Below are 42,061 nucleotides of genomic sequence, written 5' to 3'. Positions count from 1 at the left end.
AGGCTCTTTTGCAAGGGTTTATTTTCTTGTGCCTATTTTTATTGATAGGGTTTTGATTTCTAGTATTTGAGAGCTTATACTGTGAAGAACTATTTATACCTATTGATAGGGAATAGATTTTTCTAGTGAAATCTTCAAGGCGTAAACATCGTGTCTTAGAGATTTTTATAGGTAAAACATCTCTTAAAATGAATTAAAAGCCTTTTTCCAATAAAACAGTGTAAATATATTTTCAAATTCTAATAGTGACATTTTCATTGAATAAAACTTTATACTTTTACATGACATTTTCACTGACTATTGACATATATTTTATACTCTTCTTCCAGGGAGCAGCGCATCTACTATGCCTAAAACCAAGGCGCCTATAATTGCTCCCAGTATTGTGATATTGTAACCGTCGACAAAGTATCTGGTCAAGTATAAAACTAGAGCCGTCACAATAAAACCTATAGCCCCTGCTCCAAATGGAGAAGCGTTAACCCCTACTACCTTTACAGCTACCCAATTTAGCACTCCTATTACTATTGCCGCAAGAATCAAAGTCCCAATCCCAGATGTGCTAAAACCGGGTGTGAAAAATGCTGTTATCCCTAAAACAACAGCTGAAACTATTATCTTAACGATCAAATCTAAAATCCCTGAATTATTTTTTGAATCACTCATGATATCGCCTCCTATGTATATTATTCCCAAAAATTGATTTTTGAAACAATTACAATTTAAAAAAACACTAGCCAAAATTTAATTTATATGCTAGTATTATAGTATGAATTAAAGGGGGTTTTGAATATGGAAATTAAAAAAGATATGCTAATCGGCGAAGTTATCAGGAAAAAACCTGAAGCAATAGAAATACTTCTTAGACATGGAATGGGCTGTGTAGGATGCCCTTCAAGCCAAATGGAAAGCCTTGAAGAAGCAGCTATGGTTCATGGTCTTGATTTAAACAGCCTTATGAAAGATCTAAACGCATAAAAAATAGGGTAGATAATCTACCCTATTTTTTTATGCTCCCAAAAGAGCATCTATTTTGTCTTTGTCAAATCCAACTATTTCTTCGCCATCAATTAAAATGACTGGTACACCCATATGTCCCATTGCCATTAATTCTTTTCTTGCTTCATTGTCAGTTGAGACATTTTTTTCAACATAATCTACACCTTTTTCTTTTAGATGATTTTTTGCCATGGTGCAGTATGGGCAAGTGCTGCTTGTATATACTACGACATTTTTCATAGTTATCCCCTCCAATTATTTAATATATCTGTTACATTTATTATACCCCCATAGGGTATTGTTGTCAATACAGTCTTTTTTTACCCAATAATCCTACTTTTAAACTCATGTCCCATATTTTAGTTAAATTTATATATTCTTCTATCGTCAAATCCTCTGCTCTTCTATTTTCGTCTATGTCTGCTATATATAGAATTTCCTTGATGCTTTGTTTGTCCTTGTCAATACCCTCATAGCTCGATAGAGCGTTTATAATGGTCTTTCTCCTCTTTGAAAAAGCAGCTTTTACTATTCTAAAAAAAAGTTCTTTATCCACATCATATGATTTGTTCAACTCCATTTTTACAACAGCGCTGTCAACTTTGGGCTTGGGCATAAAAACTGTGTTTGGCACTTTAAATTCAATTTTCGGTTCAGAGTAAAATCTGACAAAGACAGACAACGAGCTGTAGTCTTTTGCCCCTGCTTGCGCAGTCATTCTCATTGCCACTTCCCTCTGTACCATCACTGTTATTGAATCGATTGGAAGATCATTTTCAAATAGCTTTTCCAATATGGGTGTGGTCACATAATATGGAAGATTTGCAACTACTGAAATTCGCTCACCGTTGAATTCTCTTTCAATAATCTCTTTTAAGTCGAGCTTTAAACAATCGCCATATATCACATTTACATTTTCAAAATCTCTTAGAGTTTCTTCAAGTATAGGCTTTAATCTCTCGTCCAATTCTATTGCAACTACCTTTTTGGCATTCATAGCTAATTCCTCAGTAAGCGTGCCTATTCCCGGGCCTATCTCAAGTACGTTTGTATTTTCATCCACTCCCGCTGCATCGCAAATTTTTCTTACTATATTCCCATCAATTAGAAAGTTTTGACCAAGCGCTTTGGAAAAATTAAACCCATGTTGTTCGAGAATATCTCTTATTTGATTTGGTGAATAAAGTCTTTTATCGTGCATTGTTATCTATCCTTTTTAAAGCGTCTATGAATTCTTCTTTAGTTACTCCAAAGGCGTTTAGTCTTTCAAGAAAAGTCTTTGAATTTGCATAGCCTATGCCTAATATGTTCCCCAACTGTTCTCTCCTATATTTTGCGCCATTTCCATTTGCGAGGTTATTTGCTATCATATCTTTCACTGTAAATATCTCTTCTTTTTCTATCATCGTAGGTCTTACTTTGCTTATAGCCTCTATGATATCTTCTTTATTCGCATTTTCTATTCCGATATCTCCATCTTTAAGAGCTTTCTCTTGAGATAAAAATGCATGTTTTGCATTTGGAAACAATTTCTTTAATTCCCGTCTTATTTTTTCTCCTTGGTAGTCGGGATCTGTAAAAATGATTATTCCTCTTTCTCTGTCGATCTTCTTTAATATGTTGATGAATTTCTTGCCGTATGCAAAGCCATTGGTAGCAATACATTCGCATTCAATTGCTGATTTAACTTTAGCTATGTCATCTTTTCCTTCTACGACGATGACTTCTTTAATCATTTGCATCACCAGTCGCTATGCCAAAGAGCTTCTTTGCATTTGCGCTCGTGCTGTATGCTATTTCTTCTAAATCGATCTCTTTAATTTTAGCAATTTCTTCTGCGGTGTATTTAATGTACTTCGGTTCATTCCTTTTGCCTCTAAAAGGTTCTGGCGCTAAATAGGGACAGTCTGTTTCAATCAGCAGATTTTCTAGTGGTATAAATTGGGCTACCTCTTTTGTGACTCTAGCATTTTTAAATGTGACAACTCCTCCGATTGCAATGTAAAAGCCAAGTTTTATATATTCTTTAGCAATTTCTACACTACTAGAAAAGCAGTGCATGACTCCTCTTAAATTTGAGCTTTTCTCTGATTTTATTATATCCAAGGTGTCCTTAACCGCTTCTCTAGAGTGAATGACTATTGGCAAATCAAGCTTTTTTGCCAATCTAATCTGCTCTATGAAATATTCTTTTTGTAGATTTTTAGGTGAGTTCTCATAGTAATAATCCAAGCCTATCTCACCAATGGCGACAGCTTTGTCTTGTCTGGCTAAATTCTCTATCTCGTCCAATCCAACTCCAACAAGTTCACTGACTGAATGAGGGTGAACTCCAACAGCGGCGTATATGTTTTCATGTGTTTTAGCGAGGTTCATAGTGCTTATGCTAGAAGCAATATCAGCCCCTATATTTACCACTAAATCAATTTCATTGGCTTTTAAGTTTTTTATGACTAAATCTCTATCGCTGTCAAATCTCTCATCATCTAAATGTGTGTGACTATCAATAAACATCTATTTCTTCTCCCTATTAAGATATGGTTGCACCATCTTCAATTTCATCTAATGTTGACAGCAAAGTTAAGTTTCCGTTTTCGTCTTCGGCAGCTAGTATCATGCCTCTTGATTCTATGCCTCTTAATTTAACTGGCTTTAAATTTGCTACTACTATGACTTTCTTTCCAATTAGATCCTCAGGTTTATAATATTCCTTTATACCTGATACGACAGTTCTTGTTTCATCCCCGATTTTCAAAGTAAGCACTAACAATTTGTCGGCCTTTGGGTGGTTTGTGCAATCTATTACTTTTGCTACCTTTAGTTTTACTTTTGCAAAATCGTCTATTGTAATAAGTTCTTCTTTCTCTTCTAATTCTTTGGTTTCTTTGACTTCTTTATTTTCTTCCAATTTCTTCTTCTCCTTTAATTCTCTTCTTTTTTCTATTAGATCAGAGTTGGCTTTTTCAAGCTTTACTAATTCTTTTTCAATATCCAATCTAGGGAACATGATATCTTTTTTGTTCACCCTTAGATTCGATTCCAGTTTTCCCCATTCTCCTGCATCTTCCCATGATAAGCTTTCGGTTACTCCAAGTTGATCCAACATGTTTTTTGATGTATTTGTCATAAATGGGTTCAAGAGTACTGCGACAATTCTTAAGCTTTCAGCTAAATTGTACAGCACAGTGTCTAGTCTGTCTTTTTTATTCTCCTTTGCCAATATCCAAGGCATTGTTTCATCTACATATTTATTTGTCCTTCTGATGAGCTTCCATATCTCTTCGAGAGCATATGAGAAATTAAATTCTTGCATGTACTCATCTACTTTTTTATGCGTTGCGCTCGCCATGTCCTTAAGTTCTTTGTCTATGCCCTCTTCAAGTACAGGCTTTGGTATTAGAGAATCATTGTATTTTTCAATCATCGTGATCGTTCTGCTGACTAGATTTCCCAAATCATTTGCAAGGTCTGAATTTAGTCTTTGCAGGAACTTTTCTCTTGAAAAAGATCCATCTTGTCCAAACGAAAATTCTCTTAGTAGGAAATATTTAAACGCATCTACTCCATAAAGTTCTATGATAGGCTCTGGGTAAATGACATTTCCTTTGGATTTTGACATCTTGTCGTCATCAAATAGTATCCAGCCATGCCCGAATACTTTTTTAGGAAGCGGCAAATCCAATGCCATGAGCAAAGCAGGCCAAATAATAGTATGGAATCTCACTATTTCTTTTCCGACTAAATGAACATCTGCAGGCCAGAATTTTTGAAAGTTCTCATCATCCTCTGTTTCGTATCCCAAAGCTGTGAGATAGCAAGATAATGCATCTATCCATACGTATATTACATGTTTTTCGTCAAAAGGTACTTTTATTCCCCAGTCAAATGTGCTTCTAGATACGCTTAAGTCTTCGAGTCCATCTTTGAGAAAATTATTTATCATTTCATTTTTCCTTGATTCAGGTTGAATGAAATCTGGGTTTTCCTCATAGAATTTTAAAAGTTTATCTCTGTATTTTGAGAGCCTGAAAAAGTAGGTTTCCTCTCTTTCTATGTGAGTTTCCCTCCCACAGTCAGGACATTTGTTGCCATCCACCAATTGGCTCTTTGACCAGAAAGACTCGCACGGAGTACAATAGTAGCCTTCGTAAAACGATTTGTATATTTCATCTTTTTCATACAGTTTTGTGAAGATTTTCTGTACAGTTTTTTCGTGGTCGGGATCAGTAGATCTCCTGAAAAAATCGTAGTCAATCTCAAGTGTCTCCCAGAGTTTCTTTATGTCTTCCACTATGCCATCTACATATTCTTTAGGTGTAACTCCATTTTCTTTAGCTTTTTCTTGGATTTTTTGACCATGTTCATCAGTGCCCGTAGTAAAAAACACATCAAATCCTTTTAATTTCTTGTATTTTTTTATAGTATCTGCAGCAATAGTAGTGTAAGTATGCCCTATGTGAAGATTGTCGCTCGGATAATAAATCGGTGTAGTGAGATAATATTTATTCATTTCCATCTTCCTTCCCTTAGCCTTAATAAAAAAACCTTCTCTCTCAATGGAGACGAAGGATTCGCCATCGTATTAATATCTATATTATAGCTAATCTATGAGCTTTGTCAAGATAATGAACAGTCGTATTTTTTAGAATATTACGTCTATTTACTCAAAAATTTGACAAGTTTTGAATAATCGTTTAGAATACTAAAATAGTCTAAAAAGTTACAAAAGGGTTACAAAGTTTAATCTTTTTGTAATAAAATTAAGGAGGAAAGTATGGACAGATTAAAAACTGATTCATTCAGTAAAATCACAGTCCTCGTACTCTTAGCTATAGCAATGTTGCTGTCTTTGGGAATGACATTTTTACAAAAAAGCGATGTCACTTTAAATGTAGATGGTGAAGTTAAAACTTTAACCACTTACTCACAGACGGTAAAAGAGTTAATTGATGAAGAGGGAATTGTTGTTGAAGAAGGTGCTTATGTAAGTCCTTCACTAGACACAGAGCTTGAAAACAACTTAGAGATTATCATAAAAAATCCAAAAGATTACACTATTAAAGTAGATGGTAAGAGCATAAAAATAACCACCATCGAAACAATTACTAAAGACATTTTAAGAGAAGCTGATATAAAATTAAATTCGCAGGATGAGACTGACCCTGCATTAAATGCTGCTGTAACTGACAATGGAGAGATTGAAGTTTACAGAGTAGAAGAAAAAATCATAACCACAGATACAAAATTACCTTTTGAAAAACAAGTTATTTCTAATTCTAAAATGGAGATAGGAACTCTAAAAACGCTTCAAAAGGGAAAAGAAGGTTTGAAGAGAACTCAAGTAAAGGAAAAATATGTAAATGGTATCCTCGTATCGAGCGTAGTCTTAAGTGATAAGATCATCGAAGAACCAGTGACTCAAGTCGTTGAAAAAGGAACGAAAAATGTCATTACTACATCACGTGGCAGCACAAGATTTAAAAAGTCAATTATCATGACTGCCACAGCATATGATAATTCATATGCAAGTACAGGAAAATATCCTGGTCAAGCCGGTTACGGTTTAACTGCTACAGGCACTTATGCTCGTCCTGGAACAGTTGCTGTAGATCCAAGAGTAATCCCTCTAGGCACAAGGCTCTACATAGAGTCACTCGATGGATCTAAAGATTATGGATTTGCTATAGCTGAAGATGTAGGAGGAGCCATTAAAGGCAACAAAATAGATTTATTCTTTAAAACATCTTGGGAAGTTAAAAATTTTGGCAGAAGACAAGTGAAAGTTTACATTCTAGAGTAAAAATTCGGGATCAGTCCCGAATTTTTTTTATCTAATTGTTTTTACTTTATATGCATATGTTGAAATTGCCTGTGTTTGTACTCCATTAGCGTGATTTAGATTTGTGTTGTTTCTTACAATTCCGTGTTCATCAAATATGAGATCAACAGTCATGTCTTTAAATTCGTCTTTGTATTTTTCAACGATGTGTTTTTTTAGGATTTGATAAGTGAGCAAACACGGAGTTGAATTTGCATTGTGAACAACTAGAATGTAATTCCCATTTTCTTTGATTGTGTAAGCTATTGTTGGACAATACTCGACATGGTCGAAAAACTTTAATCTATCCCTTATCTCTTCTCCATTGTCTAGTCTAAATGCTGAATGAGATTTTCTAAACTCAATCAAGTCCTTTATATAATTGAATACATCTATGTTCTTTTCTTTAAGCGACCAGTCTACCGCATTGATGCTCAAAGGAGCATTGTAAGTGTTGTGATGCCCATTCTTTGACCTTAGAAACTCGTTTCCCGAATGTATAAAAGGTATGCCTTGAGATAAAAACAATATCGAATGTATGAATTTATTATACTTTTTAATTTCCGCCTCAGTCTTTTGAGGAAAAACTTTCAATAATTTATCCTGTAAAATTAAATTGTCATGTGAATTTACGTAGTTAATGGTTTCACGAGCTTTTTGAGTAAAGCCAATTCTCGCTTCATCGTAAAAAATACTGCCCGCTATCCCAGTTTCCGCATTTCTTTTTTCATCTAGATTCCCTTGTGCAAATCCCAATGAATATCCGTCATTATCTCCTTTTATAGCATTTCTGAAGTTGTCATTGAACAAAGCAAAAGATGCCTTTGATTGAGTACCTTTAGATGTCGTCTTATTTGAAGGCAGTGGTGTTCTATCAGCCATCCAAGGTTCCCCGTATATCAGGATATCTGGTTTTAATTCTCTCAATTCTTTTACTGCCAACTCGATCGTGTCGATATCGATTAGTGCCATTAGATCGAATCTAAATCCATCCACTCTAAACTCATTTACCCAGTATTTTAGGCTGTCGATGATGAATTTTCTAGCCATAGGCTTTTGTGAATCAAATTCGTTTCCACAACCTGATCCATTTGAAAAACTTCCATCAGGCCATTGCCTAAAGTAATAGTTTGTAGCCAGCACATTAAAATTTGAGGTCTTTCCTCTAAAAGTATGGTTGTATACAACATCTAAAACAACTTTGATTCCTCTCTTGTGGAATGCCATGACGGCTTCTTTGAATTCATAAATCCTTTTTTTAGGTTCTTCTGGATAAAGTGTGAGACTTCCCTCAATTGTATTGTATAGCTCTGGATCATATCCCCAATTGTAGTTGTCATCGTCAAATGTAAACTCTCTGTCCTCTTTTACTGTGAGATAATCAAAGACCGGCATTAAATGAACATGGGTTATTCCAAGCTCAGATAGGTGATCTAGCCCTGTTTTATAGCCGTTGTAGCTTGTGTTGTTTTCTGTCATGCCTAATAAAGAAGCTTTGTTCTTTATGTTTGATGTTGAATGAGATGTAAAATCTTTAACATGAAGTTCATATATTATTGAGTCTGTGGGATTGATGATCGGAGGCTCTGGATGTTCTAAAAAGCCTTCTGGATTCGTCTTTGATAAATCTATCACACACGATCTATTTGAATTGATGCTTGAAGCTACCGAATAAGGGTCTGTCACTTCAAATTCATTTTCAACTATATAAGTGTAAAAGTATTCATCTAAATCACCCGAAACCTCTACTTCAAATACACCATCATTGTCCTTTCTCATGTTGTACTCTTTACTCTCTAAGCTAAGCGCATCTTTAAAAAGCCTCAGCTTAACATTGTTTTTATCGGGAGCAAAAGTCCTAAAAATAGTCCTTTCAGTGGTGTATATTGCTCCTAATTCTTTATTAGAAATCATTTCCAAACTATGTTACCCCTTCCGTTTTTTAAAATAAATAATCGAATTGGCTCTTTACCACTGAATCAGAAGAATATTCCTTGATCAAAGCTATGTTCGAAATGGCCCTTTTATGCCAAATATCTTTATTTAAGAAATCTTTATCTATATTTTCTCTCACTTTTTTATAATCTTCAAAGTCCTTTAAAACTAGATTTATATCATTAAATTTAATCAATAAATCAAATAACTCTTTAAATTCATCTGGCAAAAAAAGTCCATACGCTCCATTTAACGCGTCTATGCTCTTTCTTAAAGTGGCATTTTTATAGTACAATTCCTGTGAGTTGTAATTTTTATTTTCATATATCTCCTGTATTTCTTTTTCTTCAGATCCAAAAAGATATACGCCGTCTTTTGCATAACTTAAGAAATTTAAATTATATTTGTTTTTAGATCCCATTGCAAGGCTTCCATTTACCATGCTTATGAGTTTAAAAGCATTCACTTTTTCTTTAGTCGGTGTTGCAAGGGATTCTGCTAAATCGATTGCCGAATATATATTGCCTAAACGATCTAACGCGGCATCATCAAGGAAAAACAATCTCAGCTTATCTTTGATAGTCATGTCTTTGTTTATTTTTTGTGATAATTTGAATATCAGTTTAATAATGAGTTTCCCAATTTTATCGTTTGAATCAGCTTTCCCCGCAATAAAGAAAACCTTTGGCAGAATATCTATGTTAGGATTGTCAATTAGCCTTAAATACTCATATATGATGTATAAAGTCTCTAACAATTGCCTGTTTTTATCGTCTATTTGAATGATGTGGGCATCATATAGATGATAAGGATTTATCTTGACCCTATATTGATTGAATATTTCTTGCGCTAATCTAATTTTATGTCTTTGCTTTATTTTCTTAATTTCTTCAACAAAACTAACATCATTGACTAAATCTAAAATGCCGTCTATTTTTTTAATGTCTTTAGATAAATCCTCGGATGTTGCGGTTTTTAAAAAATCAAACAACTCAGGATTCCCATATTCTAAATACTTTCTATGTGATATCGCAATTAAAGGATTTATGGTGTCCACCTTGGTGTTTGTGGCTTTTGCCAAGTTGATAAGCCTTACCTCTCCGTCCCATAGAATTGATTCTTCTTTTATTTCCCCAGTTGGATTGTCGGCAGTGATTTTTTTAATATATCTATGATGGATCTCATCTAAAATCATCCAGACTCTAGGAAGGACTTTCATCAAGAGATTACCTTCCGTCTGTAAATAGTCTTCTTTCAATCTGATGTATGTGAAAGTATTTTGCGTTAGCTCCCACGCTTCATCCCACTCCAAATTGTATTCATCCAGCAATATTCTCATAAATTCTGGCAATGCTATCAACAAATTCGAATCTGCTAGCAAGATTCTAAAATATGATGAAAATTTTCTGATGTCCTCGTTTGTTTCCAAATATTCTCTGATTGCATCTTTCAAACTAGATGATACCAAAATATACCTTTGTACTAATTTTTTCTCTCTATCTGACTGGGTTGTTGATTTAGGCAATAGTCTATTTGTGTAATTCCCATCATCAAGGAGCCTTATCTTTAAGTAAAAGTCAGTACCTTTTGATATATATGGAAGATCATAGCATCTAATATTTAGTTTGCTAGTGTTTAGCTGATTAAACCTGTATTTTCCATCTCTATATTGAGTTTCAACTTCGCCATATGTGTCAATTGAGTATTTAAATTCTTTTTTATAGAGCCAATTTTTTCCCCTGCTCCACCAGTCATCTGGCAATTCATGCTGGCCTTCCTCATCTACAAGCTGCTTAAAATAGCCATCTCTATATAATAGTCCATAGCCTATGCAGTTTATCTTTAGATTAGAAAAACTGTCCATTAAAGAATCTGTATATATTCCCATGTAGCTTTTTCCGAGTTCTATGCTCTTGTCTTCTTCCAATAGAGATTTTAGATTTACAACCTCTTTAGATAATGCATTTTGAATGTCATTTGAAATTCCCATGTAATTAATGTGTTTAGCCAGTAAATCTCCAGGCAAGTATTCAAGCGACAAAAATACATTTATCTTGTCATCGGCCATTGATTTTTCTGTCTCATATAAGTTCTTCCCTATAGTCTGCCTCAAATAGTAGCAAGTCGCTCTGTATATTTCACCAATCGATGCCTCTTCCAGTACTGTTGCTTGATGTTGATAGAGAATGTCTTGTATGTCTTGTCGTATATAATTTAAATCTTTTTGCATCCATTCACCTTCTATTGTTTTAAAAGAAATTCGTATAATTTGATGTACTCTATTGACGAATTCTCCCAGTCGTGTTTTGCTTTCATCGCTTGTATGACTAAATTCTTCCATTTATCCTTGTCTTTATACAAGCTCAGCGCTTCTTTTATCGAAAATAGAAGCTCATGTGCATTGTAATTTGCAAAACTAAAGCCAGTGCCTTCTTGTGTGTATTTATTGTATGGAATGACGGTATCCTTAAGGCCGCCTGTTTCTCTTACTACTGGAATTGTTCCGTATCTCATGGCTATGAGCTGAGATATTCCACAAGGTTCAAACAGCGATGGCATGAGAAATATATCTGAACCTGCATACACTAAATGGGATTCCTTCTGGTTGAAATATATATGCGCACTCAGTTTAGCTTCATATTTCCACGCGTACATTTTAAACATTTCTTCATACTCTCTATCACCAGTCCCCAAGACCACAAACTGAATTTCTTCTTTCAATAACTCTTCCAATATATATCTTATAAGATCAAATCCCTTTGAGCTTACAAGTCTAGATACAACCGATATTAGCGGTATGTTTTCGTCTTGCGGCAAATTGTATAGCTTCTGCAATTCTAATTTGTTTTTCTTCTTGTTTTCCAGATTGTTTATAGAATAGTTGAAAGGTATGTTCTTATCTGTTTCAGGATTATAAATTTCATAATCTATTCCATTGACAATGCCAACTAGTTTATTTTCGTGTTTTCTAATGATGCCTTGGAGATTTTCTCCATAAAAATCATATCTTATCTCTTCTGCATAAGTCTTTGATACAGTAGTCAAAGCATCGCAATATACTATCCCAGCTTTTAAAAAATTGACTTTGTCGTAAAACTCCAACCCGTCCATGTTGAAATACTCAAAGCTTAAACCCGCTATTGAAAGCACTTCTTTGTCAAAGACGCCTTGGTATTTTAAATTGTGAATTGTAAAGACTGTCTTTATGTCCTTATAATATGGATCTCCCTTTGCAAAGTCCTTGATATAAAGCGGAAGTAATCCTGTATGCCAATCATTTGCGTGCACTATGTCCGGCTTTAAATTGAGCTCTTTTAACAGCTGGCAGACTGCTTTGTTAAAAAATGTAAATCTCTCGCCATCGTCAAAATGCCCATAAAGGCCTTCTCTTTTAAAGTAATATTCGTTGTCAATAAAATACACATCTAGTTCATCATCTTCGTATCTAAAGACACCTGCGTAAATATGTCTCCATTGTAAATCGACATAGAAGTGTTTTACTTTTACCATTTTTTCTCTGTATTTATCATCAATTTGAGAATACAAAGGAAGAACTAATGATATTTTTTGTCCTTTTTTTCTAATAGCTTTAGGTAATGATCCTGCAACATCAGCCAACCCACCAGTTTTAATAAATGGCGCTGCTTCAGAGGATACATATACTATATTCATACTGCTTCAATCCCTTCCGATTATCTGATTTTTTTCAACTACATAAGGTATAGATCTTGTGCCTGCTATCCTTACTCCTTCTGTTATGATGACTTGTTTATCTAAGATTGAGTTTACAACAGAAGCATTTTCTAATATCTCCGACTTTTGCATGATGATGGAATTCCTAACTATGGCATTTTTGCCTATTCTTACACCTCTGAATATGATTGAGTTCTCGACTTTTCCCTCAATTATACATCCATTTGCAATTAATGAATTCTGAACTTGTGCACTGTCTGTGTATATAGTTGAGGGTTCGTCTTTCGTCTTTGTCAGCACAACTCCATTTTCTTGAAAAACTGCATTTGATATATTTCTTTTCAATAAATTCATATTTGCATCATAATAAGTCTTTAGATTTCTGATGTTTTCAACATGCCCTTTGAACTCGTAGCTATTTATCTTGTATTTATGTCTGTTTTTTATGATTGCTTCTTGGATGTAATCTGCATCTCCTTTTTCAATCGACTCTTTTACAAGTTTTACAAACACTTCTTTTTTGATGTATCCCATTCTCAAATACATGTTAAAGTCAATTTCCGTTCCAAGATTTAAACCTATATTTATCATATCTCCATCTTCAGAAATACTTATCTTTTCACAATTTATATAGTTTCCTAATGGATCATGTATTCTCTTGTAGAACAATGTTATGTCTGCGTCGGTTTCAAGAAAATGCTCCATCGCATCGTCTAGATCCACCTTTGCAATTATATTGGGTTCATTTATTAAAATTACCTTCTCTTTTACTTGTTCAATAAACTCTAAAGTACTAAAAAACTGTGGAATATCTCCATATCTGCTTATGGTGTAATCCTGTGTTATCGGAGGTACAATGTAAAGCCCATTTATTCTCCTGTTTAAATCCCATGGTTTGCCATCTCCAAGGTGATCCATTGTAGACCTTATCTTCTCTCCTGTATATACTGCAACAGTCCTGATGCCATGGTTGACCATATTCGATAGGCTAAAGTCTATCAGCCTATACCTGCCGCCATAAGGCAGCATATAGACAGGTCTGTGTTTGCAGAGTACTCCAAAGTTGTTTTCTATATTTGCAGTGCTTATAATCCCAAGGCTTCTTAACATTTTTCTCCCTCCTTATTCTGCTACTACCTTGTCATTTGTTACCATGTAAATCTTAAAACCATCATCCAGCCCAATTTCTTTACCGCTTTCGACTGTAACATCCTCCATTACCACTGCATTGTAAACTTTTGCGTCTTTTTTTATCACCGAATTGGACAATATTACAGAATTTTTGACGACTGCTCCCTTTTCAACTATTACATCTCCGAAGAGCACACTCTTTTCAACCGTTCCTTCAATATAGCACCCTTCGTTTATCATAGAGTTTATTACTTTAGATGATTTGTGAATATATTGAGGAGGGAGATTTCTTGTCCTAGTGTATATTCTCCAATCTCTATCATAAAGGTTTAAAGTGTTGTCAGGATTTAATAAATCCATATTAGCTTCCCAATAGCTCTTTACTGTACCAACATCTTTCCAGTACCCTTTAAATTCCCAAGTGTACATTTTTTTATTTTCTCTGAGCATAAGTGGAAGTACATTTTTGCCGAAATCATTATCTGAAGTCTTGTCTTCATTGTCTTTAATTAAATATTCTCTAAGTATTGGCCAATTGAACATATATATTCCCATACTCGCTAAATTACTCTTGGCTTTTTTTGGTTTTTCCTCAAATTCAACTATCCTATTGTCATCATCTACATTGATTATTCCAAATCTATTTGTTTCTTCCCATGGCACAGTAAGCACAGCTATAGTTACATCGGCATTTTTTTGTTTATGCGCATCTAACAAATCGTTGTAATTCATTTTATAGATATGGTCGCCAGAAAGTACAAGCACATATTCTGGGTCTAATTCATCTATGAAATTCATATTTTCATAAATTGCATTTGCAGTCCCTCTGTACCATCTGCCGCCTTTTTCCGACATGAATGGTTGGAGTATTCTTAACCCCCCTACATTTCTGTCGTAATCCCAAGCTGTTCCTATTCCTATGTGAGAGTTTAATATAAATGGTTTGTACTGAGTCAATACCCCGATGTCTTCAATCCCAGAGTTTGCTGCATTGCTAAGCGCAAAGTCGATGATCCTGTACTTGCCTCCAAATGGAACCGCAGGTTTTGCTATGTTTTTAGTGAGCTCTTTTAATCTAGTTCCCTGTCCACCTGCTAAAAGCATGGCTACAATTTTGCCTTTTTTCATATTATCCCTCCTAGATTTTTGACTCTCTTTTCTTAAGATACATTCCTCCAAGAGGAGGTAAATCAACCCTTATGCTTTGATCTCTGCCATGAAAAGACTCATTTTTTGTCTTGTAGCTCTTAACTCTCTTAGTATTGCCTCCATATCTTTGGTGATCGCTTGTTAGCAATGTTTGATAAACTCCTTCTTCAAGCACTCCAATAGGGTAGTTTTCCCTTGGCACAGGAGTAAAATTAAATATCGCAATAAGTCTTTCCCCTTTTTTATTTATTCTCTCAAATGAGATTATGCTTTCTAAATAATTTTCGTGTTCAATCCATGTAAAGCCTTCATAACTATTATCTATATCATAAAGGCAAGATTCCTCTTTATATAATTTATTCAAGTCCTGTACAAATTTTTGGAGTTTCTGGTGTTTTTCATAGCCTAACAAATGCCACTCCAAGCTCTCGTAAAATCTCCATTCTATGAATTGACCGAATTCCCCTCCCATGAACAAAAGTTTTTTCCCAGGGTGAGCATACATGTACTGATACAATAACTTTAAATTTGCAAATTTATCCTCGTAATAACCCGGCATTTTATCTATTAAAGACTTTTTCCCATGGACAACTTCGTCATGGCTTAAAGGCAAAATATAGTTTTCTGAAAATGCATACATCATGCTAAAAGTGAGGGCATTGTGATGGTCTTTTCTAAAGAGAGGGTCAAGTTCCATATATTTTAATATGTCATTCATCCAACCCATGTTCCACTTGAAATTAAATCCAAGCCCACCATCTTCAACTGGATATGTGACTTTTGGCCACGCGGTGGATTCCTCAGCAATCATCATCGTATCTGGATAGTATTTGAAAACTGTGGTGTTTAACTTCTTTATAAAGTCTATAGCTTCTAGGTTCTCTCTGCCTCCATAGATGTTTCTTAAGTTCTTCCCTCCAAAATCTAAATAGAGCATATACGCTACGGCGTCAATTCTAAGTCCATCTATGTGATAATAATCATGCCAGTAAATAGCATTGGAGATTAAAAAAGAATGGACTTCGGGCTTTGAATAGTCAAAGTTTAGAGTGCCCCATTGCTCGTTTTCTGCCTTAGCTCTATCCAACGACTCATACAAATATGTACCATCAAATCTTGCTAATCCAAAGTCATCTTTGCAAAAATGTGCTGGCACCCAATCCAATATGACTCCAATGTCATTTTTGTGACATTCATCTACAAAATACATAAAATCTTTAGGTGTTCCAAAACGGCTAGTAGGCGCGAAATATCCAGTTGTCTGATATCCCCACGAAGCATCTAGAGGATGTTCTGTTATGGGCAATAGCTCTATGTGAGTATAACCCATTTTTTTGACATAACTTACTAATTCCTTGGCAAGTTCCCTATAAGAATACACTACGCCGCCTTCTTTTTGCTTCCAAGACAGCAAATGCACTTCATATATCGAAATTGGCCTGTTGTATAGGTTTTTCCCTCTTTTCTTAAGCCACTCTCTGTCGTCCCATTTAAAGCCTTTTATATCGTATACTTTTGAGTCGGTAAGCGGTCTTGTGTCCGAGTGGAAAGCGAAAGGATCAGCTTTATACCTCACTTCACCATACTCTGTGATGATTCTATATTTATATTTGTCGTATTCTTCAACTCCCTCAACCGCTATATGCCAAAGGCCGCTGTTTTCTATTCTTTGCATTGGGAGAGAGGTTTCATTCCAATCGTTAAAATCTCCTGTCAGATATATTTCTTTAGCTCTAGGTGCCCATACTACAAATCTATATCCGTGAAAATTTCTCTTTTTGTATGGATGAGCGCCCATAAACTCATAAGCTTTATAAAAAGTGCCCTCATGAAATAAATATGCGTCTAGTTCTCCTTCTTTAGGGTAGTAGTATTTTAAATCAGTCATTTATTCGCCCTCCTTAGCTACAATTTAAATTAAAGTTTGATATATCTATACCCAAAAGGAGTAGATTCTCTTCCTATTAAATTCTTTTTATAGAGATTTTCTAACTTCTGTATTAATTCATCTTGTGCTAATGTTATCTTTTCATCTCTTTCTATTTCCATAACCGCATTTAAAAGATCCATTTCTGAAATAGGAAGTTTATTTGATATTATTCTCATGAATTTCTCATCGTCTTCATCCTTTTTTTGTCTTAATTCATCAAATGGATTTTGGGTATGAGGACTTATCGTATATGCAGCTCTTATTCTCGCAAAAATCGTGCGTCCCACCACTGCAGAAGATATAAAGACATCTCCTGTCCTTAAATAAGGCAATCTCTTGGCTTCTTCGCTCGTTATATCCGTTTCTTCTTTAATAGTGTCTATATCTGATGCACGAACAGTTCTAAAAATGAGTTTAGTGTTTAATTGAGCAGTTATTGTCTCGTCTAAAAGTGTGGGCCTTTGAGTTGCTAGAGCTAGAAAGACACCGTATTTTCTTCCTTCTTGAGAAATTTCTTTCAATATGGATTTTGAAGGGGAGTCATATCCCTTGGGTGCAAAATTATGAGCTTCATCAGTCACAACTATAAATGGCGGAAAATAAGGGGCCTCAACTCTTTTGTATTGAGCGTCTTTATATTCTCTCCTCTTATGATAGATGTTGTTTAACAAATATGTGCTATATACTTGTAAAATTCTGGTGTTGCCTTGAATTACAACCAAAAATCCATCCTTTAAATAATTCTCTATATCCCTTGAATCCTTGGAAAATATGCCTTCATTATATAGCCTTCTCAATCTCCATAGAATACCCTTTACAGAATTATAGGGACATGTCTTGTCGTATTGCATGAAGAGCTCTTTTCTTAACTCCCAAGCTTCTTTTTCATCATTGTTTTTAGCAGTTTCAATCTTTTGTTGTATCCTCTGCACAGATCCTTCCTCTTGAGCTTCCGTAAGGGCTTGTAGTCTATTGGAAAAGCTCAGATACGAGTCTTTGTTTTTAAATAACACATCTACAACATTGTTCATAGCATCTGAAAGAGGGCTTGAAGCATCCAACAGATTTTTTAAATCCCCAGCAGTTAAATCCTCAAATTTAACTCCTACATGAACTCCTACTTGCAGACATTTGAAGCTTCCATTAAAGTCTCTTTTTTCATCTTTAAAATAATCTGGGCAATCGGAAAAATCCATTTCATAGTGGGGATCTAATACAATTGTGGGAATTTCTTTTTGCATCAGCTCTTCTAATAGAACTCTAAGTCCAAAAGATTTCCCCGAGCCGGATCCGCCAAAAACTCCAATGTGTGGATAGTGGTGCATCGACTTTAAATCCATAATATATGGCAACTCTCTCTGCTTCACTAAGCCTCTCTCTTCAAAAGTATAGAGTAAATCTTTGAATTCATCTTCGCACTCATCATATAGGCTATCTGTATTTCGTATAACTCCTAAGCATAGTCCATCTTCTTTTCTGGTTCTTAGCATCAAATTCTTTATTTCACTAAATCTTGGAATTCGGACATCAGAGCCAGTTTCAACAGGGTATAGAGCTTCCTCCAGCAATCTGAGCTTCGCAACATATATCGTTTCTTCATCCACATCATAACCTAGTGCTTTCATGCTTTCTATGACAGAAGCATCCACAAAATCCCCATATACATTTAGCGGTATGTATCTGTTAAATGTCTCAGCTTCAACCACTTCCCCTATTAAATCACCCTGTCTATCTTCAACAACTAGGAATTCATTGATCCTAAAGTTTCGCTCCTTTGAGCCTACATAAAATTCTTGTTGCGTAGTTATTCCCAATACTTTCATCTTTTCACCCCTTAAAGATTTCTCTTATCTCTTTCTGACACAAATAATCTCTCGTATATGTCTCTATCTAAATACTTCTCTAATAGAGCTTTTATTAAATCATCGCTTATTTTTACCTCTTTATCCACAATGTCAAGAAACAGTGGAACTCCTCTAGAATTTTCAGGTGTTAATGTTAAGACAAGTCTTGCCATGTCAACTAGGAGATGTCTTTGTTCCTCGATTATATCTATGCCAATTACATTTGGGCTTTTTGAACTTCTCAAAAATCCCGAGCTAAAGCCGCTCTGCTCTTTTTTATTTAATTCATCGTATATGACTAGCATTTCTTTGTACTGAAGTTGGCCAAATAGTACTTCTCTATCATATATAAGTCCTTTTAAATCTTCATATCTATTTTTAATCTCTTCTCCGATGATTTTCGTCTTAATGTCTTTAATCGTGCCAAATAGTATCACATCATTTAACAGACAGTATTCTACCAACTCTTTCCAAAGCTCTTTTGCATAAATTGTATACCTTATAAGCCCTCCATCCATCACCAAAGCATAAGGCGTTTTCTTTTTCACGCTTTCAAGTGCAGTTTTAACTTCGATTTGGGCTAATCTCCAGTTTTTTTCATCTGTTTCCAATTCTACATCTTCAAGTGGATTTTCTTTTATTTCTGACAATATAGGCGTATAAATATCTGTAAGATACACATCGTCTACATCTGGATTTGTCGACTTTGCCAGCCCTTGATACAGTTCAATATAATGGGGAAAGCTTCCCCCTTTTCTATTTGTAGAGCCGTCTACCGCTATAAGTCCACCTTTTTCTTTTATTCTAGCTAGTTCTTTATCATCAAGTTTTTTAAGTGTTACTATAGTCCCAATATTTTGTTCCAAAAATAATTTCATGTCTAAGTTGTTGTTTAATATTGGTGAATATTTCTTTGCGATTTCTCCATTCAAGTCTGTAAGCTTTGTTTTTAATTCATCATTTATAGAAAGCATATCCGCACCTACTTTAATATTTTATTATGAAAAAGCATTGACTTTATTTTACAAATATGTTAATCTTATAGTAAGTAGTTATGTAAATCCACAGGAGGTGGTAATATGAAATCAACAGGCATAGTTAGAAAAGTTGATGAGCTCGGCAGAGTTGTAATTCCAATAGAGTTAAGAAGAACTTTAGACATCGATGTAAAAGATCCTATGGAAATCTTCGTAGAAGACGACAAAATAATCTTGAGAAAGTTCTCTCCTTCTTGTGTTTTCTGTAATGAAACTAAAGATGTCATCGAGTACAAAGGCAAAAATGTTTGCCCTAATTGCATTAAGGAATTATCTAAAAAATAGGGATCTAAAGCACTTAGAAATAAGTGCTTTAGTTTTATTTTTCCAAGCTTTCTTTGTAAACTTTGTTTTTTGGTAAATTGAATTCTTTCGCCACCATCTCGACTGCCTTTTTGTTTGATATTCCCTTTGCTCTTAGCTTTTCTAGCTCAGCTTTAATGTCAATTTCACTTTCAATTCTTTTATATCCTTCAACTACAACCACTATTTCACCTTTTAATGCTCTTTTCTTAATTTCTTCAAGAATTTCGCTTATAGTGCCTCTTAATGTTTCTTCATACATCTTTGTCAATTCTCTAGAAACAGAGATCAGTCTATCCCCAAATACCTCTAGCATATCTTCCAATAGCTCGACGATCCTATGAGGCGCTTCATAAAACACAATCGTCCTTTCTTCCTCTTTTATTTCTAATAGTTTTTTCTTCCTCTCATTGCTCTTCGAAGGCAAAAACCCTTCAAAGCAAAATCTATTTGTCGGAAGTCCAGACTTCACTAAAGCCAATAAAAATGCACTTGGTCCGGGCAGCACTACTACATTTATGCCTTCTTCAACGGCTAGTCTTATGAGCTCTTCTCCAGGATCGGATATCCCAGGCATGCCTGCATCTGAAATCAGGGCAATGTCTAGTCCTTCATTTAATTTATTGATTAAGTAATCGCTTTTATGTGCGATATTGTATTTATGGTAGCTCGTCATAGGTTTTTTGATTTCAAAATGGTTCAATAGCTTTATCGAATGCCTTGTGTCCTCAGCTGCAATCAAGTCTACTTTTTTCAATATATCTATTGTTCTAAATGTCATATCGCCTAAATTTCCAATAGGGGTTGGACAAATATATAGTGTTCCTGCCATAGTTATCTCCTACTTATACATTTCTAGTATTTCTTTGGTGTATTTATCTTCCTCATCGTACACACATAATTCATTTAGCACTCTCAATTCCCTGTTGCCTCCTTTTACTCCTTCTATCAGAAACAAATTTGGGTTGGAGGAAGGCTTTGGTTTTATCATTCTCATGCGCTTGGGTTCGATTTTATAGTACCTCATGAGATACATCACATCTACCATTCTATTCGGCCTGTGTATCATAAAAAACTTTCCATTTGGCTTTAATAAGTAATTAGAAATCTCAATTAGTTTTTCTAGAGATATGTGTATTTCATGCCTTGCGATTGCGTGGTTTGAGCTCTCGTTTATCAGCGCGTTTCCCAACTTCATGTACGGTGGATTTGTGATTATAGTATCGGCAAATGCTTTTGGAAATAAATCAGGCAAATTGTTTATATCCTCATTTATCAATTCTATTTTATCAGTTAAATTGTTAATCTCAATGCTCTTTTTTGCAAGTTCATAAACTTCTTTTTGTATTTCTACTCCATATATCTTCTGTATCTTAATTCTGTCTGCGATTCTCAGTGGTATAATGCCATTTCCCGTTCCCAAGTCGAAAACTATCCCTTTTGGATTCGCAAAGCTCGTGAGAATTATGGAGTCAACTCCAAAAGAAAAGTTGCTTCTGTCTTGATATATTTTATAATTGGTTCCTGGCACATAATCTATTTGTATGTTTTTATATTCCATATAACTCTCCTAATACACAAAAAGACCCAAAAGGGTCTTTTAGTTTAATAAGTACTACTCTGGTTGTGGTGCATCAACAGGGCAAACACTAGCGCAAGTCCCACAGTCAGTGCATTTTGCTGGGTCTATAACATAGATGTCGCCAGGGCTTATTGCTCCTTCTGGGCATTCTGGTTCGCATGCTCCACATGCGATGCAGTCTTCAGTAATTTTGTATGCCATTTCTTTACACCTCCAAGATGTTTTATTGTTTGACTATATTCTAACAGAAAAACATTAAAATTAAAAGCAAATAATTATTCTTCTAATAATTTAAATTCTTCTTCGATTTTTTCTTCTGCCTTTTTATAGCTTGGGTCAAATTTATCGGTTATTTGAATTTCTTTTAAGTCAAAGTACAATAGGTCTTCGGTGCCATCTTCCAATTTTACTTTTGCCTTTACTTTGCTCTGTATGGTTTGTCTATCCACAACGACTCCTTCGCCTAGTTCAGTTTCAATTATTTGACCTATTTCGGGCATGTACTTCAATATGTCTTTATAAGCTTCTTCTTCATACTTTAAGCAGCACATGAGTCTGCCGCAAAGACCTGATATTTTTGCAGGATTCAAAGATAAGCTCTGCTCTTTTGCCATATTTATTGAAACTGGTGTGAATTCCGACAAAAATCTAGAGCAACATACAGGTTGCCCACATGGCCCTAGCCCCCCTATCATCTTAGATTCATCTCTTACGCCAATTTGTCTTAGTTCGATTCTCATCCTAAAAATTGACGCTAAGTCCTTAACTAATTCTCTAAAATCAACTCTTCCGTCAGCTGTAAAGTAAAATATGACTTTATTCTCGTCAAATGTGTATTCGGCATCGATTAGCTTCATGTCTAGTCCATGCTCTTTTGCCTTTTCTTCACATATCTTTAAAGCTTCTTTAGCTTTTGCTCTATTTTCTCTGTATTTTTCAAAGTCTTCATCGGTGGCAATTCTAATCACTTTTTTAAGTGGTGCCACTATCTCGGACTCATCAACCAATTTTGGCCCAATCACAGCTAATCCGAACTCTATCCCTCTTGCTGTCTCTACTATGACAAAGTCATTCTGCTTTATATCTAAATCATCTGGATCGAAATAATAAATTTTTCCAGATTTTTTAAATCGCACTCCAACTACTCTTACCATCAATACTCCTCCTGTATGTTGAAAAATAAGGTCTCTATCAAGAGCTCTCTATTTACATTTAAATCGATGCTCTCTTTAGTAAAATATATTTTCTTTATTATATCATTTATTTTCTCAAATTCCAAAATAGAATGTTTTTTAATTAGATCAACCTTATCTTTGTTTATCAAAAATCTGTCATTTTGAGTAAATTTATAAAAGTAGACATCTCTAAGATATAGAAGCAGTATCAACAGCACATTTTCTGAAATCTCTTTTGTTTTGGCAAGCTTTTCACTCATTTCAAACACTTCATACTCCCTGCCAAAAATACAATAATCCACTAGTCTTATCACATCATCTCTTAGCTCAATGAACTCATCCGATTTGATAAGCTCAAAGGCTCTGCCGATAGAGCCTTGAGAGAAGTCTGATATAATCCTAGCTCTTTCCAGTGGAATATTCTCTTTTTTAATCAAAAATTCTACCATGTCATTGGCATTGATAGATTTGAAATGAATTTTCTCTGCTCGAGAAATTATTGTATTAAGGATCAGTTTAGGGTTGGAGCTTACAAGTATTATATTTATGTAACTTGGTGGTTCTTCTAAAGTCTTTAAGAGTGCATTTTGGCTTTCTTTATTCATCTTCTCGCAATCGTCGATTAAAATAACTTTTTTTGCTGACTCAAATGGGCTAAAAGAGATCTGCTTAATCAGATTATCTATTTCATTTTTTCTTATCATTCCGTTGCTAGGAGCTATCTCCAAATAATCAGGGTGGGAACCAGATTCAAATTTTCTGCACGAACTGCAAACGCCACAAGGTCCATCATCTTTTTTAGCTTTGCACAATATGTGTTTTGCAAAGACCTTTGCAGTTGCTTTTTTGCCTATTCCTTTTTCGCCTTCAAAGAGGTAGAAATGGCTTATATGGTCATTTTTAATAGCTCTTTGAAGGCTTTCTATCTCTGTTTTATGGCCTATAATATCATCGTAGTTCATTCTCTCACCACTAAAACTTTCTATAATCCTCAACAGGCACTATAAATAAATTTGCAGATACATTGACTTCTTTTTTATCCAGTTCCACATTTTTGTCAGATGAGTTCTTTCTGAATATCTCCTCTACAAGATTTATCTTGTCATCTTCTGAACCGATCAAAAGTGTGGTGTTTCCCGATTTTAGAAACCCGCCTGTAGAAGCCAATTTTGTGACTCTAAATTTGCTGTCAGTTAATTCTCTTATGACTTTATTCGCATGTTCGTCCTGTATTATAGCTATGATTAATTTCATGATTTTCCTCCTAGATTCGCAAGTATTTTTCTACATTTACTATGAATACAGTTGCTCCTCCTATTCTAACTTCCAATGGGTAAGGCATATAAGTGTCTCCCGGCATAGTCACTGTAAGAAGTGATGTGGTTATATCTCTCGTCTTGCAGTTGTCTTCTATGATCTTTAAAACTTCATCGACTTTATCATCTTCCACGCCACTTAAAAGAGTTGTATTGCCCGCCTTCAAAAACCCTCCTGTGGAAGCTAATTTTGTAACTCTAAAATCTTTATCCATCAATTCTTCTAATAGGCTAGGCGCATCTTGGTCTTGAACTATGGCTATTATAAGTTTCATTTTAATCCCTCCGTTTTCTCAAGAAGTGCATCTATGAGCTTTACTACCTCCTTATACACTTCTCTTATTGGTCTTCTAGCATCGACTATCTCAACATTTTCGGGATACATTTTGATTATCTCTTTATAACCTTCATAGACTCTCTCGTGGAATTTGTCTCCTAATAATTCCAACCTGTCTCCTCCGGCTTTTGTTTTTCTGAGGATAGTCAGAGTTGGATCACAATCGAAAAATATTATTAAATCAGGTTTTACTCCCCTAAGCCCAAATTCATTTATCATCTTTACTCTCTCTACTCCAAGTCCTCTTCCTACGCCTTGATAAGCTAGACTCGAAAATAAAAATCTATCGCATACTACGACTTTGCCTTCTTCTAAACTTGGGCATATCTTCTCATGAACATGTTGAGCACGAGATGCGGCAAATAAAAGCGCTTCTGTTTCCGCTCCCATTGCCTTGTTCTCATTGTCGACTATTATATCCCGTATTTTTTCACCAATTTGAGTTCCACCAGGTTCTCTGGTTATAATACAATCTATACCCAGTTTTTCAAAATACTCTCCAAGTAAGTTTGCAACAGTTGATTTTCCAGAGCCGTCTGGCCCTTCAAGTGTTATAAATAAGCCTTTCATTTAAACAGCTCCTATTCTACAACTACGATGCTATCCTTGTTTTCACCCATGAGCCCCACTACTTCGATTCCGTTTTCCATCAAGAAAGATAGGTGTTCAGATATCTCTTTGGTTATTTCTTCTCCAGGAACCATTAGAGGAATTCCAGGTGGATAAGGAATAACAGGCGCTGCCGCAATTCTACCCACAGCATCTTCCAACTTTATTTGTTGTTTTGAACTAAAGTATGCTTCAGAAGGTAATGTTCTCATCTTTGGAGTTGGCATTTTGATGCTGACTTTGTATATTTCTTCATATGGCTCATTCTTTGCTATATGTTCAATAGCTTCTACCGCTCTTTCAAAATCTTCTTCTGTATTCATGGCGCTAGTCAACATTAAAGCATAATAATAATCAGCCATCTCCAGTCTTATGTTATACTCTTCATACATTTTTTTCTTTAAATTAGATCCAGTCATTCCATCTATGCTTATGAGTATCTTGGTGTTGTCCTTGGCATATATTGTTTCGTCGTTTTCATCGCCTGTAAACACATTTACCCTGTCGATTTTCTTAAGCCTTTCGATGACCTCGTCAACTTTTCTTATCGTGTAATCAAGTTTTTCTCTGCCCTCACCATCCATATACGCAATAGCTATCTCATTTGACAATGTAAATAAATATGATGGGCTTGTAGTGGTAAAGAGTTGAAATCTATCTCTCAATTTATTCAAATCTATCCTGTCAGATCCAACATGAATTAAAGAAGTTTGCGTAAAGCTTGGCAAAGTCTTGTGGGTGCTTTGAATTACTATATCTGCTCCAGCTTCGAGTGCTGACATTGGCAATTTGTCTGAGAATGTGAGATGTGGCCCGTGAGCTTCATCAACCATCAGTATTCTGTTGTGCTTGTGAACTATTTCCGCAATGGTTTTTAGATCCGAACATACTCCATAGTAATTTGGATATGTCAAAACTACAGCCTTGATGTCTTTATCATTAGCCAAAGCCTCATCTATGTCTTCTGGATATACTCCCGTCAACACATTGTAATCTTCGTTGTAATTTGGATAAATATACACAGGATTCAATCTATTTATAATTAAAGCATTGTAAACTGCTTTATGACAATTTCTCTGAATTAAAACTTTATCTCCAGGTTTTGTGATTGTGGCAAGGCTTATGTGTATACTTCCAGTAGAGCCATTTACTGCGTATATAGTGGACTTTGCGCCAAATACTTTTGCAGCGTACTCTTGAGATTCTTTAATTATACCCCTTGGTTCAAGCAAGTTGTCCATTCCAAATGTTTCAGTTGTGTCGATGTAAGGAATGTATTTGCCCCACTCAATAAGCGAGTTTCTGCCCTTATGTCCTGGCATGTGGAAAGAAACGCTATTTTCTTCCATAAGTTTTGTTAATGCTTCCAATACAGGTGTTTTCATCTTGAATTGATCTACCTCCTAAAAATATAAATTTATAAACAATGTTTTAATTATAACTTATGTCTTACTAAAATTAAATAAAAATTTTACTATTTCTAAACTTTTTTATCAATATATGATAGGAAGCTTTTGTCCACAATGAATACACCTGTTTTTATCAATCCCAACTATCTCTATTTTTAAATTTCTGTCAATTAATTTTGCATGACAGTTAGGACAATAAGTGGAGTTGTCAAATCCAAACACATTCCCTATATATACATAGTTTAGATGTCTTTGTGCTATCTCTTTAGCTCTAATTAGCGTGTTTAAACTCGTTGCTGGTCTAGTCATTTTATGCTGTGGAAAATATCTCGAAAAATGCAAGACGATATTTTTATCTATATTTGAGAGAAAATATGAAAGCTTCTCAATTTCTTCTTCGCTTGCATTATAATCATCGATTAAAAGCGTTGTAACTTCTACATGAGCCTTGCTAGCGGCTAGTTTTATTGTCTCAAGAACCGGGTCTAGCTGTCCTTTGCATATTTTTTTGTAAAAATCATCAGTCATCGCCTTCAAGTCTATGTTCATAGCATCAATCAGCGGAAGTATGTTAATAAGCGGCTCATTATTTATATACCCATTTGTAACAAGGACATTTTTCTTTCCCCTGTTTTTCATCTCTTTAGCTAGATCTTCAACCATTTCGTAAAAAATGGTAGGTTCATTGTAGGTATATGCCATGCCTATTGAATCTGATTCTTCTTCTAATTGCACAATTCTTTCTACGTTTAATTCTATTGCCAAATCCGCTCCTTCAACTATCTCGTAATTTTGACAATAGTCGCATTTGAAATTACAGCTGAAACTTCCTATTGAAAAAATCTTCGTGCCGGGATAGAAATGAAACAGTGGCTTTTTTTCAATTGGATCAAGTGCAACAGAAGTTATTTTTTCATAATTCAAACTGTACAATACTCCATCTATGTTCTTTCTGACTTTACATACCCCGGTTGAGCCATTGCCTATTTTACAATTGTGTGGGCAAAGCGTACAAAGTACATGCTCCCCTTTATTTTCATAAAATTTGGCTTCTTTCATCCAAAACACCTCTATCCGTGTCTGATGACTTCAAATTTTGATATATCGTACTTCTCATGTTCGCCAATTCCAGCTTTGTTTAGAGCTATTCGTATCTGATCTCTAACAGTGTCAACTCCCTCGATATCTGGAAGCAACAGCCCTCTCCTAAATCCGCTTTCAACAATTATTCCATATTTTTTAGGATCAAGCTCGCTTAACGACTTTACTTTTTGAGCTGGCATTAGCACATCCACTGAATAAGACAAAAATGGAAGTTCCTCTTCTGTGACAGGTGGAAATCTTGGATCTTTTGTTCCCGCTTCTACCGCAAAATATATTATTTCTTCAGCAAGATTGTTTTTTATTGGCGATGTTGAGCCGATACAACCTCTAAGTTCTCCGAATTTTTTTATCGACACAAAAACTGGCATTCTCAAAGACAACATTTCACTGTCTACATATTCAGGAATATCCATATATTTGCCATTATTAATGTAATACTCTAAACTCTCTCTGGCTAATCTCTGATATTTATCCTCATTGGATCTCTTCATCTTCATTTTTTCATCTATTTTTTCTTTTATTTCACCGACATGATCTTTAGGATTTTCTGCTGATATCTCAAATATTGCAGTCATGTACCCAACTCCAAAAGGACCTTCATATGACAATATTCGAGGAATAAAGTCATGCTGGCTCAATGCACCAGAAAGGATCATAAAGGATCTCAGCCCACATTCTCCAGCCTCTTTTGCTAAATCCAAGTCAAAGCTCAACACGCCAGTCAAGTCTTTGTTTTTAAAAAGAGAAATGATTTTTTTATCGAATTCTTCTCCTTTCGGACTATAGCTATATGGTCCGCTGTCTGACAGTCTATGTGATAAATCTCCACTAGCTATGATAGAAATATTTCGTTTCCCTTTCGCTGCTTTGTCTATTATCTTGCCAAATTTATACAATTCTATCGGAGATAAAAGCCCATATGTTATGTGCACCAATTTAAAATCTGTGTATTTTTGAGTTACAAAGTGCAATGGCACCAATACTCCGTGATCAAGAGTATCCTCCAACCCATACATCTCATACATCTCTTTATTCATCAGAGCAGTCTGAATTCTCTCTTTCTTCGCCATATCGTAGATGTCTTTTACTATTTCTAAATCATTCTTAAAGTGATATCTGAGTTCACTATGTCCAAAATTTCCAAAATCTCCATAAAGTTCTTCCCCTATGGACATTGCTATGGCATCTGAAAACAATGGCCCGTGGGGAGTTATTACAATTATGGTTTCAGGCTTTTTATTCTCAATGTCTTCAGCTATTTCCCTTAAACCATTTATCGTATTTATGCATTTTTTCTCCTCGCCATTACCAATCTTATCGATTATTATAGGTGGATGAGGAGATATATATGCACTGACCAAGCCTTTCATTTTATCACCTCCTGAAAAAATTAAGGCAGACCTTAAGGTCTGCCTCAAATTATTCTTCATCTTTAACTAGCTCAGGTTCAGACACTTCGGTCTCTTCTTCCTCTTCTTTATAGTCCACTGGTCTATTGAGTACGCATATTGTCATATCATGGTCTGTGATCACCCTGATGTTTTGATTTTTCATTATCTCTAAATCCTTTACTTTAATCGGCTCATTAAAGTCTAAATCTTCGACATTGATTTCTATCGCTTCAGGTATATCGCCTGGCAAGCACTCAATTTCAATGTTTTCTATCATCTGCATCAATACTGATGGCTGCTTTTTGATTTTATCTCTATTGTGAAGAATTATAGGGACTTCAACTTTGACTTTTTCTTTCATATCCAGTCTTTGAAAATCAACATGAATAATGTTTGCTTTAATTGGGTCTTTTTGAATAGACTTTATAATAACAGGCATAGTTTCATTGCCAACACTTAAATCAATTAGATTTGAAGTACCTGCTTCTCTAAATACCTTCATGAATTCTATGCTGTCGATCTTTACAGGAATAGGTTCTCTATTTCTCTCATATATGATGGCTGGAATTTCATTTTCCCTTCTGATTTTCTTAGCTTTGTTTTTGCCTATCTCTTCTCTTATTTCAGCATTTAATCTGTAACTCATATCTACTACCCCCTATAAACATTTTTGTACATATAATTACTACCCTATTTACAAAAATGCAAACTATTTAATGAGTTATTCTCATCTTATGTTTAATTTTATATATTTGGGCAATCCATTCTCATATTTAATCTGAGGTTGGCCCTGAATTAATGGAGTTAAATATTCTATCAATTCTTCCTTTACGAAATTGTCAGTGATCCATTCTCTTGGAATTTCTTTTACTCTATTAGCTACTAATGAAGGGTCTATTTCAACTATTTCTGTTTCAAATGGTGTTTTAGATTTTACTTTTATCCCTGCCATAAAACCAGATTTCCCATCTAATACCATTTCATACGCCCTTAGCCCACATTGATGAGATACCTCAATATCCGTTAAACTCGCACAGTGCATTGCTGCCCTTTGGGCCGTTCCCAATTCAAGCACCTTTATCCTATTTGTTATATTTGCTTCTTCAATTATGCCTTTTAAGTAACCTCCTACTCCGCCTAATTGAGCATGTGCAAATTTATCATGCACTTCAACAGTCTTTGATTTGAATACATAATCTCCATTAGCGTCTTTTAAACCTTCTGAAGCAACAATGTATACCTGTTTTTTTTCTTCATAGCATTTCCTCACATCAGTTAAGAATTTCTCCTTGTCAAATGGATTTTCAGGCAGGTATATAAAATCCACTACTGGCTTTCCATCTAATTTGGCCAATATACTTGAACTTGCAAGCCAACCAGCATCTCTGCCCATAGTTTCAACAATATAAACTCCATTGTCTTTGTATACGCTTGCATCTAAATAGGTTTCCAAAACAGTAGTGGAAATATATTTAGCAGCTGACCCAAAACCTGGGGTAAAATCTGTTTCCATTAAATCATTATCAATAGTTTTAGGAATTCCGACAATTTTTTTGTCTATGCCTTTGTTTTTTACATATAAGCTCAATTTATGGACAGTGTCCATTGAGTCGTTCCCACCAATGTAGAAGAATGTGTCTATGTCGTATTTTTCTAGAGTATCTAAAATCATCTTGTATTCGCTTTCATCTTCATTAAAGTCCTTCATCTTGTGCCTACATGAACCTAAAGCGCTCGCTGGAGTCAATTTGAGCAAATCTATTTCATCTTTTGTAAGATGAGAAAGGTCAATTAATTTACCTTCCATTACGCCTTGTATGCCATTTTTCGCCCCATAAACCACCTCAAAATAATTGTATTTCATATTTGCATCTAATATTCCACTTACACTAGCATTTATAACAGCGGTTGGACCACCGGATTGAGCAACTAAACAGTTTTTTCCCATAAAAAGCCTCCTAAAATAATTTTAAATATTTATACCCACAAATTTATTGAAATACGCAGGTCTTTATGCTATCATAATAGTACTTGGGTGGTTAGTTCAGCTGGCAGAGCGCCACGTTGACATCGTGGAGGTCGTTGGTTCGAGTCCAATACCACCCACCAAAAGTTAAAGCACCTTTTTAGGTGCTTTAACTTTCTTTATTTATGATATCTTTAACTTTCATAAGTCTTACTATTGTACTTCTTTCATTTTCATCTAATTTCATTCTAATGAATCTGATTGTTTCTTCAAGTTCAGGAATCGTCCTATATTCAAGGGCATTTACTCTTCTTCTTGTTTTTTCTATCTCATCTGCCATAAGCTGGCATGCTTTTTCAACTTCAGCTAGTTCCAACAATTTAGGCATTATTCCATACAATTTAGAGATAGCTTCATCAAGCTCTGGAGAAGTTTGAGCGAATCCATACGGATAAATGCTTCCCTCGTCATTTTCTAAGCTCCTGATGAAATTCATCACAGGAACTCTAACGCTCATTACATTTTTCTTTTTTATATCTACAGAAATGCTCTCTTTTGGAAAAGCAACTGCTTCTTCTAGGATTTCAGGACTCATCACTGCACTCGCCAATAAGAAAGCTTCGAAAGCTTCTTTCAATTCTTTTTCGACTTCTTCTCTAAGCCTTTTATTTTCTTTTATGAGTTCAATAAATCTCCTCATGAGTTCGTCTTGTTTGTCTTTTAAGAGCTTATGGCCTCTAGTAGCTGTTTTTAATCTATCTTTAAGCCTAGTTAGCTCCATTCGGGTAGGGTTAACTTCTAGTACGGCCATCTACTCATCCCCTTTTTCTTCAACAGGCAAGTACTTGTCTAAGTATTCCTGTCTTATCCTCTTTAGCTCCGATCTTGGAATTAATTTCAACAGCTCCCAACCTAAATCCAATGTTTCTTCAATGGATCTATTGTTGTGATAGCCTTGATTTACATATTTTTCATCAAAAGCTTCAGCGAATTTTGCAAATGCTTTGTCTGCATCCGATAAAGCTGACTCGCCGAGTATAGTCGCCAACTCTCTAGCCTCAATACCAGAAGTATACGCCGCATAAATTTGGTTCATCGTGTCTGCATGGTCTTCTCTGGTCTTCCCTTTCCCAATTCCCTTGTCTTTTAGTCTTGAAAGTGAAGGCACTATATTTATAGGCGGCTCAATACCCCTTTTGTAAAGTTGTCTTGAAAGAATTATCTGCCCTTCGGTGATATACCCTGTAAGGTCGGGTATAGGGTGTGTGATGTCGTCTTCTGGCATTGTCAATATAGGGATCTGTGTAATAGAACCCTTTCTTCCTCTAATTCTTCCCGCTCTTTCGTAAATTGTCGAAAGGTCTGTATAAAGGTAACCAGGATATCCTCTTCTTCCAGGCACTTCTTTTCTTGCAGCGGATGTCTCTCTTAAAGCCTCGGCATAATTTGTCATATCTGTCAATATAACAAGTACATGCATGTCTTTTTCATATGCTAGATACTCAGCGCATGTAAGTGCCATTCTTGGTGTCGCAATTCTCTCAATAACTGGGTCATTCGCTAAATTCATAAACAAAACCGCCCTGTCGATAGAGCCTGTTGAAGTGAAGTCGTCGATGAAAAACTGAGCTTCTTCAAAAGTTATCCCCATTGCAGCAAACACAACGGCGAATTTTTCATCGGTTCCTAATACTTTCGCTTGTCGCGCAATCTGTGCGGCTACTTCCCCGTGAGGAAGTCCAGAACCAGAGAATATAGGAAGTTTTTGTCCTCTTACAAGTGTGTTAAGCCCATCTATACATGAAATACCCGTCTGAATAAACTCCTCTGGGTAATCCCTTGCAACAGGGTTTATCGGCGAGCCATTTATGTCAAGTCTTTTTTCCGGAATTATCTTGGGTCCGTTGTCTTTAGGCCTACCAAGTCCATCAAATATTCTCCCGATCATGTCTTCAGAAACACCAAGTTCAAGAGGCCTTCCTAAAAATCTTACTTTGGTTGAATTCAAATTGATTCCAGCAGAGCCTTCAAACAACTGAACCATAGCTTTGTCGCCATTTAATTCAAGTACTCTGCCTCTTCTTTTTTCTCCATTCTTTAGTTCAATGTCAACTAGTTCATCGAACTTGACACCTTCTACCCCTTCCACAATCATCAATGGGCCTACTACTTCTCTTACTGTATTGTATTCTTTACGCATCTAGAAGGCCTCCTTCCTCAATGAGTTTTGCAATTTCTGTTTCAAGTTCTCTTTCAATAGCTTCTAATTCATTTAATTTATCTTCTTCGATGTATTTTGCCCTTGCTATTTTCTCTCTTACAGCCATGTTTTCAATGTCCTTTAGATATACTCCTTTTTTCAAAGCATCTAAACTCAAGTCATAGAATTTCAAAATCAATTTTAGCATCATGTTTTGCTTTTCCAATGAGCAATAAGTGTCGACATCATGGAATGCATTTTGCTGTAAATAATCTTCTCTAATAGATTTTGATGCTTCGAGTTTAAGTTGATCCTCATCTGATAGAGAATCCCTACCTACAAGCCTTACTATTTCTTGCAATGAAGCTTCTTCTTGTAGAAGTGTCATTGCTTTAACTCTATTTTTTGCAAACTCCTTGTCTACATTTTCATTCATCCACTTGTCAATGCTCGATTGATAAAGCGTGTATGAGTTCAGCCAATTTATAGCTGGGAAGTGTCTTTTATATGAAAGCGAGTGATCTAGTCCCCAGAATACTTTAACTATCCTAAGAGTTGCCTGAGAAACCGGTTCGGATATATCTCCTCCTGGAGGCGATACAGCACCGATTACAGTGATAGCTCCTTCTCTATCGTCACTACCTTTGCATATTACTTTGCCAGCTCTTTCGTAAAACTCTGCAGCTCTTGAAGCAAGATATGCAGGATACCCTTCATCACCAGGCATTTCTTCAAGCCTTCCAGACATCTCCCTTAAAGCCTCAGCCCATCTTGATGTAGAGTCAGCCATCAATGCGACAGAATAGCCCATGTCTCTAAAATACTCGGCAATCGTAATACCAGTGTAAATTGAAGCCTCTCTAGCTGCAACTGGCATGTTCGATGTGTTTGCAATCAGAACAGTTCTCTTCATAAGAGATTCTCCTGTGGCAGGGTCTATGATTTCAGGAAATTCCATTAGAACATCCGTCATCTCATTTCCTCTTTCTCCACAGCCTACGTATACGACTATCTCTGTATCAGCCCATTTTGCTAATTGGTGTTGTACGACAGTCTTGCCTGATCCAAATGGCCCCGGGATAGCTGCTGTCCCACCTTTTGCAACAGGGAAGAACGTGTCTATTACTCTTTGCCCCGTAACCAGCGGAACTGTTGGATTTAATTTTCTCTTAAAGCTTCTAGCTTTTCTTACTGGCCACTTTTGCATCATAGTAAGCTCTATTTCATCGTTTAATACAGAAACTACTTCTGTAACTGTGAAATCGCCTTCTTCAATCTTTGTCACTACACCTTCTATGTTAGGAGGTACCATTATTTTGTGTAAGATCAAAGGTGTTTCTTGAACAGTCCCAATTATATCTCCTTCTGATACCTTATCTCCTACTTTTACAGTTGGTGTGAAATGCCATTTTTTATTTCTATCGAGATTTTCTACTTTTGTGCCTTTTACTAAAAAATCACCTGAAGCATCTCTGAACGCTTCAAGCGGTCTTTGAATGCCGTCAAACATGGTCTCCAACAGCCCAGGCCCTAATTCTACCGACAAAGGTTCCCCTGTCGTATACACTGGATCCCCAGGCCCTATTCCCGTTGTTTCCTCATAAACTTGAATCGAAGCTCTATCGCCTCTCATTTCAATTATTTCACCGATCAATCTATTTTCAGAAACTTCAACTACATCGTAAACATTAGCTTCGTCCATTCCCTCTGCAACAACAAGAGGTCCGGATACTTTTATGATCTTTCCTACTTTCAAGTTAAGCCCTCTCTTTCTATAAAATATTTGAGCCTACGGCCTTTTCAACATTTTCATTTATTCTATCCATACCAATGTTAAGTGTGCCTTGATTGCTTGGTATAAGGATTACCGCAGGTACTATCTCTTTGTCATATCTAGATACAGTATCTGGAATAAGACTTGCAATCTGTTCTGTGATAAATATAATCCCGTATTTATCTCTAGCAGCACTGTCTAAAGCTCTTCTAGCACTGTCCCTATCCGAAACTGTAAATACATCGACTCCAAGGGCTTTAAAAGCCAATACTGAATCTTTATCCCCTATTACTCCTATCTTATACATATAGCTCACGCAGCCTTTCTCTAATTGCCTGAGGTGATATATTGTTTAGTTTTGATACCATTATGATTCGCAAAACTTTTATTTCCATTTCTTTAGCGACGAGATAAGCAAAAATTGGTTCTGGGCCAAAGACTACAGATTTAGATTCTTTTATTAAGTCAATCAAATGGTTGTCCATGCTCTTTTCAAATGCTGAAATCCTGCCTGAAGAGTTGTATGCTTCCAATCCATTTTTTAGCCATTTGCTGATTCTAGAATTTTTAAATTTCATGACCATAGCGTCTGGAGATTCAATATATATTATGGCTATCTCTTCAGGGTCTATATTTCCATTTTCAATTAAGACATCGCTTAAAAATTGAATGTCCTTGCCTAGCTTTCTTAACCTCAATGCAGTCAATATGTTTATGAAGTCTATGTTGTCTTTTACATAGTTAACAATCATCTCAACTTCTGTTTCTGCCGCTAGATTGTAGAGATCCTGAAAATAAAACTTGTCGAGAATGATATCTATTCTCTGTGGGTCTTTATTTTCTTCATAATCTTTTATAACTGTATTGATAGCTTCCCTGAATTTTTCAGGTATGTTTTTATAATCCGAGCTCAAGAAAAAAGCTTTGATTTTCTCAAAATCCACAGTGCCAATTGGCATATATAATTTTGAAAGGTCTGCATTCATGAAGTATTCTTTTAGCATCACTTTTAAATTATGGTAATCGTATTTTAGCTTTGCTAGATTTACAATTCTGTCATCCGGCGACAATTCCTGCATTTCTTTAAATCTTTTGTTGAGCTCATAAGAAAGTGTTTTTTCAGTGTCATTATCATTTATCTTTGATATCGCATCGGCATACTCAGTGTCTTGTAAGATTCTTATGACCTCATCCATGTCTTTTGCGTCTACTAATTTATCTATTGTCACAGAGTCCAACAGTCTTTTTTCCATGACCCTTATTCGTGTCACGCTCTGCGTGAAATTCATGCGATCCATTGCATCACTCCTCTCTTTTAAAGAGGATAGAGGCCATTTCTGTTTCAAGTTCCTCTCTTATTCCATTTATCATTGAATCAAAAGTAAAATTGTAATAAACATTATCTTCTTTAATTATAAATCCACCATCTAGCGTATTATCTATTTCAACACTTATGTCTTTATTAAGTTTAGACGCTAAGTTCTTTTTGCCTTCAGGCAGCATGATTGTTACATTTGAGCCTTCCTTAGTCTCTTTAATTGCTTCAGTTAATAATTTCTCATAACGGTCATCGTCTAAATTTTTAAGCTCTAGTTTAGCCATTTCAAAAACTCTATCTAAAATATCTTGTTTTGCTTTTAATTCTTCATCTCTAGATTTTAATTTGGCTGCTGAAATAGCTCTTTCTTTAATCAGCACTGCTTCTTGTTTGCTTTTATCCAATACCTTATTGGCTTCATTCTGTGCTAAAGATACCTTACTTTCGATAATATTTTTGCTCTTTTCATCCGCTTCTTTTTTTATCTCTTCAGCTTCCTTTTTAGCATCTTCTATTATTCTTTGGGTAAGGTTTTCTAAGTTTGACATATCTTCACATCCTTACTGTTTAGAAACTTACTGAATTTACAAGTATAAGTGAAATTACAAATGCTAAAAGTGCGTATGTCTCAACCATTACTGAGTAAATAATACCCTTTGTGCTGTGCTCCTCGTTTTTAGCAAGAATGGAAATCCCTGCAGCTGCAGTCTTACCTTGAGCTATAGCCGATTGCCATCCAACAAATCCTACTGGCAAACATGAAGCAAATAGATACATTCCTTCAACTAAAGACATATCTGCATTCAATCTTCCTAAAACCAACAATCCAATTACAAAACCATACAAACCTTGTGTACCTGGCAATAATTGAAGAATCAAAGATCTACCAAATTTCTCAGGTTCTTCTATGATTAACCCCGATGCTGCTTGTCCAACAATTGATATACCCTTTGCAGAACCTATCCCTGAAAAAAGTACAGCAAAAGCTATTCCTAAACCTGCGAAAAATACTCCACCATTTGATACAATAAACTCTGTAAATGTCATAATAATTTCCTCCTTATTTTAAGTTGATATATTTTGGTTTGGCTTTGAAGATATTAAATTTTTGCCCTCCACCTTCGTAAAATTTGCCAAAGAATTCAACGAAAGTTAATCTAATAGAATGGACATAAGCTCCCAATAAACTCAATCCTAAGTTGAACACTTGCCCACCTATGAATATGAGTATTGCAAATACAAAACCTATTACACCCATTCCTGAAACCATATTAGCAATCATATTTATAGCGCCAGCAATAAACCCACCTGCTAGTCCCAATGCCATAAGTCTTGAGTATGAAACAAAGTCGCCTACATACCCAGTTATTCCATATAAAGAGTATACTCCTCCTGCAATTTTTCCACCTATGCTTTTTGAGCTTCTTCCTCCAGTCAATATAATGCCTGCCATGCCTCCTACCATCAGCACTAATCCAATGGTGCTTACTATGCTTGGCATAGCAACCATCGAACCAACTAAGAATAAAATAGCTCCGCTTATTGCTGCATACCATAGTCCTACATCAAAGACTGCATCTAAAACTTTGCCATCTCTAATAAGCATGTATGCCTTGATCCCAAGTGCATAGAATACATGTATTACTCCAAATGCAATCGACAAGACTAGAAGTGTGTTGTAGTCAGTTGCCGGATCAACAAGGCCTGGAATTTTAACAGCATCGCCAAACATCGAGCCATAAATGAATCCCCAAATGATTACTGAGAAACTTAGGTAGTAGAAGAATTTTATAGATTTTCTCTGATCGGGCGATAGATTAAACTTTTTCAAGACAAAAAATGTTCCCAAAAGCATTATCAGACCATATCCAACATCAGCTGCCATCATTCCAAAGAAAATGGTATAAAATGGCGCTAAGAAAGGAGTTGGATCGATTTCGTTGTATTTTGGCAAAGCATACATTCCCGTCAAAGACTCAAAAGTCTCTGCGTAATTTGAATTCTTTAGCAATATTGGAACTTTAGGATTTTCTTTTTCTGCATCCTTCACTTCTAAATAGCACACATTGCCTAAAGCCTCTCTTATACTTTTATCGAATTCTTCTTTCTTATCTGTGGGAATATATCCTTTTATATACACTACTTTTTCGGTTTTGATGAAGTTTTCTGTTGCAGAAAGTCTGAGTTTGATATTGTTCAGATAATCAAATGCTAATTTTAAATCCTCTAAATAATGCACTCTCTCTTTTAATTCATCATCAAGTTTTTCAATTTCCTTTTGATATTCTTGTATCTTTTGTTCTCTTGATTTTATCTCTTCTAATGGTGTGAGTTTCGCTTCAAGTTTCACTCTCGAGAAACTGACATTCTTTATGGCGTCAACCACTTCTTCTGTATCTGATTTGTGTGTTATTAATAGTAGATATAGATTAGTCTTATCCTCGTTTAAGATCTCATAGTACACATTCTCTAATTCACTTATTACCTCTATGAACTTGTCTTTCAATTTCTTTGGTACAGTGCCAATGAGGATATCTGAGAAATGAGTTTCATTAATAGAGTCTACATTTACACCAAGGTTTTTCCATGGCTCCAACTCAATTATCTCGGATTTTAAATGTTCAATGCTCTGTCGCAATCCATCTTTTCTCTTGGTGATTTCTAGTACTTCATCTGCATAATCCATATAGTTAGAATCTGCTACCATTTGCTCGAGTTCTTGGAAAGTATAAGTCTTGTTGCCTTCCATCATAGCTTTTAATCCAGATTCTTTTTCCTCATATTTAGAGAGAACATTGATAGCAGATGAAACTTTAGATAGCTTTGTTTCTACTTCTGTTAGCTTTTGTGAATCCCTTATCGGTTCTACGCTTAATGCTTCATCTTCTAACTCTTCATTGAGATTGTTAAAATGAACATATCCAAAATTTTGAAGAGTTCTGAGCAAATCTTCTCTTTTTACATCAAAAGCAAATAAGCTGAACTCACTCATTTTAACTATTGCCATAGCTGTTCACAATCCTCTCGATAATAATATTGCTTGCTTCTTTCAATTTCTCTTCACTGATGCTTTTAATCTCTTCAGCGTTCTTAAGTCCTTCTTCTAAAATAGGTTTTGCTAAATATTCGCCATTTTCTCTTGCTTCTTCAATTATTTTTTTCCCTTTAAGTTCGGCTTCTTCAATAATTTTCCTATGCTCTTCTTCTCCTTTTATTTGAGCTTCGGCTACAGTCTTTTTTGCGTAGGCTTTAGCATCTTCTATTAATCTCATTGCTTCATTTTCTGCATCTTTAATAATTTCAATAGTTTCCTTTGCCACTCTATCACCTCCATTTTAAAATTCAAAAACTATCCCATTTTATTTATCAATTTTATAACAATCAACGAGATAAATCAATCTAATAATCAATTAATTCTAATTATTAAAAAAATATCTATTAATCATATATATGAGGATTGATACCCAAAAATTCAGGGTATAAAATGCAAAAATTAATAAAGGGGGTATTGTAATGTATGAAGCATTGGGTTCGTTAAGCGCATTTCTATTTTTATTTTTGATCTGTCCTTTTGTATTGAATTCCATCAATAAACGCTTTTACGATTATCAAAATCAAAATCTCATGAAGTGGTCTAAGAGAATTCGAAAATACCATAAACAAGCAGGAGTTTTAATCGCAATTATAGCAATTATACATGGAAGTTTAATTTTAGGAGAATTTAAGCTTCACACTGGATTTGTACTATATACAGGAATATTAATTACTGCTATTTTAGGATTTTCATATTATAAAACTAAAAAGAAGGCTCTTTATGTGTGGCATAAAAGAATGATGTTTGTAGATTTGGTTTTATTGATAATTCACCTAACTGTTCCTAATTTATTTGGATAAAAATTAATTTTAAATAACGAATTTATAACTTTAACCTGGATATTTGATCTAGGTTATTTTTTTATAAAAATTAATAAAAACTTGATTAATTATAAAAAATTGGGTATAATAAACTTGCAACTTGTTTATGAGTTGTAAGTTGTTGATAATAATCATTTATATAGATATTTTTAACCGAGGAGGTAATAATATGATGTTAGGAAAGGGAGTACTAATTAAAAACAAACATAAAGAGAATATGCAAATAGAAGAGTATAAGATGAAGTTGATAGGAAAAGATAGATTGAGAGAAGTAGTCGAACTTCAACATTATGTATATGAAAACCTCCCAAACAAAGATGTGTTGTATATGGATTCATATGAAGACATGCTAGGAGATTTAGAAAACGGCGCAAAGATAATTGGTGTATTGAATAGTCAAGATAGGTTGGTGGCTTATAGATATATTTCGTTCCCTAGAAAAGAAAAGAGAAATTTAGGTTACGACATTAAACTTCCTGAAAAAGACTTGGAGAAAGTTGTTCATCTTGAAACAACAGTTGTCGACCCTCTGTACAGAGGAAATGGATTGCAACTTGTAACTTTGGAAAAAGCAAAAGAAATAGCAAAACAAGAAGGCTATAGACATTTTATGTGTACAGTCTCTCCATATAACTTCTACAGTCTTTACAATGTCATGAGAGGCGGGCTAAAGATTAAAGCCTTAAAGAAAAAGTACGGAACAAAACCTGATGATTCAGATGGATTGTGGAGATTTATTCTTCACAACGACTTGGACAAGAAGTTCTATACTCCTGCAGATTTAGTGTTGTCAAAGTGGGCAAATTTAGAAATGCAAAAATCTCTAATTGATCAAGGTTATATCGGCTATGAAATAATCAAAGATACAAAAGAACTAAGCTATGTCAAAGTTGACGAAGCTTATGCTTAATTAATGTGATCTTTTTTCCTCCTGCTAAAAAAGTCGGATAAATATCCGACTTTTTTAGTTTGTTTTTTTTGGTAAGTATAGTTTAAGGAGAGTGATAATATGTTAGATAAAAAATCGAAATTTTTGATGACGAGATAAATCTTTTAAAGAGAATAACAGAACTTGAACTCCTTGGCTATGAAGAACAAGACATGTATGTAATAGCGAATAAAGATGAAGATATATCAATGATAAAAGGAAGTACCGACGTATTGATAAAAGAAGATGATGAATCAATATGGGATAGATTTAAGAGCTTTTTAAGCGGTGAAGATTCTGTAATTGATGCTTTGAACCGATTAGAATTTTCGGAAGAAGAAAAAGAAAAATACTACGATGAAGTTAGGAATGGAAAATTGGTCCTATTGGTAGACCCAAACTACAAAAGCAAATACGAACTTAAAGAAGATGGTTTTTACTATCCAATAGAAGATGAAAATATTTTAAGCGAAAATGAAGATTACGATGCAGATGATCTTCCGGACGATCTGAGGGAAGATGTAGGACTAAATCCAACTAAAGATAATGTAGATATGGGAAAAGAAGTCTCTGAAAATATATTGAGAGAAAGACAAAGAGGAGTGTAGGTTTTAAACCTCACTCCCCTTAAATATTTCTATGCTTCTATCTAATATTCCATTAAGATACGCAATTGTCATTCCATAGTTTGTCATTGGGACATTTACTTCTTTTGCTAGTCTTATGCGCGATAGTATTTCTCTCTTGTTTACCATGCATCCACCACAGTGAATTATCAAATCATAGTCGCTTAAACTATCTTCAAAGTCAAACCCACTTTTAAAATCGAATTGAACGTCAAAACCCAACTTTTGCCTTATTAAATTTGGGATTTTCTTTCTGCCAATATCTTCATGATTTGTATTGTGTGTGCAGTTTTCAGCAATCAATACTTTAGAGTCTTTTTTTAATTTGTCTATGGCGCGAACGCCTTTAGCAAATTCTAAAAGTTCGCCCTTTTGTCTTGCAAATAGGATTGAAAAGCTCGTGAGCGGTATTCCTTTTGGCACTATTCTATCCACTTCTTTAAATGCTTGCGAATCTGTTATAACCAAATCCACTTTGTTGATGTCATTCAATGCGCTTTCTAGTTCGGTGTTCCTGACTACAAAACTCTTTATGCCGTGATCAAGCAAATCCCTCAATGTCTGAACTTGTG

At 35.1% G+C, this 42,061-nt stretch carries 43 protein-coding genes and 1 tRNA gene (1 of these 44 running past the window's edge); 7 read left to right on the top strand and 37 right to left on the bottom strand.

Features of this window, described 5'->3' with window-relative positions; genetic code table 11:
• Positions 1 to 312 precede the first annotated feature (312 nt).
• A complete protein-coding gene (locus BO51_RS02245; RefSeq protein WP_496483550.1) occupies positions 313 to 666 on the bottom strand; it encodes a phage holin family protein in 354 nt (117 codons plus the stop codon).
• A 126-nt stretch (positions 667 to 792) separates the two neighbouring features.
• Here BO51_RS02245 and BO51_RS02240 point away from each other — a divergent pair, with 126 nt between their 5' ends.
• Positions 793 to 978 carry a DUF1858 domain-containing protein gene (locus BO51_RS02240; RefSeq protein ID WP_496483548.1) on the top strand — a complete coding sequence of 62 codons (186 nt, stop codon included), beginning with the start codon at positions 793 to 795 and terminating at the stop codon, positions 976 to 978.
• Between the two features lie 30 nt (positions 979 to 1,008).
• Here BO51_RS02240 and BO51_RS02235 read toward each other — a convergent pair whose 3' ends face one another.
• From BO51_RS02235 to metG, 5 genes are all read right to left on the bottom strand, one after another.
• On the bottom strand, positions 1,009 to 1,239 hold the full coding sequence (locus tag BO51_RS02235) for a glutaredoxin family protein (protein ID WP_496483546.1): 231 nt from the start codon (positions 1,237 to 1,239) through the stop codon (positions 1,009 to 1,011).
• 64 nt (positions 1,240 to 1,303) lie between these two features.
• Positions 1,304 to 2,200, bottom strand: a complete 897-nt coding sequence (gene rsmA, locus BO51_RS02230) for a 16S rRNA (adenine(1518)-N(6)/adenine(1519)-N(6))-dimethyltransferase RsmA (RefSeq protein ID WP_496483544.1) — start codon at positions 2,198 to 2,200, stop codon at positions 1,304 to 1,306.
• Positions 2,190 to 2,735 carry a ribonuclease M5 gene (rnmV, locus tag BO51_RS02225; protein ID WP_496483542.1) on the bottom strand — a complete coding sequence of 182 codons (546 nt, stop codon included), beginning with the start codon at positions 2,733 to 2,735 and terminating at the stop codon, positions 2,190 to 2,192. The genes rsmA and rnmV overlap by 11 nt, the downstream gene beginning before the upstream one ends.
• A complete protein-coding gene (locus BO51_RS02220; protein WP_496483540.1) occupies positions 2,728 to 3,513 on the bottom strand; it encodes a TatD family hydrolase in 786 nt (261 codons plus the stop codon). The genes rnmV and BO51_RS02220 overlap by 8 nt, the downstream gene beginning before the upstream one ends.
• A 16-nt stretch (positions 3,514 to 3,529) precedes the next feature.
• Entirely contained in the window at positions 3,530 to 5,515 is a 1,986-nt protein-coding gene (gene metG / locus BO51_RS02215; protein WP_496483538.1) for a methionine--tRNA ligase, read from the bottom strand.
• A gap of 258 nt (positions 5,516 to 5,773) precedes the next feature.
• Between metG and BO51_RS02210 the strand changes: the two genes are divergently transcribed.
• Complete coding sequence (locus BO51_RS02210) at positions 5,774 to 6,799, top strand: resuscitation-promoting factor (RefSeq protein WP_496483536.1); 1,026 nt, start codon at positions 5,774 to 5,776, stop codon at positions 6,797 to 6,799.
• 27 nt (positions 6,800 to 6,826) lie between these two features.
• Here the strand turns inward: BO51_RS02210 and pulA are convergent, their stop codons facing one another.
• Genes pulA through BO51_RS02170 form a run of 8 tightly spaced genes read right to left on the bottom strand, consistent with a single transcriptional unit; the run spans position 6,827 to position 19,473 of the window.
• Positions 6,827 to 8,731, bottom strand: coding sequence for a type I pullulanase (gene pulA / locus BO51_RS02205; protein WP_496483558.1), 1,905 nt, complete (start codon positions 8,729 to 8,731; stop codon positions 6,827 to 6,829).
• A gap of 28 nt (positions 8,732 to 8,759) precedes the next feature.
• Entirely contained in the window at positions 8,760 to 10,982 is a 2,223-nt protein-coding gene (locus BO51_RS02200; protein WP_496483534.1) for a glycogen/starch/alpha-glucan phosphorylase, read from the bottom strand.
• Positions 10,983 to 10,993: 11 nt separating this feature from the next.
• Positions 10,994 to 12,424 (bottom strand): glycogen synthase GlgA, encoded by a 1,431-nt coding sequence (gene glgA, locus BO51_RS02195; RefSeq protein ID WP_496483533.1) that lies wholly within the window; start codon positions 12,422 to 12,424, stop codon positions 10,994 to 10,996.
• A gap of 6 nt (positions 12,425 to 12,430) precedes the next feature.
• Positions 12,431 to 13,555: a glucose-1-phosphate adenylyltransferase subunit GlgD gene (glgD, locus tag BO51_RS02190; RefSeq protein ID WP_496483531.1), complete on the bottom strand. Its 1,125-nt coding sequence runs from the start codon at positions 13,553 to 13,555 to the stop codon at positions 12,431 to 12,433.
• A 12-nt stretch (positions 13,556 to 13,567) separates the two neighbouring features.
• Positions 13,568 to 14,704, bottom strand: coding sequence for a glucose-1-phosphate adenylyltransferase (locus BO51_RS02185; protein ID WP_496483529.1), 1,137 nt, complete (start codon positions 14,702 to 14,704; stop codon positions 13,568 to 13,570).
• Positions 14,705 to 14,714: 10 nt separating this feature from the next.
• The gene (glgB, locus tag BO51_RS02180; RefSeq protein WP_496483527.1) at positions 14,715 to 16,613 is read right to left on the bottom strand and encodes a 1,4-alpha-glucan branching protein GlgB; all 1,899 of its coding nucleotides are present in this window, start codon (positions 16,611 to 16,613) and stop codon (positions 14,715 to 14,717) included.
• 29 nt (positions 16,614 to 16,642) lie between these two features.
• Positions 16,643 to 18,478 (bottom strand): ATP-binding protein, encoded by a 1,836-nt coding sequence (locus tag BO51_RS02175; protein ID WP_496483525.1) that lies wholly within the window; start codon positions 18,476 to 18,478, stop codon positions 16,643 to 16,645.
• An 11-nt stretch (positions 18,479 to 18,489) separates the two neighbouring features.
• A complete protein-coding gene (locus BO51_RS02170) occupies positions 18,490 to 19,473 on the bottom strand; it encodes a DNA double-strand break repair nuclease NurA (RefSeq protein WP_496483523.1) in 984 nt (327 codons plus the stop codon).
• 105 nt (positions 19,474 to 19,578) lie between these two features.
• Here BO51_RS02170 and BO51_RS02165 point away from each other — a divergent pair, with 105 nt between their 5' ends.
• On the top strand, positions 19,579 to 19,821 hold the full coding sequence (locus BO51_RS02165; protein ID WP_496483521.1) for an AbrB/MazE/SpoVT family DNA-binding domain-containing protein: 243 nt from the start codon (positions 19,579 to 19,581) through the stop codon (positions 19,819 to 19,821).
• A gap of 34 nt (positions 19,822 to 19,855) precedes the next feature.
• Here the strand turns inward: BO51_RS02165 and rsmI are convergent, their stop codons facing one another.
• The 13 genes from rsmI to BO51_RS02100 all read right to left on the bottom strand — a co-directional run bounded on the left by rsmI (position 19,856) and on the right by BO51_RS02100 (position 30,710).
• Entirely contained in the window at positions 19,856 to 20,671 is an 816-nt protein-coding gene (rsmI, locus tag BO51_RS02160) for a 16S rRNA (cytidine(1402)-2'-O)-methyltransferase (protein WP_496483519.1), read from the bottom strand.
• Between the two features lie 9 nt (positions 20,672 to 20,680).
• On the bottom strand, positions 20,681 to 21,400 hold the full coding sequence (locus BO51_RS02155) for a tRNA1(Val) (adenine(37)-N6)-methyltransferase (protein WP_496483517.1): 720 nt from the start codon (positions 21,398 to 21,400) through the stop codon (positions 20,681 to 20,683).
• A 54-nt stretch (positions 21,401 to 21,454) separates the two neighbouring features.
• Positions 21,455 to 21,622: a 4Fe-4S ferredoxin gene (gene fdxA / locus BO51_RS02150; RefSeq protein WP_496483515.1), complete on the bottom strand. Its 168-nt coding sequence runs from the start codon at positions 21,620 to 21,622 to the stop codon at positions 21,455 to 21,457.
• Positions 21,623 to 21,696: 74 nt separating this feature from the next.
• Positions 21,697 to 22,575 carry a PSP1 domain-containing protein gene (locus BO51_RS02145; RefSeq protein ID WP_496483514.1) on the bottom strand — a complete coding sequence of 293 codons (879 nt, stop codon included), beginning with the start codon at positions 22,573 to 22,575 and terminating at the stop codon, positions 21,697 to 21,699.
• Complete coding sequence (gene holB / locus BO51_RS02140; RefSeq protein WP_496483512.1) at positions 22,575 to 23,558, bottom strand: DNA polymerase III subunit delta'; 984 nt, start codon at positions 23,556 to 23,558, stop codon at positions 22,575 to 22,577. The genes BO51_RS02145 and holB overlap by 1 nt, the downstream gene beginning before the upstream one ends.
• Positions 23,559 to 23,568: 10 nt before the next feature.
• Entirely contained in the window at positions 23,569 to 23,850 is a 282-nt protein-coding gene (locus BO51_RS02135; protein ID WP_496483510.1) for a cyclic-di-AMP receptor, read from the bottom strand.
• A 10-nt stretch (positions 23,851 to 23,860) separates the two neighbouring features.
• Positions 23,861 to 24,187, bottom strand: coding sequence for a cyclic di-AMP receptor DarA (darA, locus tag BO51_RS02130; RefSeq protein ID WP_496483508.1), 327 nt, complete (start codon positions 24,185 to 24,187; stop codon positions 23,861 to 23,863).
• Positions 24,184 to 24,819, bottom strand: coding sequence for a dTMP kinase (tmk, locus tag BO51_RS02125; protein WP_496483506.1), 636 nt, complete (start codon positions 24,817 to 24,819; stop codon positions 24,184 to 24,186). The genes darA and tmk overlap by 4 nt, the downstream gene beginning before the upstream one ends.
• Before the next feature lie 11 nt (positions 24,820 to 24,830).
• A complete protein-coding gene (locus BO51_RS02120) occupies positions 24,831 to 26,243 on the bottom strand; it encodes an aminotransferase class I/II-fold pyridoxal phosphate-dependent enzyme (RefSeq protein ID WP_496483504.1) in 1,413 nt (470 codons plus the stop codon).
• A gap of 108 nt (positions 26,244 to 26,351) precedes the next feature.
• Positions 26,352 to 27,326 (bottom strand): AmmeMemoRadiSam system radical SAM enzyme, encoded by a 975-nt coding sequence (gene amrS, locus BO51_RS02115; RefSeq protein WP_496483502.1) that lies wholly within the window; start codon positions 27,324 to 27,326, stop codon positions 26,352 to 26,354.
• An 11-nt stretch (positions 27,327 to 27,337) separates the two neighbouring features.
• Positions 27,338 to 28,741 (bottom strand): AmmeMemoRadiSam system protein A, encoded by a 1,404-nt coding sequence (amrA, locus tag BO51_RS02110; RefSeq protein ID WP_496483501.1) that lies wholly within the window; start codon positions 28,739 to 28,741, stop codon positions 27,338 to 27,340.
• 49 nt (positions 28,742 to 28,790) lie between these two features.
• Complete coding sequence (locus BO51_RS02105) at positions 28,791 to 29,408, bottom strand: 50S ribosomal protein L25 (protein ID WP_496483500.1); 618 nt, start codon at positions 29,406 to 29,408, stop codon at positions 28,791 to 28,793.
• An 81-nt stretch (positions 29,409 to 29,489) separates the two neighbouring features.
• Positions 29,490 to 30,710: a 6-phosphofructokinase gene (locus BO51_RS02100; RefSeq protein ID WP_496483498.1), complete on the bottom strand. Its 1,221-nt coding sequence runs from the start codon at positions 30,708 to 30,710 to the stop codon at positions 29,490 to 29,492.
• A gap of 85 nt (positions 30,711 to 30,795) precedes the next feature.
• Between BO51_RS02100 and BO51_RS02095 the strand changes: the two genes are divergently transcribed.
• A tRNA-Val gene (locus BO51_RS02095) sits at positions 30,796 to 30,871 on the top strand.
• 26 nt (positions 30,872 to 30,897) lie between these two features.
• Here BO51_RS02095 and BO51_RS02090 read toward each other — a convergent pair.
• The 9 genes from BO51_RS02090 to BO51_RS02050 are packed head-to-tail and all read right to left on the bottom strand — an operon-like array spanning position 30,898 to position 39,340.
• The gene (locus tag BO51_RS02090; protein WP_496483496.1) at positions 30,898 to 31,539 is read right to left on the bottom strand and encodes a V-type ATP synthase subunit D; all 642 of its coding nucleotides are present in this window, start codon (positions 31,537 to 31,539) and stop codon (positions 30,898 to 30,900) included.
• A complete protein-coding gene (locus BO51_RS02085; protein ID WP_496483494.1) occupies positions 31,540 to 32,928 on the bottom strand; it encodes a V-type ATP synthase subunit B in 1,389 nt (462 codons plus the stop codon). It lies immediately after the preceding gene.
• Complete coding sequence (locus tag BO51_RS02080) at positions 32,921 to 34,684, bottom strand: V-type ATP synthase subunit A (RefSeq protein ID WP_496483493.1); 1,764 nt, start codon at positions 34,682 to 34,684, stop codon at positions 32,921 to 32,923. Before BO51_RS02080 ends, BO51_RS02085 begins: the two co-directional genes overlap by 8 nt.
• Positions 34,685 to 34,700: 16 nt before the next feature.
• Positions 34,701 to 35,009, bottom strand: a complete 309-nt coding sequence (locus BO51_RS02075) for a V-type ATP synthase subunit F (protein ID WP_496483491.1) — start codon at positions 35,007 to 35,009, stop codon at positions 34,701 to 34,703.
• Positions 35,002 to 36,000: a V-type ATP synthase subunit C gene (locus BO51_RS02070; RefSeq protein WP_496483489.1), complete on the bottom strand. Its 999-nt coding sequence runs from the start codon at positions 35,998 to 36,000 to the stop codon at positions 35,002 to 35,004. Before BO51_RS02070 ends, BO51_RS02075 begins: the two co-directional genes overlap by 8 nt.
• A gap of 4 nt (positions 36,001 to 36,004) precedes the next feature.
• On the bottom strand, positions 36,005 to 36,568 hold the full coding sequence (locus tag BO51_RS02065; protein ID WP_496483487.1) for a V-type ATP synthase subunit E: 564 nt from the start codon (positions 36,566 to 36,568) through the stop codon (positions 36,005 to 36,007).
• 19 nt (positions 36,569 to 36,587) lie between these two features.
• Complete coding sequence (locus tag BO51_RS02060; RefSeq protein ID WP_463261079.1) at positions 36,588 to 37,067, bottom strand: V-type ATP synthase subunit K; 480 nt, start codon at positions 37,065 to 37,067, stop codon at positions 36,588 to 36,590.
• A 13-nt stretch (positions 37,068 to 37,080) separates the two neighbouring features.
• On the bottom strand, positions 37,081 to 39,027 hold the full coding sequence (locus BO51_RS02055; RefSeq protein ID WP_496483485.1) for a V-type ATP synthase subunit I: 1,947 nt from the start codon (positions 39,025 to 39,027) through the stop codon (positions 37,081 to 37,083).
• The gene (locus BO51_RS02050) at positions 39,014 to 39,340 is read right to left on the bottom strand and encodes a hypothetical protein (protein ID WP_496483484.1); all 327 of its coding nucleotides are present in this window, start codon (positions 39,338 to 39,340) and stop codon (positions 39,014 to 39,016) included. Before BO51_RS02050 ends, BO51_RS02055 begins: the two co-directional genes overlap by 14 nt.
• A 193-nt stretch (positions 39,341 to 39,533) precedes the next feature.
• On the opposite strand from BO51_RS02050, the gene BO51_RS02045 reads away from it, so the two are divergent.
• The 3 genes from BO51_RS02045 (at position 39,534) to BO51_RS02035 (ending at position 41,471) form a co-directional block, all read left to right on the top strand.
• Complete coding sequence (locus tag BO51_RS02045; RefSeq protein WP_496483483.1) at positions 39,534 to 39,914, top strand: hypothetical protein; 381 nt, start codon at positions 39,534 to 39,536, stop codon at positions 39,912 to 39,914.
• Between the two features lie 190 nt (positions 39,915 to 40,104).
• Positions 40,105 to 40,845, top strand: coding sequence for a GNAT family N-acetyltransferase (locus BO51_RS02040; RefSeq protein ID WP_496483481.1), 741 nt, complete (start codon positions 40,105 to 40,107; stop codon positions 40,843 to 40,845).
• Between the two features lie 113 nt (positions 40,846 to 40,958).
• On the top strand, positions 40,959 to 41,471 hold the full coding sequence (locus tag BO51_RS02035) for a general stress protein (protein ID WP_496483556.1): 513 nt from the start codon (positions 40,959 to 40,961) through the stop codon (positions 41,469 to 41,471).
• 3 nt (positions 41,472 to 41,474) lie between these two features.
• Here BO51_RS02035 and hydF read toward each other — a convergent pair whose 3' ends face one another.
• A protein-coding gene (gene hydF, locus BO51_RS02030; RefSeq protein WP_496483479.1) for a [FeFe] hydrogenase H-cluster maturation GTPase HydF crosses the window boundary here: on the bottom strand, positions 41,475 to 42,061 show its 3' portion. It continues 613 nt past the right edge of the window; the window shows 587 of its 1,200 coding nt (coding positions 614-1,200); the start codon falls outside the window, past its right edge — the gene reads right to left on this strand; the stop codon is at positions 41,475 to 41,477.

The organism is Soehngenia saccharolytica DSM 12858 (genome assembly GCF_059568515.1).
This window is presented reverse-complemented; position numbering and strand designations above follow the sequence as displayed.

Bases quoted from the DNA above. Each gene is read 5' to 3' on its own strand.
- BO51_RS02245 (WP_496483550.1), bottom strand. From the start codon at position 666: ATGAGTGATTCAAAAAATAATTCAGGGATTTTAGATTTGATCGTTAAG.
- BO51_RS02240 (WP_496483548.1), top strand. From the start codon at position 793: ATGGAAATTAAAAAAGATATGCTAATCGGCGAAGTTATCAGGAAAAAA.
- BO51_RS02235 (WP_496483546.1), bottom strand. From the start codon at position 1,239: ATGAAAAATGTCGTAGTATATACAAGCAGCACTTGCCCATACTGCACC.
- rsmA (WP_496483544.1), bottom strand. From the start codon at position 2,200: ATGCACGATAAAAGACTTTATTCACCAAATCAAATAAGAGATATTCTC.
- rnmV (WP_496483542.1), bottom strand. From the start codon at position 2,735: ATGATTAAAGAAGTCATCGTCGTAGAAGGAAAAGATGACATAGCTAAA.
- BO51_RS02220 (WP_496483540.1), bottom strand. From the start codon at position 3,513: ATGTTTATTGATAGTCACACACATTTAGATGATGAGAGATTTGACAGC.
- metG (WP_496483538.1), bottom strand. From the start codon at position 5,515: ATGGAAATGAATAAATATTATCTCACTACACCGATTTATTATCCGAGC.
- BO51_RS02210 (WP_496483536.1), top strand. From the start codon at position 5,774: ATGGACAGATTAAAAACTGATTCATTCAGTAAAATCACAGTCCTCGTA.
- pulA (WP_496483558.1), bottom strand. From the start codon at position 8,731: ATGATTTCTAATAAAGAATTAGGAGCAATATACACCACTGAAAGGACT.
- BO51_RS02200 (WP_496483534.1), bottom strand. From the start codon at position 10,982: ATGCAAAAAGATTTAAATTATATACGACAAGACATACAAGACATTCTC.
- glgA (WP_496483533.1), bottom strand. From the start codon at position 12,424: ATGAATATAGTATATGTATCCTCTGAAGCAGCGCCATTTATTAAAACT.
- glgD (WP_496483531.1), bottom strand. From the start codon at position 13,555: ATGTTAAGAAGCCTTGGGATTATAAGCACTGCAAATATAGAAAACAAC.
- BO51_RS02185 (WP_496483529.1), bottom strand. From the start codon at position 14,704: ATGAAAAAAGGCAAAATTGTAGCCATGCTTTTAGCAGGTGGACAGGGA.
- glgB (WP_496483527.1), bottom strand. From the start codon at position 16,613: ATGACTGATTTAAAATACTACTACCCTAAAGAAGGAGAACTAGACGCA.
- BO51_RS02175 (WP_496483525.1), bottom strand. From the start codon at position 18,478: ATGAAAGTATTGGGAATAACTACGCAACAAGAATTTTATGTAGGCTCA.
- BO51_RS02170 (WP_496483523.1), bottom strand. From the start codon at position 19,473: ATGCTTTCTATAAATGATGAATTAAAAACAAAGCTTACAGACTTGAAT.
- BO51_RS02165 (WP_496483521.1), top strand. From the start codon at position 19,579: ATGAAATCAACAGGCATAGTTAGAAAAGTTGATGAGCTCGGCAGAGTT.
- rsmI (WP_496483519.1), bottom strand. From the start codon at position 20,671: ATGGCAGGAACACTATATATTTGTCCAACCCCTATTGGAAATTTAGGC.
- BO51_RS02155 (WP_496483517.1), bottom strand. From the start codon at position 21,400: ATGGAATATAAAAACATACAAATAGATTATGTGCCAGGAACCAATTAT.
- fdxA (WP_496483515.1), bottom strand. From the start codon at position 21,622: ATGGCATACAAAATTACTGAAGACTGCATCGCATGTGGAGCATGCGAA.
- BO51_RS02145 (WP_496483514.1), bottom strand. From the start codon at position 22,575: ATGGTAAGAGTAGTTGGAGTGCGATTTAAAAAATCTGGAAAAATTTAT.
- holB (WP_496483512.1), bottom strand. From the start codon at position 23,558: ATGAACTACGATGATATTATAGGCCATAAAACAGAGATAGAAAGCCTT.
- BO51_RS02135 (WP_496483510.1), bottom strand. From the start codon at position 23,850: ATGAAATTAATCATAGCTATAATACAGGACGAACATGCGAATAAAGTC.
- darA (WP_496483508.1), bottom strand. From the start codon at position 24,187: ATGAAACTTATAATAGCCATAGTTCAAGACCAAGATGCGCCTAGCCTA.
- tmk (WP_496483506.1), bottom strand. From the start codon at position 24,819: ATGAAAGGCTTATTTATAACACTTGAAGGGCCAGACGGCTCTGGAAAA.
- BO51_RS02120 (WP_496483504.1), bottom strand. From the start codon at position 26,243: ATGAAAACACCTGTATTGGAAGCATTAACAAAACTTATGGAAGAAAAT.
- amrS (WP_496483502.1), bottom strand. From the start codon at position 27,326: ATGAAAGAAGCCAAATTTTATGAAAATAAAGGGGAGCATGTACTTTGT.
- amrA (WP_496483501.1), bottom strand. From the start codon at position 28,741: ATGAAAGGCTTGGTCAGTGCATATATATCTCCTCATCCACCTATAATA.
- BO51_RS02105 (WP_496483500.1), bottom strand. From the start codon at position 29,408: ATGAGTTACAGATTAAATGCTGAAATAAGAGAAGAGATAGGCAAAAAC.
- BO51_RS02100 (WP_496483498.1), bottom strand. From the start codon at position 30,710: ATGGGAAAAAACTGTTTAGTTGCTCAATCCGGTGGTCCAACCGCTGTT.
- BO51_RS02090 (WP_496483496.1), bottom strand. From the start codon at position 31,539: ATGGCCGTACTAGAAGTTAACCCTACCCGAATGGAGCTAACTAGGCTT.
- BO51_RS02085 (WP_496483494.1), bottom strand. From the start codon at position 32,928: ATGCGTAAAGAATACAATACAGTAAGAGAAGTAGTAGGCCCATTGATG.
- BO51_RS02075 (WP_496483491.1), bottom strand. From the start codon at position 35,009: ATGTATAAGATAGGAGTAATAGGGGATAAAGATTCAGTATTGGCTTTT.
- BO51_RS02070 (WP_496483489.1), bottom strand. From the start codon at position 36,000: ATGGATCGCATGAATTTCACGCAGAGCGTGACACGAATAAGGGTCATG.
- BO51_RS02065 (WP_496483487.1), bottom strand. From the start codon at position 36,568: ATGTCAAACTTAGAAAACCTTACCCAAAGAATAATAGAAGATGCTAAA.
- BO51_RS02060 (WP_463261079.1), bottom strand. From the start codon at position 37,067: ATGACATTTACAGAGTTTATTGTATCAAATGGTGGAGTATTTTTCGCA.
- BO51_RS02055 (WP_496483485.1), bottom strand. From the start codon at position 39,027: ATGGCAATAGTTAAAATGAGTGAGTTCAGCTTATTTGCTTTTGATGTA.
- BO51_RS02045 (WP_496483483.1), top strand. From the start codon at position 39,534: ATGTATGAAGCATTGGGTTCGTTAAGCGCATTTCTATTTTTATTTTTG.
- BO51_RS02040 (WP_496483481.1), top strand. From the start codon at position 40,105: ATGATGTTAGGAAAGGGAGTACTAATTAAAAACAAACATAAAGAGAAT.